The following is a 55,415-nucleotide window of genomic DNA, read 5'->3' on the forward strand; positions in this document are numbered from 1 at the left end:
GCGAGCTCGCCAACGGCACCTGGAAGCTGCGGATCTCCGACCTCTACCGCACCACCGACGCCGGCTACCTCGACGCCTGGCAGCTCACCTTCTGACACCACCGCACAGCCCAACCGCCCCGTCTGGCCACCGATCCGGTGGCCAGACGGGGCTTTCCGCAGCCCGGTACCCGTTCACCGGTTTCGAGTGGTGATCACTCGACGGTGGACCTACCTTTCAGCGGGGGAGCACCGAAACGACGTGGAACGACGAGGTGCACCATGGCGAAATTCCTGATTCACGGCAAGTACACGCAGGCCGGTTTCCAGGGCGTGGTCAAAGAGGGCTTCGGTGCGCGTGAGGCCTACATCCGCACCCTCATGGAAGCCGTCGGAGGGAAGGTCGAGGCGTTCTACTTCGCCTACGGCCAGGACGACGTGATCGTCCTCATCGACGCCGATGCCTCGGCCGCAGGCGCGATCTCGCTCGCGGTCAACCAGAGCGGCAGCGTCGAACTCAGCACGACCCCGCTGCTGACCGCCGCGGAGATGGACGAGGCGCGGGCCAAGATGCCGGACTACCGGGCACCCGGAGTTTGATGGCATGTCATACGGCTTGGCCGGACAAAGCCGTTGAGGGCGAAGTAGCGCAAGGCGGTGAACCTCTGCCGAGGGGCACCGCCAACCTCGCGGATCCGCGCCTGCGTCGAGGCAACGAGCTGTCGGTCAGAGGTGCCGAACTGTGCTGATCGAGTATCAGAACGACTTCACCAGCAGGTCGGCACTGGTCGGAAAGTGGCGATACAGAGTGGCGTTGCCGACGCCGGCACGTCGGGCGATCTCGTCGAGCGCAACCTCGTTGCCCGCCTCGGCCACCGGCTCACGGGTGGCGGCAAGCAGGAGTGCGGCGTGCGCGATGCGCCGGCCCTGGGGTGGCGGTTGCTGTCCGGGGACATCCCCGCCTGGGATACGGCACATGTTTCTGACGCGCTGACGGTCGCGGAACCGGAGCTGACCCGCCAGTACGCCGATCGAGCCAGCCGGTTTTAGGCCATTGGACCTGATCGGTTGCCCCTGAGAATTTGGCGCTGCACGTTCCATGATGGTTCTTTCTCCCCCCAGGAGGTGACCATGAGACCCCGAGTTCTCCTCGCGACCGGCGTGCTCGTCGCGGCTCTGGCGGCCCCAGCGACCGCCGCACCGGCGAGCGAGCTGATCGTGCTGCCCGGCGCGACGTCGGCCGAGGGTATCGCCGTCGGCCGTGGCGCCACCTTCTTCGCAGGTGACCTGTTCAAGGGCGATATCTACCGCGGCGACCTCCAGCGCGGCACCGCCGAGCTGTTCATCTCCGCACCTGCCGGCCGCATGGCGGCGGGCCTCAAGTTCGACGACGCCACGCAGCTGTTGTTCGTGGCGGGCGGCTTCACCGGTCAGGCCTACCTCTACGACGGCGTGACCGGGGCTGAGGTCGCCACCTACCAGTTCGGCGGGCTCATCAACGACGTGGTGGTCGCGCGGGGCGGCGCCTGGTTCACCGACTCCGTCCAGCCGAAGCTGTACTTCGTCCCGGTCAGCGAGACCGGCGTGCCGGGACCGGCGCGCGTGCTGAACCTGAGCGGCCCGGCGGCGGACATCACCGGCGACTTCAACCTCAACGGCATCGAGGTGACTCCGGACGGCAAGACGCTGCTGGTGGCCCACTCCGCGAACGCGGCGGTCTACACGGTCGATCCGGTGTCCGGCGCAAGCGCCGACGTCGGTATCGAGGTGCCGTTCGTGGACGGCATCGTGCTCGAGGGATCACACCTGTGGGTGGTGCAGAACTTCATCAACCAGGTCACCCGGTGGCAGCTCAGCCCCGATCTGACCGCGGGCTCGCTCGAGAAGACGATCACCAGTCCGCAATTCCACGTGCCGACCACGGCCGCGTTGCACGGCAACCAGCTCGCCGTGGTGAACGGGAAGTTCGACACCGGCTTCCCACCGACCGCCGACCAGTACGAGGTCGTCCTCGTGGGCAAGTGAGCCGTGCCGCGGATCAGGTGGTCCGGTGCATGAGGCGGTCTCGAGGAACTGGGGGAGCGATCCGGACGAGTGACCGGGTTTTCCTGCTCTGGCACGTACATCACGTTGCTGAGGAGTCGCGTCGCACGGTCGCGAAACCCCGGCCGCCGCGACGGCGGCCGGGGCTGGGTCAGCGGGCGACGGACGCCTCTTCCACCGGCAGCCCCGCCTCCGCCCAGGCGGCGAGACCGCCGTCCAGGACCGCGGCACCCGAGTACCCGAGCTGCCGCAGGGTCTGTGCGCCGAGCAAGGACCGCACGCCCGGCGCCTGACGGCAGTACACGAGGATCGTGCGGTCCCGGCAGGCGGTGAGGACCGGATCCGCCGCGGGCGACGCCGGGTCGGCACGGAGCTCCAGCCAGCCGCGTGGGATGGTGACAGCGCCGGGGATCCTGCCCCGCGCCGACTCCTCGGGCTCGCGCACGTCCAGCACGAGGGCGATCCGACCGGCGTCGATGTCCCGCTTCGCCGCCACCGGATCGAGTCCTGGCACGGTCGCGCGCGCGTCGGCGATCATGCTGTGCAAGGTGGCCATTTCCCGTTCACCCCATCTCGACCGGCACGCCCACGAGCGAGCCGTATTCGGTCCATGAACCGTCGTAGTTGCGCACGTTGCGGTAGCCGAGCAGTTCGGTCAGGGCGAACCAGGTGTGCGAAGAACGTTCGCCGATGCGGCAGTACGCGATGACGTCGCCGTCCGGGATGTCGCGGTACAGCGCCCGCAGTTCGTCCGCGGACCTGAAGGTGCCGTCCTCGTTCGCGGCACGCGCCCACGGGATGTTCACCGCGCCGGGGATGTGACCCGGCACCTGGGCCTGTTCGCGGGGCAGGTGGTCGGGCGCGAGCTTCTCACCCCGGTACTCCTCGGGCGAGCGCACGTCGATGAAACGGGCGCGTGAGGTGAGGACCTCGTCGCGCAGGACACGGATCTCGGGGTGCTCCTGGGCGGTCAGCGTGAAGGACGTCCGCGGGTGGGACGGCACCTGCTCGGTGAGTTCGCGGCCTTCCAGCTCCCACTTCTTGCGCCCGCCGTCGAGCAGGCGGACCCGCTCGAACCCGCGGAGTTTCATGATCCAGTACGCGTACGCTGCGAACCAGTTGTTGTTGCCGCCGTACAGCACGACCGTCGTCGCCTCGTCGACCCCGGCGGCGCGCAGGAGCTCGCTCAGCGCCTGCTGGCCGAGGTAGTCGCGGCCGATCTTCGTGTGCAGGTCGGTCGACCAGTTCCAGCCGACAGCGCCGCGGATGTGGTTCCTGTCGTACGCGGTGGTGTCCTCGTCCACCTCGATGATCCGCACCTGTGGGTCGTCGAGGTGGGCCTCCAGCCAGTTCGTGTCCACCAGCGCCTGCGGTGTGGCATATCCGTTCGTGACCATGACTTGGTTCTCCTTGATCCAGTCCGGAACACCGCCTCTGGTGACGGCGGTGACCGGGATGCCTGCCCGGTCGAGCAGACTGGCGGCCAGTGCGGCGCGGCGTCCGCTCGCACAGACCGTCCACGTCTCGCGGCTCGGCCGGGGAAGAGTCGCCGGCAGGTCGCCGACGAAGAGGTGGGTGCTGCCGGGGATGCGGCCGGCGGCGACCTCGGTGGGCTGACGCACGTCGAGCACGTCGACGTCGCGACCGTCGAGTTCCGTGATGGCGGCGGTCGGATAGCTGCGCACCGGCCGCCCTTCGGCCCGCCAGCGGTCGATCCCGCCGTCGAGGTATCCGGCGACGTGCTCGTAGCCGATCCTCAGCAGTTGGCGCACGGCTTCCGCCGCGTTCGCGCGCTCGGGTCCGGGCAGCACCAGCACCAGTGGCGCGTCGAACGGCACCACCCAGCCGACGTAACCCGCGAACGAGATGTCCAGCTCGTCGTTCACCGAGCCCGGGATGTGCGCTGTGGCAAAGGATTCGCGGTCCCGCGCGTCCACCACCCAGCCGTTGAGGGAGGCCACCTGGGCTGGTGTGAGCGGCCGCGGCACGGGTGGCCGGCGCAGCACGACCGCACCCGTACGGTTGATCGGCGCCATGTGCCGGTAGTAGGCAGGGTGGCGGGGCAAGCCGGCCAGGCGGTCGTGGACGAACGTCTCCTCGTCGCCGATCAGCAGCGCCGGGTTCGTGGTGCGCTCGTGGCCGATGGTGGACGTCGGCGGGCCGGGTGACGCCGAGGCGGCGCAGAAGCTGCCCGCTCCGTGTGTCGGCAGGACCCGCGTGCCGTCCGGCAGGCCGGCGAGCCGCCGCAGCGTTCGGTACTGCGCCCTCGTGAGCCCGTCGGTCTGGTCCTCTCCCAGCAGGTCGGTGCGGCCGGCGCTGCCCGCCATCAGGCTGCCGCCGGTGAACACCGCGAGCGGGCCCGCGCTGTCGCCGTAGACCACGTACGACACGTGCTCGGGGGTGTGGCCAGGGGTCTCGAGGACCCGGAGCCCGAGATCGCCGAGGACGATCTCGTCCCCTTCGGCCACGGGCAGGTGGTCGAACTCGTAGCGCCCGCGCGCCGACGCGACGACGCGGGCACCGGTGGCCGCCCTGACCTCCTGCGCACCGGAGACGTAGTCGTTGTGCACGTGGGTTTCCAGGACGTACCGGACGCCGATCCCACGTGCCCGGCACGTTCGCAGGGCGTCCCACACGTCGCGCTGGGGGTCGACCAGCGCGGCCTCGTTCCCGCTGACCAGCAGGTAGCTGTGGTCACCCAGCGAGGGCGTCGTGATGATCTCGATGTTCATCGCCTGGGCGTTCATCTGACTTCCACTTCGGTCGAGGCGACGACGTTGTTGCCGTAGCCCAGGGAGTTCCACGGCGCGCTCATCGGCTGGACCGCGCCGGTCGCGTCGTGCGCTCGTGCCAGCAACCGGTGCCGTCCGTGCCGACGTGGCGTCCAGTCGATCGACCAGTCGGTCCAGGCGTGGCCGGCGCCGTGGCGCAGAGTTGCCGCACGCCAGGTCCGGCCGCCGTCGGTGGACACCTCGACGAGCGTGATCCGCGCGTTCGACCAGGCGTGGCCGTGGATCTCGACGGGGTGCCCGGACAGCACCACGTCCGGCGCGGGATCGGTGATCATCGACTTGACCAGCGTGGTGGTGACCGGCCGGCCGTCGACCACGTACTGCTCGGTCTGGAACAGGCCGTGGAACGGCTCGGTGACCGCACGGATCTCGACCAGCCACTTGACGCTCGCCACCCCGTACCAGCCCGGCACCACCAGCCGCACCGGCGCGCCGTGCTCGGGTGTCAGCGGCAGGCCGTTCAGGTGCGTGGCCAGCAGGGTGTCCGGGTGCAGGGCCGTGCGGACCGGCAGGCTGCGTTCGAACCGCGCCCGCCTGCCGTGCGCGACGCCCGAGTCGGCGCCGCGGAACACCACCTCGCAGGTGTCCGCGGGGAGCCGTCCGAGCACCAGCCGCAGCGGCACGCCGTGGAACCGCACGCAGCTCACCGCTCGGTCGTCCCACGCCAGTCCGGGCGGGCGGGGCGCCATGCCGGACCGCCCGTTGCCCGCGCATTCCAGCACGACGTCGACGGCCGTCGACGGCCACGCGAGCAGCTCCGGGTAGGTAAGACCTGCCGCACCGGGCAGCCGCAGACACCACCGGTCGGTGTCGATGCGCGGCACGCCGAAGTGGCTGCGCACGAAGCACGCGGCCGCAGGGGTCCGGTCCTCGCGCAACGCCTCGCGGGACGCCTGCGCGTTGTAGGGCTCGGTGGTGAGCACGTCCAAGACTGCTGTCGTGGTCATGGCGTCAGCGTCCGCCGCGACCATTCCCCCGGCATTCCCCGGTGACAGGCCCCTGGTTACTTGCTCAGGGCAGCGGAGAGCGCTCGCACGGCGCCCAGCCGTTCGAACGTCACCGCGGCCTCCACGGCCGAATCCGGGTCACCACCGGCACGCGCGACTTGCAGCCGCGACCTCGCAGCCCAGTACGGCTGCCGCGCCGCGTCGTAAAGCCGGGCCGCCGCGAGGAAGCGGTCCCGTGCGGCGACCGGATCGTCCCGCGCCAGTGCCAGCGCCCCGTTGGCCGACTCGGCCATCCCGCGCCAGGCCGTGCTCTCGAACATGCTCGCGACCTGCCGCGCGGCCTCGGCGAACTCGGCGGCGGCCGCCTGTTCGCCCAATGTCGCGAACGCCTCCGCCGCCACCGGGTTGAGCAGCGCCCGGCAGCTCGGGCAGTCGCCGTACCGCTCCGCGGCCTCGGCTGCCGACCGGACGGCGCGGATCGCCTCCACGGGCTCGCCGCGCTCGACGGCGTCGAACGCGGCCGTCGCGTAGAGCCGACCCCACGCGTGCGGCGCCAACGGCGTGATGGTCGCGATCGCCATGCCATGTCGCAGGCACGACGCGGCGCGCTCGCTGTCGCCACGGCCCACCGCCAGCTCGGCGAGCCGTTGCCACGGCAGCACCCCGGTCCTGGCGCCGAGGTCCGCGTACACCTCGGTGCTGCGGACGAGGCAGCTCTCCGACTCGTCCCACCGGCCGCGCAGCAGCAACGCCTCGCCCAGCAGACACCACGCGAACGCCTCGGCGTGCCGGGCGTGTTTGTCGATCGCGAGCGCCAGGGTGGTCCTGGCGTAGTCCTCGACGCTGTCGCGCAGCCCGTCCCCGTACAGGTGGTACTGGCCGATGCAGCAGTGCATCTCGAAGATCCGCGCCAGGCGCGGCTCCACCTCCGCGCGCGTGCCGAGCCGTTCGATCTCGGCGTGCAGGCCCTCACGCCACGCCCCGCGGTAGTGGCAGGCGATGGCCAGCGCCTCATGCGCGGCAGCGATGTCATCGGGCGTGCCGGCCTGGTCGGCGAGTGCGAGTGCCTGCTCGGCGAGGTGCTGGGCCTGGTCGTACTCGCCGGTCTCCCACCGCAGGTTCGCCCGCACCGTGAGCAGGCGCGCCGACTCCGCCTCGTCCGCGTGCCGGGCGAGCAACGCCTCGGCCGCCAACACGTGGGCCTGTGCGGACTCGGTGTCGTGCTCGGCCAGGTACGCCTGCGCCGCCTTGCGGTGAACCACGACCTCGCGCAGCCCCTGCCCGCGCAACGCCCGCACCGCCGAGCGGAACGCGGTCGCGGCGCCCGCGCTGTCCCCCGACAACGCCCGCAGGTCGCCGATCTCGTCCCACAGGTCGCCCGCCACCTCGGCGTCCCCCAGCCGCCCGGCCTTGATCTGCTCGAACAGCCGCTGCGTGACGGCGCTCGGCTCGACCCCCAGCTCGTCGCGCAACGTCGCTCGCAGCCGTTCGTACTCGACCACCGCCTCGTGACCACGCCCCGCCAACGCGTAGACCCGCATCAACGCCGCACCTGCCTCCTCGTGCGCCGGGTCCAGCTCGACGACCCGCCGGAGCGCCGCGGCCGCCCCTGCGAAGTCGGCTCGCGCCTCCAGCATCCGCGCCAGTTCCACGGCGAGCGCGACGAACTCCGCCCTCAGCGGTCCCTCACGAGCGAGCACCCAGTCCTCGTACCGGTCCTCGGGCAGCAGGTCACCCCGGTAGAGCCCGATCGCCTCCCGGTAGGCGGCCGGAGTCCCGGAACCCCGCGCGACCAGCACGGCGGTCTCGAACGCCGCCACGTCGACCCACACCGCGTCACGCCGCAACCCGAGCTGTTCACCCGAAAGGAGAAAACCCTCCCGCCGGTCGGGATCCAGGACGTCACGCACCGCGTGCACGGTCTTGCGGAGCTGGTTCAGGCCGGCGTCCCACTCGAGATCCGGCCACAGGAACTCGATGACCCGGTCCCGGTGCAGCCGATGTCCTGGCGCGAGGGCGAGCAGCTTGACCAGCGCCTTGGCCTTGCGCAGCCGCCAGTGGCCGTCGGCGACCTCTCGGATCCCGACCCGCACGTGAAATCCGCCCAGCAGGTGAATCCGCAACCGGTCCATCGGACATCTCCACACGAGGTACCGGCAATGTACGTCCGCAGGGCCCGGTCAGGAAGTCGATCTTCGGCGATCGCCGCGGTGTTCGGTCTGTCCGGCTCCGGTTTCAGGCGTGGTACCGGGCGCGTGACGACAGGGTGGGTCCCGGTGGGCCTGACCTGGTCCCGAGGTCGAGCTGATTCAGTTGTCCGCGCCGGAGCCGAACCGCCGTTCGACCTCTCGGTGGCGATGTCATGGTCGAACCGCACGGTCTGCCCCGCGGTGCGCATGCTCGCGAGCCGATGGCCGGTGAACTCCGATTACGTGGTGCACGCCCGAATTCAGCGGTTCGTCTCGCGCCAGCGACCGCCGTGGCACGCGCCGGCTACCCGGCTCTGCGTGCCACGGCGGTCGTTCGGAGTCGTCAGGGATTGGTGACGAACTCGGTGGTGTAGGTCTTGCTCAGGTCGATCTGGTCCTTCTTCGGCTTCACCGCGGGGGAGAACTGGCTGAGCACCTCGAGCACGTTCTTGGCGCCGTCGGCCTTCATCTTGCCGTCGGAGTTGAACATGCCCTTCGAGTCGTTGATCGACTTGATGTAGAGGTCCTTGTTGCCGCCCGCGAAGTCGGCGGGCATCTTCTCGGCGATCTCCGCGGCGCTGTGCGAGTTGATGAACGCCAGGGTCTTCACGAACGCGCCGGCGAGCTTGCGGACGGCCTCCTTGTGCTGCTGCACGAAGTTGCAGTCCATGTACAGCGAGCTGGCCGGGTAGAGACCGCCGAGCGCGGCCTTCGTGCCCTCCACGGTCCGCATGTCCAGCAGCACCTTGGCCTTGCCCGTGCTGACGAGCGTGGCGATGGTCGGGTCGGTGGTCATGCCCGCGTCGATCGCGCCGTTGTCGACGGCGGCGACGAAGGTCTGACCGGATCCCGCCTTCACCCCGGTGTAGTCCGAAGTGGACACTCCGGCCTTGGTGGCCAGGTACTGGGTGAGGAAGTCGGTCGACGAGCCGGGGCTGGTGAAGCCCAGCTTCCTGCCCTTGAAGTCTGCGGGTCCCTTGACGGCGTCGGCCTTGGCGGTCGCGACGACCTCGGCCTCACCGGGCACGTCGGCGAACTGCACGACGCTGGTGATGCACTTGCCCTTGGCCTGCAGGTCGATCGTGTGGTCGTAGAAACCGACCACGCCGTGGACGTCGCCGGAGACGAGGGAGTTCTCGGCCGTGGCACCGGCGGGTTCGGTGAGCAGCTGGACCTTCACCCCGGCCTCGGTGAAGTAGCCGAGCTGCTCGGTCAGCTTCGCGGGCAGGTAGATGACCTTCTCGATGCCGCCGACCATGATCTTGAACTCTGGGTTGTCGGTGCTGACGCCGGACGAGGCCTGCGTGCGGCACGCGGTGAGGCTCAGCGCGCCGATGGCGAGCACGGCGAGGGTGGCGCGGATCTTCATGACGTTCACTCCGGGGGAGAAGGGGGTGGGAGGGTCAGAGCTGGACTTCCGCGCTGGCTGCCGGCGGGCGCCACTTGAGCAGCCGGTTCTCGGCGAGGGTCAGCAGCCACTCGGCGAGCAGGGCGATCACCGTGATCACGATCATGCCCGCGTAGATGCCTGCCGCGTCGAACGTGCCCTGGGCGTGGTTGATCAGCAGGCCGAGACCGCGGTCGGCGCCGGTGAACTCACCGACGACCGCGCCGATGAGGGCGAAGCCGAACGCCGAGTGCAGCGAGGCGAGGATCCACGACGTGGCGGACGGCACGACGATCGTGCCGAGCACCTGCACCCGGCTCGCCCCGAGGATGCGGGCGTTGTTGATGAGGTTGCGGTCGACCTCCCGCGCGCCCTGGAAGGCGTTGAAGAACACCGCGAAGAACACGAGCACGAACGCCGTGGCGATCTTCGACGACATGCCGAGCCCGAACCAGATCACGAACAGCGACGCGAGCACGATGCGCGGCACGGCGTTCGCCGCCTTGATGAACGGCGCGCAGATGTCGGCCAGCAGGCGACTGCGGCCGAGCAGGATGCCGAGCACGACACCGGCGAGCGCGCCGAGCACGAAGCCCGCGACCGCTTCCTGCAGCGTGACGACGATCTGCTCCCAGATGCTGCCCTGGCTGGTGCCGACGGTGAACCAGTCGGCCAGCTTCGCCGCGACCGCGGAGGGCTTGGAGTAGAAGAACGGGTCGATCAGGTAGGTCGCGGTGAGCTCCCAGCTGACCAGCCACGCCACGACGAGCAGGAGCCGGATCGACCAGACCTTGGTCTTGCGCCTGCGGTGCGCGGTGCGCGCGTCCACCGGGGACGCGATGTCCGGAGTGGACTTCGCCGCAGAGTTCACAGTGGACGTCACGGCCGGTTCCTCCAGTACCTGCGTGGTTTTCTGCGACGCGGTGTCATGCAACACGGGTGGCTCCCTGCTCGCGTGCCTTCTCGACCTCTTCGCGCAGCGAGTCCCAGATCTCCCGGTAGATCTCCAGGAACTGCGACGTCAGCCGGACCTCCTCGACCGTTCGCGGCCGGTCGAGTCCGACGGTGAAGGTCGCCTTGACCGTCGCCGGGCTGCTGGTCATCACGACGACCTTGTCGGCGAGCGCGATGGCCTCCTCCAGGTCGTGCGTCACGAACACGACGCCCGCGCCGGTGCCCGACCACAGCCGCAGCAGCTCGTCCTGCATCAACGCCCGCGTCTGCACGTCCAGGGCGCTGAACGGCTCGTCCATCAGCAGGATCGACGGCTCGTTGACGAGCGTCTGCGCCATCGCGACGCGCTTGCGCATGCCGCCGGAGAGCTGGTGCGGGTAGTAGTCCTCGAACCCGCCGAGGCCGACCCGCTGCACCCAGTCGCGCGCCTTCGAGCGGGCGGCCGCCTTCGACTCGCCGCGGTAGCGGGGCCCGGCCGCGACGTTGTCCAGCACCGACCGCCACGGCAGCACGGCGTCGTTCTGGAACATGTATCCGACACCCTCCGGGATGCCGGTGACGTGCTGCCCGCCTACCAGGACCTCGCCCTCCGACGGGGGTTCGAGTCCGGAGACGAGCGACAGGGTCGTGGACTTGCCGCACCCCGTGGGGCCGACGACGGCGACGAACTCGCCGCGGTCCACGGTCATCGTGAGGTCCCGAACCGCCGTGTGCACCCCACCCGATCCGGTGGGGAAGCGTTTCGTCGCCCCGCGCAGCTCGATCAGTTCCGCCATGCGTGCCAGCTCCCTGGGGTTTCGCCGGTGTTGCTTGGCGGTGAACGGTAGGTGTGCCCCGTCACTCCTCGATGCTTTGTCGCGCAGTACGCGCAACGAACGTAATTCGCGTTTTGCGCTTTTTGCTCTGGGGCCGCGCGGAGTTACCGTCTGGCGCATGACCAGGGCGAAGATGCCGCTCGTCCGCCGGCTGCTGATCCTGCAGATCGGCCTGCTGGCGCTGGTGCTCGTGGTGGGCGCCTTGCTCGGCGTGTGGACCGAGAGCCGCGAGCTGTCCCGTCAGTACCAGGACCGGGCGCTCGCCGTGGCCGAGGCGGTGGCGTCGGATCCCGGCCTGGGCGACGCCGTGGCGCAGGACCAGCAGCCCCTGGTGCAGGACCAGGCGGAGCGCGCCCGGATCGCGACCGACGCCCTGTTCGTGGTGGTGACCGACGAGCACGGCATCCGGATGGCCCACCCCAACCCCGGGATGATCGGCGAGCACGTGAGCACCGATCCCAGCGCGGCGCTCGCCGGGAACGAGGTCTCCAACATCGAACGCGGCACTCTCGGCCTCTCGGCACGCGGCAAGGTGCCGTTGCGCGACCACACCGGCACGATCGTCGGCGAGGTCAGCGTCGGCATCAACGCGTCCGAGATCGACAACGCGCGGTGGCGCCAGCTCGGCACCACGGCGTTGTTCGCAGGAGGCGCGCTCCTGCTCGGCGTGGCGGGTGCCGTCCTGCTCGCGCGCAGGCTGAAGCGCCAGACGCTTGGCGTCGAACCGCACGAGCTCGCCGAGCTGATGCAGGAGCACCAGGCGGTGCTGCACGGCATCGGCGAGGGCGTGCTCGCGGTGGACGCGAACGGGCGCGTGTCCGTGTGCAACACCGAGGCGGGACGACTGCTGCGGCTCACCGCCCCGGTCGGCACGCCCCTCGCCGAGCTGGACCTGCCGGCGCCGTTGCGGGAGGTGCTGGAGGCACGCGCGCGCGTCGACAACCTGATCACCATCGCCGGTGACCACGTCCTCGTGGCGAACTACCGCGAGGTGCGCAAGGACGGTTACGACCTGGGCGGTGTGCTGACGTTGCGCGACCGCACGGATCTGGAAGCACTGACCAGCGAGCTGGGCTCCACGCGCGGCCTGACCGACGCGCTGCGGGCGCAGCGCCACGAGTTCGCGAACCGCATGCACACGCTGTCCGGACTCCTGCAGACGCGGCACTACGACGAGGCGATCGAGTACGTGACGGCGATGTCGTCCGGGCCGATCACCATGCTCGGGTCCAGCGAGGAGATCAACGACCCGTACCTGCAGGCGTTCCTGTCCGCCAAGACGTCGGCGGCGGCCGAGCAGGGCGTGCGGCTGGTGCTGGGCCCGTCGAGCTGGGTTCCGTCCAAAGTGGTCGCACCGGTCGAGGTGACGACGGTGGTGGGCAACCTGGTCGACAACGCGCTGCACGCCGCGAGCCACGGCACTCGCCGCCCGGCGACGGTCGAGGTCGACCTGCTGGCCGAGGACACGACCCTGCACGTGGCGGTGACCGACTCCGGTGACGGAGTGCCGGAGCACCTGCGGGACAGCATCTTCACCGAAGGTGTGTCCACAAAGGAAGGTGAGGGACGCGGCCTCGGTCTCGCGCTCACCCGCCAGGCGGCCCGCAGTCTCGGCGGTGACGTCGAGCTGGCGGAGAGCAGCGGCGGGGGAGCGCTGTTCCTGGCTCACCTGCCGCAGGTGCTCGAACCCGCGGATCGCGCGGAGGTACTGGTCGAGGAGGAACTGACGTGACGATCCGCGTCCTCATCGTCGAGGACGACATCAGAGTGGCGAACCTGCACGCCGACTTCGTCCGGCGCGTCCCCGGCTACGCCGTGGCGGGCCTCGCGCACAACGCCGCCGATGCCCGTGCCCGGCTCGCCGACACGCCGGTGGACCTCGTGCTGCTGGACAACTACCTGCCCGGCGAGTCGGGTCTCCTGCTGCTGCGGGAGATCACCACAGACACGATCATGCTCACCGCCGTGTCCGACGCCGCCACCGTCCGCGCGGCGTTCGCCGCCGGAGCACTGAACTACCTGGTCAAACCGTTCGACGGGGACGACCTGGCCGACCGCCTCACGGCCTACGCGCGCTACCACGCGCAGCTCTCCCCAGCCGGCCGCACCGCGAGCCAGGCCGACATCGACCGCGCGGTGCGCCTGCTGCACGAACGCGACCGCCGCAACACCCCGAAGGGCATGTCCGCGGCCACGGCCCAGCTGGTCGCCGACGGGTTGCGCTCGTACGGCTCACCGGCGTCCGCGGCGGAGCTCGCCACCGAACTCGGCATCGCGCGGGCCACGGCGCAGCGGTACCTCACCTCGCTGGTGCGCGACGGCGGGGCGACGATGAGGTTGCGGTACGGCGCCACCGGACGGCCGGAGCACGAGTACAGCTGGGTCGGCGCCGGACGGTAGGTTCGGCGCCGCCGTTCCGCGATCGAGGAGCCCGATGAGCGTCCGAGTCCTGCCGCTGGCAGCACTGTTCCTGGTAGCCGCGTGCTCGGGAGGCGCGGACGACGAGCCCGCGCAGGCGTCGCAGACGGTGGAACGCGCCGCGGTGACATTGCCGCCCTCACCCGCGGTGCCGGACTACCAGCTCGGCACCGCCTACCCGCCTCCCGCCGGGGTCACCCTGGTCGCCCGCGACAGCACGGCCTCTCCCGCGCCCGGCGTCCACAACGTCTGCTACGTCAACGGTTTCCAGACCCAGCCGCAGGAACGCGAGCTGTGGCTGACGCAGCGCAGGCACCTGCTCCTCACCGACCCCGGCGGCGAGCCGGTGATCGACCCGGACTGGCCGGACGAGTTCCTGCTGGACACCTCGACACCGTCCAACCGGGACGAACTGGCCCGCATCACCGGCGAGTCGATCACCCGCTGCGCCGACCGCGGCTTCGGCTCCGTCGAGATCGACAACCTCGACTCCTACTCACGCTCCGGCGGCCGGCTGACCGTCGACCACAACATGGCCTACGCGGCGTTGCTCAGCGCACGGGCACACGACCGCGGCCTGCCGATCGGCCAGAAGAACTCGGCGGAGGTCAGCCGGCGCGCCCACGACGAGGTCGGCTTCGACTTCGCCGTCACGGAGGAGTGCCACGCCTTCTCCGAGTGCCCGACGTACACCGGCGTCTACGGCGTGCACGTGATCGACATCGAGTACACCGACAACCTGCGTGGCACGTTCGCTGACGTCTGCGCGGACCCGGCGACACCGAGGACGACGACGTTGCGCGACCGGAAACTGGTCGGGCCGGACAACTCGAGCTACGTCTTCCAGCACTGCTGACCGTCAGGTGACGTCTCGGCCCTGCGCGTGCCGAGAAGCACGTCCGTGCAGTTCAGCGGCATTGGCAGGCTGCCGATCAAAGGCCTCCTGACCGCCGGTGGCGGAGATCCTTCTCCGCACTACTGAAGATCGTCATCTTCGGCGTCGACGTTCAAGCGATGCAGAATGGATGGATGTCGTCGGTTCACGAGTCTTGGGATGACCTGCGGAGTCGTCTGCGGCTTGGTCAACGATTGACAGGAACGGTGGTGCGGGTCCCGAGGCCGGGTGCCATCGGGGTTTTCGTTGACCTTGGGCTTTCGGTCGGCGGCTTCGTCGACGTCCTGCTGTTGCCGTTCGACGCGGCCCGCTGGCCAGTCGACGGAACGGTGACCGAGTTTGAGATCTGGTGGATGGACGAGCGTCCTCAGATCAGGCTGAAGCCGGTCGATCCCGCGTATGTGCGGGAAGACTTCGACGGTTGGGTTGCCGAGGAGAACTCGACGGCTGCGGAACGATGGCGGCAGTCTGCGTAGTCACTGAGTCAGCAGCTAGAACTTGATCATCCAAAACCTGCCACGATCGCGCGTCATAGAGTTGCCGTTGCCGTACCTGTGTGGAAGGGATGCCGCATCTTGGTTCAACCTGCCTATCGAACGCAACGTCATGTGCTTCGGCCGGACTGCCATTGGCACCACGTTGAACGGTTCGCGGACTCCCTGGCATGGCCGCTGGTTCACAGCTCACAGCGCGATCAGGCGGCCGGGGTCGACGGGCAGATGGTCTGGCAGTCAGCAGACGGCGTCTCGATCCACTACGTCATCGACGCCACGGCTGGGATCGGTTACGTGACGCTCGCCGGTCCGGACGAGGTGACTGTGGGCCGGTTCGTCTCGGAGGCGGTGAACGCTCTGAGTCCCTGGACTCTGGAGCAGCTCTTCCGGGAATTCGACCGAAGCGAGGATGTCGTGGAGCGAGGCAGGCTGACTCTGCGGATCGGGCTGGCCGCGCCCGCAGCGTCCAACACCGGCTGTCTGCAGCGCATCCAGCAGTCGCTTACACATGTTGACCCGAGAATCCGGCTGGCCGCCGTCTGGGCTGCCTCGTACACCGGGTACAGCGAGTTCACTTCCCTTGTTCGAGATACCGCCGAGTCAGATCCTGAAGAATGGCTGCGAGTACGGGCGGCCAGCGTCGTGGACGCGTTCGAAGCAGCGAACCCGCACGGCCCTGATGCGTCCTGACCGCGGGGGCCTGTTTAGGGATCAGTGTTGGTGTGGCTTCTCGGCGCGTCTGATTGCGGCATGACGGGACGTCCTTGTGCGTGTTTCCTCGCGGGCTCGGGTAGCGCCTCAGGGTCCGATCGTTTGCGCGGACGCACGGCCCATCCACCACCACTTCGATGTTTGCAAGAAGTCGATGCTTCAACTGCCGTCGCCACGCTGAACGCCGTTGCCGCGAAGGTGATCAGCTACGAGCAACAGTTCGGCATGTGGCCGTCAGTGCTCGATGGGCAGCCCGTGCTGCCTGGTGATCTCGTGTTCTACGGCACCTCGCGCAGAATCCACCACTTCCGGCCTCTCCCTGGGGAGCGGCAAGATGATCAACGCGACCCGGCGCGGGACCCGTGTGGGCCAGGTGCGTCCGTTGTCCCGAGGTCAGATCGTGCACGACGAGTGGCTTTCCTGGGCTTGCGACCGCCACGAGTGTGCGGTCGGGACTGAAACGGCCTGTCGTCCCGCTGGCCCCGACGTCCGTAGTGCCGGTGCGGCGTAGTCGATCGACGACCCTTTTCACGTTGTCCTCCAAGGCCAGCGCCAGCACCGCGAGCCGAAGCCCGCGTTGAACCAGCCGGTGGCGACGGGGAAGGCGGCCATCGCCCGCGGCGACGATGGTCACGACAGTGTGGAACACGGTGACTCCCCTCAGATGTGTCACCTCATGGACGCCGACCGGGCGCAGATGGTGACTTCCGGCCGGAGCGCCTGCCGAAGGCAGGTCATTGGACCCTTCCGATTGATTGCCGGCGAGTTCACGGTGGGCAGTGCTGCGGCAAACCGAGGGGTGGTCTCAAGATCTGTCACTAGGAGGTTGCATCATGCAACGGACCGTCCTGGTTTTCCCCGTTTTGCAAGGAAAAACCGACGCCGAGGTTCGCTCCATCGCCGACCGGTTCCGAGCGCGACCGGACGAATACGCTGAGTCTCGCCACCGGCTCGGTGTGACGCTCGAACGCGCGTACCAACAGAAGACGCCCATGGGTGATTTCGTGGTCGCCTACGTCGAATCCGAGCTCGGTTTCGGCGAGTTCGTTGGAGCGGCCGTGTCCTCGGACCTCGCGATCGACCGGTTCTTCGTGAACTCGGTCCGTGAGATCCACGGCATCGATCTCACGCAGCCGCCCGCCGCTCCGTTGCCGGAGACCATCGGAGTCTGGACCGACCCCGAGGTCACCACGCGCCGCCGGGGCATGGCCTTCACTGCCCCGACGCTGCCAGGAGTCGCCGATGCCGGACGTGCGTTCGTCGCGGACGCGTTCAGCCGTGACGACATGACCAGGTCACGGCGCGCGTTGGGGCACAACGTGGAGGTCGTCACCATCACGGCCACTCCTGAAGGCGACATCGTCGGGGTCTACCTCGAAGGCGACGACCCGTGGGACGGTAACGCGAGACTGGCGGCCTCCGAGGATCCGTTCGACCTGTGGTTCAAGGGAGAGCTGGCGAAGCTGTTCCCGCCGTTCGTCGACTTCTCGCAACCGATCGCCGGCGTGACGGAGATCTTCGACTCGGTGGAGTTGCACGTACTGGCCTGACCACCCTACGAGACCAGCGCCGGCACGACCGCTGTGAGGTGTTCTTGCAGGTGTGCGTGCCGGAACTGGTAGGTCGGCCGTGGCACTCCGCGTTTGTGCATGTCGTCGAGGAGCATCAGCCGCCACGGCAGAACCCACGTGCCGATGAAGCCGACGCCTCCGATCGCGCCACCGTCGCCCGGTTTGTGCTCCCGCCCAGCAGCACCGCGAGTACCCCTGCGGCTTGGGGACGAGCACCACGCGATCTCGCGGCTCTGCGCCACGGTGATCAGCCATCTGGTCGCCTTGCTGACCGTGGACGACGGGGCGACCGGCAACGACGTTCGATCGTGGCTGGTCAAGCCGGAGAAGCCGATTACCTCGTTCGTGCGCAAGATCCACGGAATCAGCAACGAGGACGTGGCGAACTGCCCGCCGTGGACCTCGGTTGCGGCGGAGGTCGAGTCGCTGCTGTCCGGGCGGACGCTGATCGCCGCTGTGGCGGACTACCTGCTCGCGCGGCAGTTCATCTCCGCCCACACGACTTTGCTCGTCGTGGTCACGTTGAAGCCCCATCCGCGGGACAGCTGATCCACGAGAACCAAGCCACGACCACGTTCCCCGGCCACCCCCGAAACCCGCAATCGAGGGAGATGCGTCCGGTCGCCGTCTTCAACGTCGATGTGCAGCAACGAGTTCGGCAGATGGCACAACCGGAGGCTGATGGGCGGCTGGCCGTGGTCGTAGGCGTTGCTGACCAGTTCTGTGACAAGCAACTCGGCGTCCTCCACGCAGTCGGTGTCCAGATGGGACAGTGCCTGCCGCACAGATCGCCGAGTGGTGGTGTCGCATCGCTGCTCAGGTCCAAGTCCAGGACAAACCCGCGATGCCCGGTGGAAGAGGCTGTCACAAGTCCCTCCAGGTTTTCGGTGCATGCGCGGGCCTATATGCCGTGTACCCGACTGCGGCCGGTCAACACGCATCACGAGCTGTCGCCCGTGATGGCGCGCAGTACTGTCAGGTGATGACCGATGAACAGGGTGGCCCCGCTCTCCAACCGACGCTGTCCGAGTGGCTCAAAGCCCGCGAGGAGACAGCGCGCCATCTGGCCGCAGGTGCCACGCCACCCGTCGACGCGCGGTGGGTCCAGTTGCTCGCTGACCTGCTCGCCACCGAGCGTTCGTGGCAGGACCAGTACACCGAACTCATCGCACTCGGCAGCACGGATGGGCAGTTTCCCTCGTCCAACCGCTGAGGCTCGCCGACACCCACCATCGCGAAGAGGTGTAGTGTCGAGGATGGGGTCGATGCGTTTCGCATCCCCAGTCATCCACGCGCCGTGCAGTCACTCCGGTTACGCATCACTCGCGACGACCACGCACGAGACGCGAAGAAAGCTGCAACGATGAGAAATTCTTCTTTGCCCTGTCCCCGAACGGAAAGCACCCAGTGACCCTGCACCCTGCGTACCAGCTGTTCAGCCATCCCGAGACGCATGACCCAGTTGCGACATCCAGTTCGCCCGAGCCTGAACAGCCGTCCTGGACGAACCTGTTCCAGGAACCTGTGCCGACCCAGCGAGGTTCCTCAGAGCGCTGAGAGCACGTTCGCGATCTTTCACGTGAGCTCCCTGCGTTCTGCGCCCAGCGCGTCCACATCGATCCTTCCGGCGACAACCGCTTCGGCGACGGCGCTGAGGTGCTGGTGCCAGCTTCTCGAGCAGCGGCACCGAGCACCGCACCAAACAACACCGGCACCCCGGAGCTCAAAGCGTCCTCACCTGGACCTTCGCCCAGCACGAACCTCAGGTTCTCGAGGCACCGGCCTGTCGCGTTCGTGGCGTGTCGCGACTCGCCCCGCCCCGTGCCGTTCATGAGTGTCAGCTGAGCCCGCTCACTCCGCTGCTCGGACAGCGGTGCTCTTGAGCTTGCGGGCCAGGCGCTCCGGCCTCGGCCATCGCACGTCGGTGACCCAGCCGAGTCGTTCGAAGATCCGGATCAGGCGCGCGGAGACGTCGATCTGGCCCCGGCGAACCCCGTGGCGGGCGCAGGTGGGATCGGCGTGGTGGGAGTTGTGCCACGACTCGCCCATCGACAGGATCGCCAGGGGCCAGAAGTTCGCCGACTTGTCGCGTGCCTCGAACGGGCGATCGCCGATCATGTGGCAGATCGAGTTGACCGACCAGGTCACGTGGTGCAATGCCGCGACCCGGACGAGTCCGGCCCAGAAGAACGCCGTCAGCGCACCCCACCAGCTCCACGTGATCAGCCCGCCGAGCACCGCGGGAGCGATCAGCGTCACCGCGGTCAACGCCGGGAACCACCGGTTGACCCGCTGCATGTCCGGATCGGCGAGCAGGTCGGGGGCGAAGCGTGCGGCGTTGGTCAGTTCCCGCCGGAACATCCAGCCCATGTGGGCGTGCCAGAAACCCTTGGCCAGTGCGACGGCCGATGTGCCGTACAACCACGGCGAGTGCGGATCGCCCTCGCGGTCGGCGTAGGCGTGGTGCCGGCGGTGATCGGCGACCCAGCCGATGATCCGGCCCTGCATCGCCATGCTGCCGGTCATCGCGAGCGCGATCCGCAAGGCGCGGCTGGCTTTGAAAGCGCCGTGGGTGAAGTAGCGGTGGAAGCCGACCGTCACGCCAAGACACGTCAAGGTGTAGAAGAAGACGGCGATCCCGACGTCCGCCCAGCCGAGGCCCCAGCCCCACGCCAGCGGCACGGCGGCGACGAGGGCCACGGCCGGGATGACCGCGAAGAGCTTCACCAGGAACATCTCGAACGGGGTCTTCTCGCCCGAGAACATCGGTTGTGGTCCAACCTGAACTCGGGGAACTGATGTGCTCACGCCACGAACCTCCAGAACGGCAGCCGCATCTCCGCCGCCGGGGTCTGGGGCGATCGGGGTAGGTGACTCGGAAGTAATGGCTACCCCGGTCGTGGTGGTGACGAAACCCCACGTCACTTCATCCACAGTGGACGGTACCGGGCGCGGTCGGCGGCCGGTTGCGCGAGAACCGGCCGCCGGTTCGTCAGCCGGTCAGAGCACGCGCACAGAGACCGCTCGCGGTCCCTTGTCGCCCTCGCCGATCTCGAACTCCACTGGCTGGTTGTCCGGGATGCCCTGGAAGGCGTAGCCACTCACCTCGGAGTGGTGCAGGAACAGGTCCGGCCCACCGTTCTCGGGCGCGATGAAGCCGAAACCCTTGCTACCACTGAACCACTTGACGGTACCTCGGTTCATGCACGTGCTCCTTCCACAGGCCGGAACACGTCGAACGCCTCCGGGAAAGTCGGGGTGGTGTGCTGGTCGTGCCTCGGGACCGCGCCGCAGGAGCCCGGTGGCAGTGTTGCCAGGCCGAGCATGGACAGCAGTTCACGGCAGTCGCCCGCATCGCGAGCGTGTTCCGCCACTCGTCTGGCGGCCTGGCGTTGTTGGACGATTTCCGCTCGTTCCGCGGACAGTCTTGCTTCGGCGAAATCGACGGCTGCGCGGGATCTGGAAGGGGGAGGCTGGCTGTCCGGCAACAAGCCGGTGCTCCTGTCTCCGGCCGGAGGACCACCGGACCGGACGGGATCGGGGACCGCGTCGGCCGGATGCCGTCGGCTGGACCCCAACCCGTCCCACAGTAGCCGAATCTCTCATGCCGTGGGTCGGAGCCGGCTACAGGTTGCCACCAGGTCATCGAGCCCGTGTCGCCACACAGGTCGCACTGATGATCACGCTCCACGATGGTTGGCGTGACAGCCACGGTTCCGGCCCGAGAAACCCCGTCATCAGAACGGGTGAGGCACTGAACGGTTCGCCGCCGCTGTCCACCGGCGCTCAGGCCCTGGAAATCGTTCGCTCCCGTCTCCTCGGTTTGAATGCACGGTGTGGACGGGGTATCCCGGCGTCGCCGGGTCCGAGTTCTGCTGGACGCGGTCAGGTCCGCGCGAATGGTCTGGCAGGCTGAGCGTTGTCGTTGAGCAGCCAGCGGCCGCGTGGATCCGGTAGCGCGGTGCGGGTCCGTCCCCGGCGGCCCGCACCGCGCCCGCCACACCAGTTCAGCTCTTCCTGACCGAGGCGAGCATGCTCCGCACGATCTCGCGCAGCTTGATGTTCTGGGTCTGCGAGCGCTCGACCAGCATCGCGAATGCCTCGTCGGCGCTGCAGCCGTGCACGGCCATCAACATGCCCTTGGCCTGATCGATCTCGGCGCGGGAGTGCAACGCGGTTTCCAGCTGCGTCAACCGGTTGCGGGTGTTCTGCCACAACTGGGAACTGGTGATCGCGGTACACACAACGGTGGTGAACAACCGCATTAAGCTCTCGTCGAACGGGTCGAACGCGGTGTCGGTGACGCTGTACAGGTTCAACGACCCGACCAGCTTGTCACCATCAGCGCTGGTCACCAGCAGCGGCACGGACAGATAGGCGCAGATGTCGAGTCGGCGGGCCGTGGCCTCGAACTCAGGCCACGCGTCGAGGTGCTGGCCCACCACCGCGCGGACGGCCTTCCGCTCGGTCGCGGCCTGCAGGCAGGGACCGCGATCGGCGCCGTACTGCACCTGGTCGGCCTCGATGAGGCGGTCCTCGGTCGCCGCCGCGGTGTAGACACCGTCTTCGGTCACCACGGTTATGGTGACGCCATCGGCGTCGAGGATGGCCCGCATGGCGCTGTCGGCAAGCCGGTTGAGCACCTCGTCGAGTGGCTCGGTGAGAGTGAGGACCTCACGTAGGGCCTCGAGCGCGTCGGCGGCCTCGTCGAGCCGTTCGACCGGGTCCGGACGCCCGTCGTCGAGGGTGTCCTGCTCGTCGTCAGCACTCCGCGCCTCGGATCGCTCCATGCTCGCTGCCTTCTGTCGGCCTCAGTGGTGAGGCGGCGATGTGATGGGCAGATCGTAGAACTGCGGTGCGATGAACTGATCCACGAAACCGCACGGCATCAGGAGAATCCGGTGGCGCGGCCGGCGCGCCGGATGGACGCCAGAGCGGTCGGCAGCGCTCGAAGCGCTGCAACAGCTCTGGCCTTCATCCTCGTGGCAGCGTCGTGGCCGCGAGTCGTGGTGGCCCGGTCTGCCCGGTCACACACCCGCAGAGGCGGGTACGGCTCGTCAGGGTTGTGCGGGCGGCGTCTGGGAATTGAGGTTCCTGGCTTCGTCGAGCTGGTCTTCCAGGGTGACGATGCGGCAGGCGGCGTCCAGGCCGATGCCCTCGTCGACCAGTGCCCGGACTCGGGCGGCCAGCCGGAGCTGTGTGCGCGAGTACCGGCGATGCCCGCCGGCGGAGCGTTGCGGTTCGATGAGCTTCGCCTCGTCGAGGCTGCGCAGGAATGCCGCGGTGGTGCCGAGCATGTCCGCGGCGCGGCCCATGGTGTAGGCGGGGTAGTGGTCGTCGTCGAGGTTGTCGGCCGCGGTGTGCGGCTGGGTGGGTTCTGGCTGGGGTGTCTCTGGGGTCATCGCGCCTTCACATCACGAGGGGCCCCGATGCGTGATAGCACCGGGGCCCCAAGGGTTTGTGGGTTTCACTTCCATCAGCCGGCCGTGAGGCCGACTCCTTCTGTCCGCATCACCCGCGCCGAAGGCGCGTACTGCGGGGATCGTTGCTTGTGCTTAACCGAAGACCACCTGCCAATCTCGATGGAACTGCGGTACCCGCCCGGCGAAGTTCAGCCGGAGGCGGGCGATCCGATGGCGTGCAACCCTTCCCTTCTCCTCTGGTACCTGACTCTTCTGTTCTTGCGCGGCCGTCGGCGCCGGGCCTCGTGCACCCGCCGTTCATGCTCGCCGAATGGCCTCGGTGGCTCGCCGGAGCCCGTGCTGCAAATCGGCCCCGGCAAGCCACCGTCTGGCACTGCGGTACTGCGTCTTGCACTTGCGGCTGTCGGCTCCGGGGTCGTGCGTACTGCGGTCGTGCTTCCGGTATTGCCCTGCCGACTGCCCTTGGTCGCCCTGCCTGAACCTCTTACTGCTGGTCGGTTCCGGCTCGTTCGACCGTCCTGCTCTGACTCACGGGTAGTTCGTCATCTCCCGTGCCGATATGACGTTCTCTTTCTCGAGTCGTGAAGGACCCTACATGCCGGGGGAGGTGAATGTCTACCTCCGCGAGTACAGGTTTGCTCGACCAGGTGACATAGGCCTGCTGACTGTGGCCTGTACCGGTTGCCGATACGGCGTGCCGGGGGACACATCCAAGCTGCGCTCTAGCCCGCGGTCTGGCGGCCGCGAACGCCGAGCAGTACCTCGCCCAGCGGGTCCGCTGGGGAACCGGGGCGATGCAGGTGCTGCCGTGGTTGGCCCACGGCGCGGCGATCTGGGTCGCGGTCAATGCCGTCATCCTCACCGCCGCGGTGCACCGGATCCGCCGACAGCGCTTCGGCGCCGAACGCCGCGCCGCCGTGCGCTTCGAACGCACCGGAACCATCACCGTCGACGGCGCGCTCTGCCAGATCCGCGACGTGTCACTCACCGGGGCCTCCATCGCCGCCCCCGACCGGCTGCCGGCACCGGGACAGCAGGTGCACGTCCGACTCCGCCTCGGCAACACCACGATCAGCATGCCCGCCACCGTCCAATCCACCGTCGGTGACGACCGTCAGATCGCCGGCCTGAACTTCTCCACCATCAGCGCCACCCAGCAGGCCGAGCTCGCCCTCGCCCTGTTCGCCACGGGCAGCATCCCCACCCTCACACCAACCCGGCCCACGGCCGAACAGCACGCTGCGTAGCAGAGGCTCGTCCACCCGCCGGCGGACTCCCTCGCAAGGCCGATCCCCGCCCAGAGCCCACCCGTCCACGACCCGCGTGCCGAGGTCTTCCTCTGTCCATTGTGGAGATAGAGCTGTCGGCCTGATTTCCATCCGCCTGGCCGAGCGCAAATGTTGAACCGGTCTGCCCACCTTCGCGCAGTTGTGGACGGCGATCAGAAGGAATCCGCTCCCACTCCGTGCTGCCAAGGCTCATCGGCGCTGCCTCGCCTGAGGCCAGCGTGCATGCTCGGCGACATAGAGCGGATATAACGGAGTTGCAGTCGCGGCTGCGCACCGGGCTCCTGGCACCGCTCGACAACGGTGACGCTATGCCGTGTTCGTCTGCCCTATTGCTCGCCGCAGCGCGGTTTCCATCGCCACACGGCGCGGGTCGCGGAACGGGACGGGCCGTAGCACCGAGTCCAGCCGCTCGAACACCGGCCGCTTCCAGCTCCGGAAGTGCACGACCGCCTGGAAAATCGCTCCCATCTCCGTACTCGTGCTGAGCGACCTCCCCGTCTGGAGCCCGTCGAGGATGGTCGTCGTCCCGGCTTCTCCCCGTTTCCTGCGCAACGCCGCTCGGTACGTCAGAGACAGGTTGCCGACCTGCCTGTCCGAGTCCGTCAGGTACGGAGGCAATCTCCTGTTCTTCGGCAGTCTCTTGTGAGCCTCTTCACGGAACTTCTCGTAGTCCTCCTCGTCCATGGGCACGAGGAGGACCAACCTCTCCGGCGGCAATGTCGTCATCGCCTCTTTCAGTTCCCATAACGTCCCCTCGCCCATGCCGAGCGAGATGACCGCCAGCCGCGCCTTTGCCATGAGCGCCTGTACCGGCGCCTGCCACCCGTCGAACGGCAGATAGAACCGCTCTGCTCCCACCCTCGGCAACGCCTCCGTCGGATCACCCACCGCGATCACGCGCCCGTACTGCTTCAGCACCTCGACGAGCTGCTCTTCCTCGCTCGCGCCGGAGATCAGGAAGTGGGACAGAAACGGCGTCCCGGCGCGGGGATAAGCCCGGTCGAGGAACCCGTCCTCCATGAACCACCGCAGGTACAGCACGAAATCCTGCTCCAGCTGGTAGTTGGTGAGGATCTTCACGAAGTGTCGGCGCCCCCGGCGCACCAGATTCAGCCCGGCGACGTGGACTGGCCCGGACAGCACTACGGCCATTGGCGTGATCTCCGTGTACGGCAACGGCGCCGCGGTGAGCAAGTCGATCGTGAGGTACCCGCTCAACGCCACACACACCGCGCTGATGGCCGTTCCGGCCACGATCAAGGCCGCGCCTGCCGCTCGTGACTGCGCCTTGCGCGGATCGCGCTTCTTCGTGCGTTTGCCAAGCCCCTTGGCGGGCAGGTGCCGTTCGCGTGCGAGGCGGATCGAGACGTAGACCGCCGCCGCCGTGGCGCCGCTGACGAGTGTCCCCAGCACCTCGAGGTTCCGGCTTGACGACCTGCCCACGAACGACAGCGTGTGGCCCCACAGATGCCAGTCCTGTGAGGCCAGCCAAGCCATTCCGGCGAGCATCACGGCGCCGGTCGCCGCTTTCAATGTGCCGGACACGATGCCGGCCTTTCCGATCCCGATGTGTTCCTCTGCGGACCTTGGCGGGGACATGGAGAACGGAGCCGGCCCGCCCGCAACCATCCTGCGGCCGGCCTGGATCCGGAAGAGGCCGACGAACAGGGCGTCCGCTGCGAAGACGTTCCACACGCAGGCACCGATGGCGATCAGACCGAACCCGATGACGTCCACCTGGTCACCGTGACAGGCCGGTTCGCGAGAGAGAACGGAAACAAGGTGATGTCGCCTGTTCGGCGCACCCCGGCCTGGACCCGACCGGCAACCGCTCGAACTCACGCAAAATCCTCGTCGGCTGCAGGAGCTGACCAACCGGCTGCTGGAGGCCGCGCTCAAGGGCGAGATCACCGATCACCTCGGCTATGACAAGCACGAACCCAATCTCGACCGGGCCGACATCAGTCAGCACGGTCTTGGGCCGGACGCCGTCAGGCGAGTTCCCGGTCCCGCGGCCGACCATCTCCACGTCCACCGACAAGGTGATCGAGGGCATGGTCGAATGGCAGAACCGGCCGCTGGACGCGATCTATCCGGTGATCTTCAGCACCCTCACCTGCTCAACGCCTAGGGACGTCGGGGGCGACCGGCGGGAACGTGAGCGGCTTCGGCGAACTGCACCCGTTTGGACGACAACCGAGCATCGCCGCACATCAGACCCACTACGGTGAAGGCTTGTGGGGTCGATGGGCACACCTGACTGCCGGGCGGCCGCAGTCGTCGCGGCAGTGGGTAGGGCGAGCGTCCGGCACTGGTTCGTGGTGATCGGCGGGTGGGTGCTCCTGGTGCTGGCGCTGGTGATCGGAGCGGGGGTCATCGGCTCGCCGACGGACAACGACGTGAGCCTGCCGGGCACCGACGCGCAGTTCGTGCGGGACCTGGCCGCGTCCGGTGAGGCTTCGCTCAGCACTGGAACCGTCATCCTGGTGGCGAAAGGCGGACGGCTCGACGGCGGTGTGCTGGCGGCGACCGCGGCGCAATTGCGGCAGGCCGGGCACGTGACCAGCGTGAAGCCGCCCGCGGCGAAAGACGGGTCACTGTCCGCGGACGGTCGGACCGGCTGGTTCACCGTGGGCCTGGACGTCCGCCGGGCGGAGATGACGAAGGCAATGGCGCAGTCCGTCCTCGACGCCGCCGAGCCAGCCAGGGACGCGGGCGTCCGAGTGCTGCCCGGCGGTGGATTCGCTCAGGTGATGGATGGTTCCGGCAGTACAAGCAACGAGTACTTCGGTCTGCTCCTGGCCGCCGCCGTGCTGTTCCTCGCGCTCGGCGGCCTTCTCGGCGCGGTGCTGCCGTTGCTGTCCGCGGCGCTCTCGGTGGTCGCGACGCTGGAGATCGTGGGGCTGGCCGGAAATCTGACGCCGATGCCCGCCCAGGCGTCGACCCTGGCCCTGATGATCGGCCTCGGTGTCGGCATCGACTACTCGTTGGTCCTGCTCAACAGGTTCCGCACGCTGGCCCGCGAGGGCCTGTCGGTGCCGGATGCCATCGAAGGCGCGGCCGGCGACTCGGGCACGGCGGTGGTGATCGCGGGCGTGACGGTCGCGGTCGCGCTCGCGAGCCTGAGCCTGACCGCAGTGCCGCTGCTGCAGACGCTGGCCTGGACGTGCGGGATCGCGGTCTTCTTCGCCGTTCTCACCGCACTCACGCTGCTGCCCGCATTGACCTCGCTCGCCGGAGCCCGGCTGGCCCGCGGCGGCAGACTCCACAACCGGCTGGCGCGCGGCACCGGCTCCGGCGGGTTCTGGGCACGCCAGGCCGATCGAGCGACCAGGAGCCCGTGGCGCGCGGGCGGAGCCGCGGTCGTGCTGCTGGCCCTGCTCGCCGCACCCGCGCTGGACCTGCGGCTCGGCCAGCTCGACGCTGGGTCCTGGCCCGAGGCCACCGCCGTTCGTCAGGCCGACGACGCGATCTCGGCGGCATTCGGTCCCGGCGCGAGCACGCCGCTCATCGTTGTCGCCCAACTGGACACGCCGGTCAGCGGCGCCCACGACCCCCGCATGGCACCGCTCGAGGCGATGGTGCGAGCTCAGTCCGGGGTGGCGTCCGTCGGCCCGGCGACACCGTCCGCCGACGGGCGGATAGTCACGGTCCAGGTGATCGCCTCGACCTCTGGCGGCGATCCCGCGACGGCGGATCTCGTCCACCGCCTGCGAAGTCAGCCCGTGCCGGGCATGACCGTGCACGTCGGCGGCAACACCGCCGCCAGGGTCGATCTCGCCGACCTCGTCACCGACAAGCTGCCACTCGTCATCGGAGTCGTCCTGCTGCTATCGGTCGCGGTGCTGCTGTTTTCCTTCCGAGCGCCACTGATGGCGTTGAAGGCGGCGGTGATGGACCTGATCTCCATCGGCGCGGCCTACGGCGTCCTCGTCGTGGTGTTCACCTGGGGCTGGGGCGCGACGTGGATCGGCCTCTCCGGTCCGGTGCCGATCCCGAGCTACGTGCCCCTCATGCTCTTCGCCCTGCTGTTCGGCCTGTCGATGGACTACGAGGTGTTCCTGCTCCGCGACGTCCAACGCCGCTACCGCCTGACCCACGACAACCTGCGCTCAGTCCGCGAGGGCCTGCTCGGCACCGGCCGCGTGATCACCGCGGCGGCAGCCATCATGGTCGGCGTCTTCCTCGCGTTCGTGCCCAGCAACGACCCCGCGATCAAGATGTTCGGGGTCGGGCTGGCGGCAGCGATCGCCGTGGACGCGACCGTGGTCCGCTGTCTGCTCGTCCCGGCCACCATGGCGGCGCTCGGCGACCTCAACTGGTGGACCCCAGGCCGCAAGCAGGGCCGCGCCGCCGTGCCGACCACCGGATGAGGTGCGTTGTGGCGGTGAAGACGACACCGACGGTGGCCATGCTGCGATCCCGTCGACGATGTAGACCGCTCCTGTCGTGGGCAGAAGTTCCTACCGACACGCGCACCGCCCCCGAGCGGCGGAGGTGATACCCGCTCAATCCACGGCACAGCGGCGACGTGGTAGCACCTTGACGGCGGTGGGAGCAGGGCATGCTCGAGCACCGCGATCAGTGGTACGAGTGGGCTGCGAAATCAGCCGGGCGGGACGATCCCGCCCGGCTGGCTGAGGTCACGGCGTGGTCAGGGACGCACGCCGCCGTAGAAGGTCTTGGTGCTGAGCGCACGGGTGACCCGCTTGACCTTGTTCGACGCGTTGCCCTCGATCAACGTCACCTTGCCGGCCTTGACGTCGATCTTCTCGACGATGCCGATGTGCTTGCTGGTGCTCGGGCTCGACGGGCCGGTGCCGAGGAGCAGCACGTCACCCGGCTTGGCGTTCTTCAGGCGCTTCTTGCTGTAGGCCTTCTTGTGCTTCTGGCCCCACTTGTAGACGTCACCGGTGAACGCGTACTGCGGGATGCCCACGCCGGCCTTCCGCCAGACCCAGGTCGCGAAAAGGGCGCACCAGGAAACGCACTGCTTCGAGTACTTCTGGCAGTTGCTGCCCATCGGCTTCTCAGCGGTGCCGATCTCCTTCCGGGCGGCCTTCACGATCTTGTCCCGGGTGCTCGCCGGCGCGGCCGCGGCCGTCGCCTCGTCATCGAACGGGGTCGGGTCGAGCTCGGCCGTCGTCCGGGCCTTGTCCTCCTCGAGGAACTTGGCGAGCTCGGCGCCGGTGATCGGCTGACCGTCGACCTCCTCGACCTGGATCACGGCCGGCGTGACCTGGTCCGGGTCGGCCTCGGCGCCGGTGGCTGCCGCGGCGGGTGCGACCGCGCCGAGCACCAGGCCCGCGCCAACCCCCAGCAGCACCAGTCGGCGGCCCAGTCGGCTGACCCGGCTGGGCTGAATCTTCGTCTCCATCGACGTTTCCCCTCGTTGTCCTTCGGATCGGCATCGCCCCAGTCGGGGTGGGGTGGTGCCGGTCGCCGTGCGTACCGGCGACGCGAAGACAAGGTCGCCCAGGCTGCCTAACGTGCGCCAAAGGAACCGGAAAGGCTCTGATCCAGGGCGGTGACGAGGGAGCCGATCGAGCTGTCGGCGACGGGTGGCAGGCGGGATGAGCGCGCTCGAGCAAGGCGATCAGCGGCATGGTGCGGACTCGTGAGCTTTCGCCGCTGAGCAGTGCCTGATCCGTTGGCCGGATCGGACGGCGGGTTGAGCAGGCGAACGCCTCTGAGCGGAGACCACCGCCGGACGGCCTCATCCCCGCCGGTCGGGACGACCTGGGAGCACCGTCCCGCCCAGTTCGACATCGGGGATCGGGTAGCGCGCCTCCCGCGTCGTGTCCGCCAGGAGGCACGTCCGGCACACGGCCGGACGTGCCTCCCGTCAGCCTGCCGCTCGCGGCCGCTCAGCTCGGCGAGACGGTGAACAGCCGGCCGTAGGAGGTGATCTCCGAGGCCAGGTGTGCCGCGTCGGCGAGGTGCAGTGCGTGCCAGAGCAGTACCTGGTTGGCGGTCAGGACCGCGAAACCGCAGTCGCGCTCCAACTCGTCGATCACGCCCACCGCCCTGATGCCGTTGCCCGCCACGAGGACCGCGTCCGGCTCGGCCTCGGCCACCGTGGTGCGGATCCAGTCGGTCAGCGCCTCCGGTGTGATCAGCTTCTGGTTGCTCGGCAACCCGCACGGGCCGTGCTGGACGACCTCGAAACCGAACTCGGCGAAGTAGTCGGCTCCCAGGCCGGACAGCTCGTCGTCGAACCAGGGCGGGTTGACGATGGCGACGCGGCGGGCGCCGAGAGCGTCGAAGCCCGCCACCGCCGCCTTGGTGGTGCCCGTGATCGGCAACCCGCGGGTGTAGCCCCTCAACCGGTTGTACAGCTCCTTCTCACCGGCCGGGCCGAGCACGTACGCCGAGCTGGTGAAGCCGAGCGCGATCGCGTCGAGGGGCGCGGCCGCGAGCAGTTCGACGGCGGTGTCGACGTGCGGTGGCTCGACGAACGCCCGGACCGGCGCGTGCGGGATCTTCGGATCCATCTCGCCCCCGGCGCGCATCGCGCCGAAGTGGACGCGGGAGCCGTGCACGACGACGTCACGCGGTGCGAGGGCCTGCAGTTCCGATTCCGGCCCGACGTCGGCGTGGGGCACGACCACACCGATCCGGGCGCGGGCGCCCCAGCCGTCCGGGGCCGGAGTGGGTTCGGTCATGGCGATGTCCTCCTTCCGTGCGGTCACCTGGCGGCCTCGGCGGCAAGGGAACCACCGGACACGGTGCCAGTGCCGTCCGAATTCAGGAAGTCGGGGTGGTTGGTCCTCATCTGGTCCATCACGAACTCGTACGGCAGGTCGTCGAACCCGCCGTAGTCGACCAGGAACTCCATGTTCTTGCGCCCGTCGGCGTCGAACGGGTGGTACAGGCTGTCGCTGGTGCCGTCGAACTCCAACGGCGTGAGCCCGTACAGCTTGCACAGCAGGCCGTTGAACACCGGTGTCGCCTTGACCCACCGCCCGTCGAGGTGGACGGCGGTCAGCCCGTGGAAGAAGACGTCGCCACCGATGTGCTTGCGCAGCCGGTCGGACGCCAGGTGGTTGCGGACCTTCCCGTAGTGCAGCCGCGCGGGGATGCCCACCGCCCGGCAGCACGCCGCGTAGAGCACCGACTTGTGCAGACAGAAGCCCTGCTTGCGGGTCGCGACGTGGCTGGCCTTGAGCCCGTCACGGGACAGGTCCGCGTCGTAGACCTCGTAGAAGACGTCGTCGCGGACCGCGTAGTAAAGCGCGATCGCCAGTTGCCGCTTGTCGGCGCCGCGGTCGGGCACCACGCGGTCGATGAACTCCTGGACGGGCACGGACTCGTGGTCCAGGAACTCCGTGGGCTCGGTCAGCCGCGTGAGATCAGCCACGGCGCACCCCCTCGCCGGCCGGGGAACCGAGGCCGAGCAGCGACGCGATCCTGTTGCGCTGCACCTCGTTGGTCCCGGAGTAGATCGTGCCGCCGACCGCGTTGCGCACGTCCGCCTCCACGCCGGTCGCGCTGAGGAAGCCGGAGCCGCCGAAGATCTGGACCGCGTCCAGCGCGGTGCGCAGGTTGGCCTCGCTCACCACGGTCTTGGTGGCGGCCACGTCGATCGACGCGTCCTCGCCAGCCTCGACCTTGGCCCCGGTGTCGTACAGCCACTTGCGGGCCGTCTCCACCGCGATCTTCATGTCGGCGATCTTGTGGCTGACGGCCTGGTACGCGCCGATCGGCTGACCGAACTGCGTGCGTGTCCTGGCCTGTCGCACGCACCGCTCCAGCCGGTGCGTCATCTCGCCGAGGGTGATCGAGAACGACAGCAGGATCTCCCGCTTCATGATGTGGTCCAGGATGAGGAAGCCCGCGCCTTCCTGGCCGACTCGGCGGGATGCGGGCACCCGCACGCCGTCGAGGGTGACGGCGCCGAGAGGCGAGGTGCGCAGGCCCATCTTGTCCAGCGGTTCGCCGATGCGCAGGCCCGGCGTGTCGCGCTCGACCAGGAAGCAGCTCAGCCCGAACGGACCTGGGGGCCCGGTGCGGACGTAGAGCAGGAGCAGGTCCGCGATCGGCGCGTTGGTAATGAACATCTTCTCGCCGTCGAGGACGTAGTCGTCGCCGTCCCGACGGGCTGTCGTGGTGATACCGGTGGCGTCAGAGCCGTTCGTCGGCTCGGTGATCGCGTGCGCGGTGATCAGCTCACCGGAGATGATCTTCGGCAGGTAGGTCGTCGTCAGTTCCTCGTTGCCGAACGCCTGCAGGACCAGGCCGACGCTGACGATCTGCGTGGAGGTGGAGAAGTTGAGCCCCGCGTCCCGACTGGTGTAGCCGAGCCCTTCCAGCGCCCGCATGGTTTCGGTGAGCGATCGGCCCTCGCCGCCGTACCGCCGTTCGAACGGGACGGCCAGGATGCCGCTGCGCTGGATGGTTTTCCACTTCTCCCAAGGGAACTCGCCGCGGTCATCCAACGTCGCGTTGTCACGGTTGAGGTCCTCTGCCCAGGCGGCGACGGTGTCGAAGGTGTCGGTGGTGGTGTCGGTGGTCGCAGTCATGGTGTTCCAGTCCCTCGCTGGTGCCGTGGCTGGGGCCGCCCGACCGGCGCGCGGCCCCACCGTGAACGGATCAGTACTGGGAGAACCCGTCTTCGGACAGGTTGTGCTTCTCGTCGCCGCTCAGCGGCGGATTGAACACCGAGATGAGCCGGAGGTCCTCGTCGTCGGAGGCGACGAGGTAGTGCGCGTCGTGCTTGTCCAAGGCGTAGAGGGTGCCCTCCATGATCTTGTGATGTTCCCCGTCGGCGGTGACGACCTCACCGGAACCGCCGATGCAGTAGCACGCCTCCAGGTGACGGCGGTACTGCAGGGCGCTGGTGGTGCCTCGGCGCACCAGCGTCTCGCAGACGGTGAAGCCCATGCCGTCGGACTCGGTGAGCAGGCGGTGACTCGTGCCGTTGCCCCACTCGACAGGGGCGATCTCGTCGTAGCTGCGGACGATCACGTGTTTCTCCTGGGTGAATGGGTTTTCGGTAGTTGCGGGTTTCGCGGTCAGCCCGACGCGGCGACGGGCGACTGCCGGATGAAGGCGCAGATGTGCTCGATGTCGCGGAAGTTCGACGGTAAGAGCGGGATGTCGTCGACCGGGATGGCGTAGGTCTTGCTGAGGTGCGAGATCAGTCGGACGAGCCCGAGACTGTCGACGACGCCGTTCTCGATGAGGTCGAAGTCGTCGGTGAGGTCGGGAACGTCCTCGCCGGACAGGAACTCGGAGACGATGTAGTCGCGGATCTGGGTTTCCAGGTCCATCAGTCAGCCCTTCATGACGGTTTCTTTGATCAACTTGCGATCCGGTTTGCCGGTGGAGGTGCGGGGCAGGGGCGCGTCGCCGATCCGGATCGTGGACGGGATGGCGTGGCGGGGCAGGGTTTGCGCGCCGTGGCCGCGCAGTTTGAGCGAGGTCAGGCCCGATCCCGGCTTCCGCTCGACCTCCGCGTGCAGGCGGTGCCCCGCCGCGTCGTCGGGGACGGCGACGACCGCGGCCGCCTCGACCTCCGGGTGGGAGGCCAGCACGGCCTCGACCTCCAGCACGTTCGTGCGGATGCCGCGCACCTTTACCTGGAAGTCGCGGCGTCCTTCGAGGACGAACGTGCCGTCGGCGTTCCGGGTCGCCATGTCGCCGGTCCGGTAGAACGGTCCGCCGACGCCGTCCGGAGCCGGACGGAACACCTTGTCGTTGAGCGCGCTCTGCAGGTACCCGCTCGTTTGGAACGGTGTGCGGACCAGCAGTTCACCGGTTCCCGGCTCCTCGATGACGGCGCCGTCGTCGTCGAGGAGCACAGCCTCCACACCGTCGACCGGCCTGCCGATGGGAATGCGCGGTCCCGCCGTCGCCGGGTCGACCTCGTGGATGAAGCTGTCGTTGGTCTCGGTGCACCCGAAGACGTTGTACAGCCGGGCTTCCGGGAACGCGCGAACCAGGCGCGGCAGGAGCCGGTGGGGGAGCGCCTCGCCGGTGAAGACGACCGTCCTGGTGGGGAAGGTCGCGGTCTCGTCCTCGGTGAGCAGTTGGTAGAGCAGCGGTACACCTTGGACGAACGTGACGCCGTGGTCGGCGACCAGGCGACGAAGCCGGCCACCGTCCGCGCTCGCTGCCGGTTCCACCAGGACGACCCGGCCGCCCAGACGCAGGATGACCCACACGTCCAGCAGCGACAGGTCGAAGTTGAACGGCGCGTAGCTGAGCGAGACGTCGTCGGCGGTGAGGGCGAACTGCTTCGTCGCCCACTCCGCGAAGTTGTCGAACGCGGACTCCGGGACGGGGACGATCTTCGGTGTCCCGGTGGAGCCGGACGTGGTGAACAACACCTTGGTACGGCTCGGGTCGACGGGCTCGAAGCCCTCGGGCGCGGCGCCGTCGACGACCGTCCACTTCGGCCGTCCATCCGCGCCTGCGGTGAGGACGTGCGAGCACCTCGCCTGTTCGCAGATGGTGCGCAGCGCCGACGGGCCCAGTTCGGACGATGGCACGAGAGCGCTGGTGCCGACGGAGAAGCAGGCGATCAGCAGTGCGATGGTGTCGATCGACTTGTGCGCGGGAACGCACACCGGTCGGTCAGGGGTCACGCCGAGCGCGGTCAGTTCGGCCGCGTACCGCTCGGCGAGCCCGGACAACTCGCCGTAGGTCACTTCCCGGTCTCCGCAGACGAGGGCGACCGACCGGGAACGGTTCACCGCGTGTTCGGCGAGGTGACCGAGCAAACGCGACGAAGGCACGGTTCCTCCTCGGGAGCAAGCAGTGCTGCCAAAAGGTGGGGGGCTTCGCTGAGCGAGGGACCGGCGCCGCGTGGCGCCGAAAGGTCGGGATGCCCGCTGAAGCGGCAGGGTTCGCCCCGGCTGATCTCTCAGCGGTCCCGGCCGTCCTGTCGCTGCGCGGCAACAAAGTTAACCAAAGACACATGCACAGTCAAGCAAATAACTTCATGCCCGACGCGGATCACAGATCACCGCGCCCGATTGCGGCGAATGGCGGACCGCCTTCTTCCTGTGGTCTTCACCCGCACTGCTGCGCGAGGAGCACGTCGACGTCAGGTTGCGCTACGGATGGCCTGGACGAGGCGGGCCAGCCCCTGGTCGGCGCCCGCGGTGTTCAACGCTGAGCTGAGCGCCTCGGCGTAGGTGGCGCTGGCGGCGATGTGCAACTGCCTGCCCTCGTCGGTGATGACGGCGTAGACGCCCCGCTTGTCGTCGGGGCACAGGTCGCGGCGGGCGAGGCCGAGTGCGTCCAACCGCGCGACCAGGCGGGTCACCGAGCTCTGGCCCAGGCCGATCCGGTCGGCCAGTTCCTGCATCCGCCACTCGCCGGCTGCCGACTTCGACAGCTCGGCCAGTGCCCGGTACTCCGACAGCCCGACGCCGTGGCGCCGCTGCAGCACCTGGGCGAGCTGGCGTTCCACGAAGACGTGCAAGGTCAGCACCCGATTCCAGGCGGCCTGGTCGGAGGCGGCCAGGTTGGAGGCGGCGGCTTCGGTGGATCGACTGGGTGCTGCGCTCATCTCGTCACCTGCGGTTCTCTGATCGGCCAGTCAAGTACATGCTTGTGCAACATTCTAGACGCGTCGTCGAGTGGCCCAGGGCAATCCTGCGGGTACATGCACGCGATCGGGCGGCGCGGCGCCGGTCGAACCGGCTCGATGGCGCTGTTCCGGCCGGCATAAGCGCTGGAATCCTCGGAGATTGTCCATGTACGAGCATGGGTCTCGTCAGAGACCCTCTGGCCACCGTGTCGAGAGGGCTTGACAAGAGCTTGTACATGCATGCAAATAGTAGTGCAGCATCGCTCCTGAGGATCGGGAGAGGAGACATGAACCCACCCGAGGTCGTCGTCTACTTCGACTACGTGTGTCCCTACTGCCTGCTCGCTGAGGACATCATCGAGAAGGCAGCGGCCGAGGCGGGGGCCACGGTCACGTGGCGGCCCTACGAGCTGCGGCCCCACCCGAACCCCACCCTGCGCCCGGAGGACGAGTACCTGCCCCGGGTCTGGCGGAGCTCGGTCTACCCGATGGCCGAGCGGCTCGGGGTGCCGATCAAGTTGCCCACCGTGTCACCGCAGCCCTACACGCATCTGCCGTTCGAGGGTTCGTTGTTCGCCGAGGAGCACGGCCGGGCCAAGGAGTACCACGGCGCGGTGTTGCGGGCGTTCTTCCAGCAAGACCGCGACATCGGGCAGCCCGAGGTGCTGAAGGAGATCGCCGCCGAGGTGGGGCTTCCCGCGGAGGAGTTCGCTGCCGCGCTGGCCGAGCGCCGGTACGCCGAGCGGCACCAGGCCGGCTTGGCGCAGGCCAGGGCGGCGGGCGTGCGGGCCGTCCCGACCATCGACATCGGCTCGCACCGCTTCGAGGGCGTGCCGAATCCCGAGGATTTGCGCAAAGCGTTGAGCTAGCACGGAAAGGAATGCGAGATGCACTGGGTTTACCTGGCGATCGCCACCGTCTTCGAGATCGCCTTCGCGCTGTGCGCGAACGCCGCCAAGGGCTTCACCCGGCTGTGGCCGTCCATCCTCACGCTCGTCATCGGCGCGCTCGGCACGTTCTTCCTGAGCCTGGCGCTCATCACCCTGGACGTCGGCGTGGGCTACGCGATCTGGACCGGCCTGGGCTCGGTCGGCATCGTGCTGCTGGGTGTCCTGCTGTTCAAGGAGCGCCTGAACTGGCGCAAGGTCGTCGGCATCGCCGCCGTCATCGTCGGCGTGGTGGGCCTGGAACTGTCCGGCGCGGCCGTCTGACCCGACGCGCCACCGAAAGACCTGACACGGAGACCATCGCAAAGGAAGCACACGAGATGACCACCACGAACCAACCCGAAACGATTCGACACGAGGACACCACCGCCGCCGCTGGCGCGAGCCGCCGCGCCTGGATCATCCTGTTGATCGCGGGCCTGGTCGAGATCGGCTACGCGGTGAGCGTCGGCGGCAGCAAGGGGTTCACCGACCTGGGCTGGTCGATCTCCGCGGCGGTGTTCTTCTTCCTCACCGTTTTCACCCTCAGCCTGGCACTGAAGAACATCGACGTCGGCATCGGCTACGCGGTCTGGACCGGCATCGGCTCCTCCGGCGCGGCCGTGGTCAGCGCGTTCCTGCTGGACCAGGCCCTCACGCCGGCACGCGTCTTCTGGCTGGCGGTGATCATCGGCGGAGTGGTGTGGCTGAAGCTGGCCTCCAGCCCCAAGTACGCCTCGGGCCAAGCGTGATGACCGCGCTGCACACCGACCGGATCACCGGCCACATGCGGGAGGCCGTCGCGATCGCGCTGGCCGAGGTCGAGCGCGGCGGCATCCCGTTCGCGGGGGTGGTCCTGCACCCCACCGCAGGGGTCCTCGGCACCGGCGTCAACCGCGTGCTGGTCGAGCGCGATCCCACCGCGCACGCCGAGATCGTGGCGCTGCGTGCCGCCACGCGGAAGGCCGGACCGGCGCAGGTCGCCGAGTCCGTGCTGCTGGCCTCGGGCGAGCCCTGCGGCATGTGCTACCGGGCCGCGTTCGACCACGGCATCACGACCGTGTACTACGCCGTCAGCGCGGACGAGGCCGCGAGCTACGGCTTCGACTACCGCGCCTCCTACCGCGGCTTGGACCGCGGCGGCCGCACGATCGAGCCGTGCCGGGTCGAGGGAGCGCTGGACCCGTTCACGGCATGGGCGCGACGCGCAGGCTGACGATCACCACCAGGGGCACGGCCTTCGGGGGCCTTGCCCCTGGTCGTTTTCTTTTGAAGACCGCCGAGTGGGTTATGCCGATTTTGCGGCTGTTAGGTCTGGTAGGGAGCGCGGTCAATCGAGTGAGTCCGCATAATCCGCGTCATGTGCCGCTGGGTTCTCCGCCTGGGTCAGTACCAAATCCAGGCAGGAGGAAAGGATCATGGCGTGGTCTCGGGCGGCGGTTGGAGATCTCTGGGCCCGCTGACGGTGTATGCGGTGGGTTTCACCGAGTGATTGGGACGCAAGGGTTATGCGGAGACGACGGTTCGGGCACATCAAGGGCGCATGCGGTACCTGAGCCGGTGGATGAGGCTCATTCCGGCAGGTCCGCCCTGTCGTCCTCGACGAGGGTGAGGATCCGGGAGATCACGAGCTCCGGTTCCTCCAGGGGCAGCGCGTGGGTGGTCTTCGGCACGATCTCCGCGCGGAGGCGGGGATTGAGTGCCTCGACGCGGGCAGCGAGCTCGCGCGCGTCGAAGACGCCGTTGCGTTCGGCGAGCACGAAGTGGACGGGCACATCGATCGCGCGCAGTTCGTCGTCGGTGAACACGTACTGCGGCGGGAAGTGCGGTTTGTACTTGAGCCCGCGGATCACCAGCGGGGCCAGGGTGCGGCGCGCGTAGGGATCTCCGGAGAAGATCCGGCGCAGGATCGGCGCCGGTAGCAGCCAGCGGAACATCTGGCCGAAGCTCCAGAGGACGAACCGCAGCCCGATGGTCCCGAAGCCCCCGGGTTCGATGGCGATCACGCTCGAGATCCGGTCGCCGGAACGCGTGGCGAGGTCCAGCGCCAGCCAGGCGCCGCGGGAGATCCCGACCAGGTGGAACTTCTCGTGATTTAGGCCCGCGAGGACGTCGGCGAGCCAGTCCGCCTGGTCCTGGCCGCTCTGCACGGGACGCGTCTGGACCGAGCGACCCGGTTCGCCGATCGTGTCGACCGCGTACACCGTGTGCCGCTCGGTGAGTTCGGCGACGAAGGAATACCAGGACAACGACGTGCCCATGACACCGTGCAGCAGCACGATCGGCGTGCCCTGACCGGTTCCGCTACGGCGGACGTGGGTCGGCCCGAACCGCGTCTCGACGTCCAGCTCCTCGGACGGAACGGGCCATTTCCGCAAGATCGCGTCGTACGTGGCGAAGTAGTTCTCCTGGGCCTTCTGATCCTTGAACTTTCCGAGCATGTCGACCCCCAGACCGCCTTTCCAATGCAGATGCAATGTTATAGCAGGCGGGCTGTCCGGCCAAGAGCGGTTGGTGTGGCACAGTGATCACGTGCCGAAACGCGTTGACCACGACGAGCGAAGGCGTGAGATCGCGGAGGCGCTCTTCCGGATCGCGGCGACGCAGGGCCTGCAGGCGGTGACGCTGCGGGCGGTCGCCGCGGAGGCCGGCATCTCGATGTTCCAGGTGCAGTACTACTTCCCTGCCAAGGAGCAGATGCTGCGGTACGCCTGGCAACGCATCACCGAACTGGGCGCCGAGCGGGCAGGACGAGACATCGCCGAGGCGTTGCAGACAGGCGACGAACGCGCCGTCATCCGCGCCTGCCTGCTCGCCGTGCTGCCGACCGACGAACGCAGCCGCATGCTGTGCGCGGTGCAGATCGCCTACTTCGCCGTCGACGTCACCCGCGGCGGCCAGGCTCCCGACCAGCAGGCGATGATGCCCCACCTCGTCCGCCTCGTCGCCGACCAACTCGACCACGCCCAGCAGCGCGGCGGGGTTCCGGCGCACGTCGACACCCGGCTGGAGGCCGACGCGCTCGCGACCATGACCGCCGGCCTACTCAGCGCGATGCTGGTCGAGGCCTATGACACCGAGCAGGCGACGCGGATCATCGACTACCGGCTCGGGCGCCTGTTCGCTGGCTAGCGGTCACGCGACCCGTGGTGGAACCCGCGTTGACGGCCCACGTCGACCCGATCACGCTCGGCATCATCGACGACGACAGCAGCAGCAGCGCGCGGGCGATTTCGCCCACTCGATCATCCGGCCATGAACGTCGTCTTGTGCGCACTCCTTGGTTGCTCACAGGTTGTCGAGGAATGCCGTGATCTTGTCAGTGGGCTGGTAGCGGCCTGGGGCGGCGGCGATCGGGGCGGTGCGGGCCAGAGCGTGTTCTTTGAGCGCGAGGTCGGAAATGGCGACGTCGGATATTCGAAGTGTCGGAATGCCTGCCGTGGAGCTGTGCGACGGGACCCAGCGGTCGGCAGCCGCGTGGTCAGCTGTCAAAGGACGTGCGCGAGGAGCATGGTGGCCGGGCCGAAGCCGGCTCGCTGGTAGAAGGGCACTGAGCGTTCGCTCGGGGACAGGACGATGCGGGCGCAGTCGCGGGCGCGTGCGTGCGAGACGGCCGCGTTGAGCAGGGCGGTTCCGATGCCGCGGTTGCGGTGGGCCGCGAGCACGAACGCGTTGCCCAGGTAGGCCCATCGGCTGGCTGGCCGTCCTGGCCTGGGCATCCGTTCGAACAGGGCGAGGTTCACCATGCCGACGGCCTTGCCGTCGAGCTCGGCCACGAACGCCGCTCGGCGCGATGCCTCTGCGGTGTACCACTGGGCGAAGTCCTCCTCGAAGCGGTCGTCCTCGAGCAGATGCCCGGCCTGCTCCTCCGTCCATGCCCGCCGCAGCGCCGCCAGTGCCGTGGTGTCGTGCTCACCGGTCTGTCGTATCGACACGGAGTGCGAAGCGGTCATGGCGTGAACCTCCTGGGACGTTGCTCATTCGTCTGGGTGATGGTCATGGTTCCGGTGGCTGACTTCGGCGGCGTAGGCGGTCCAGTCGCCTGAGGAGACCTGTTGCCAGCGGACGGCGGAATTGACGCTGATGCCGAGCGTGCGGGCGAGGACCGCGGCGGGGATCTCGGTGGCGAGCTGGAGCAACGCGGTGCTGCGGGCTGGGCTGGGCGGATGCCCAGCCGGTTGAGTCGCTGTGTGAGCTGTTGTGTGCCGATCGGTCGGCCGGGCTGCCCGTCGGTGGAGAAGGAACGTGCTGGCGACGACCTCGCTGCCACCTGACGGGATCTGCGCGCAGAGGTAGTGCCGCGCCAAGCCGCTCGATCAGGACATTCGCAGGATGTCGAGCGCGAGGAGGGAGACGTGCAGCTCGGTGCGTTGCTCGCCCACTTCGAGGTCGCGGTCGAGCAGTCGTTCGAGCAAGCGCAGGCGTTCGTAGAGGGTCTGCCGGGAGAGGCCGCTGCGGCGGGCCGCGATGGTCTTGTTGCCCGCTGCGTCGAGGTAGTGGCGCAACGTGGGCAGGAGTTCGGTGCCGTGCCGGGCGTCGTGCTCGATCAGCCGGCCGACCTGCCGTTCGACGTAGTCCTGGACGCGCACGTCGTTGCGCAGGGTGTGGAGCAGGTGCCGCAGGCCGATGTCGGACAGCTGGTGGTAGAGCTGGCCGGTGGATCCGGGCAGCACGGCTTCGGCGACTCGTCCGGCCTCGCGGAAGGAACGCGCGACGTGCGAGAGATCGGTGACCTCGCATCCGACGCTCACCACCGCGTCGGGGTCCGCCTCACGCGCGGTGCGGCTCAGCTGCTCCACAGTGGACTGCCACGGCTGACCGCCGCGCAGGGAGAGCAGCACTCCTACGCGTCGGTCTTCGAACGCGCCCACCAGGCCTGTCCGTTCGAGGGCGGGTGCGATCAGGGTTTCGACCTCGGTCGCGTTGTGCCGGGTGTCGATGAGCACGGCGAGGAAGGTGGCGTCGGTGGTCGGCAGGCCGAGCGCGGCGGCGCGGGCTCGGGCTTCGGCGGGGGAGCGGTGGCGTTGTTCGGCGATGTCACGCAGAACGTGGCGGTGGGCGCGGCGCTCCCAGGACGTGGAGTGGATGAGCCGGGCGATGGTCAACGTCATCGCCGCTCGTTCGAGCACGGTGACGTCCTCGGTGCCGAAGGCGGCGCCCGGCGTGGGCAGCATGACGACCCGGCCCCAGCGTTCGCCCTGGAACTCCACTGGTGTGGTCAGCCAGTTGTCCGGTTCGTGCAGCGTGGTGCGGCCCTCGACGGGGACGGCTCTCGACCGGCGTTCCCAGTGTGAGAGCGCCTCTTCCGCGCTTGTCCCAACGGGTTCGCAGATCACCGCCTGATGGGCCAGGTTCTCCAGCACGACGGTGTGGTGGCTCATCTCGGCCGCGGTCCTCACCACGTCCTCCGGTCCGGCGCCGCGCAACGTCAGTGCGGTGAAGGTGTCGTGGATCTGCTGGGTGCGGCGCAGGACCTCGGTCTGGTTGCCCAGGATCAGCGCGTGGACCACCTGCGTGACCTCGAGGAAGTTGACGTCCCGCGACAGCGTGATCAACGGGAGGCCGCGGGCACGACAGGCGCGGATCAGCGAGTCCGGCGCCCGGTGGAACCGGCGGACGAGTTCGAGGACCAGTGCCGCGGCGCCGACGTCGGCGAGCTCGTCGACGTAGCGGCGCACCTGCGAGCTGTCGCCCGGCAGCGGCACGCCGGTGGTGAGGACCAGCTCGCCGCCCTTGAGGAACGACGCGGGGTCGGTCAGCTCGGTGATGTGCACCCAGCGGACCGGCCGGTCCAGGCCCGGAACGCCTGCGACGACCTCCGGCAGACCCGCGGCCAGCACGGGTAGCGCCAGCACGTCCGCGACGGTCGGGGGGCCTGGGTTCTCGGGCACGCCGTCACTTTGACAAGCGCCTCTCACCTGCGCAAGCGCGGAGTTCGGCGACCGGGGGACGGTACCGGTGCCCAGGCCTGCCGCACTGGGCTGACAAAGCGTCCAAACAACGCCCCGCGGCCGGACAGAACGCGCGTTGTGGGAGGTCGTCGCTCCGGCAACGCTCAGGTGACCGCACCACGAACACGATCACTCGGCCGGGAGATGACCATGACCGCACTGTCGCCGCACCTGCGCCAAGCCACCCCCGTCGTCGCGGTCCGCGGCGAGGGCGTGCACCTGTACGGAGAGGACGGCCGGCGTTACCTGGACTTCACCGCGGGCATCGGCGTCACCAGCACCGGCCACTGCCACCCCAAGGTGGTGGCCGCGGCCCAGGAGCAGGTCGCGACGCTGATCCACGGCCAGTACACGACGGTCATGCACCAGCCCCTGCGCCGACTGGTCGACAAGCTGGGCGAGGTGCTGCCGCAGGGCCTCGACAGCCTGTTCTTCGTCAACTCCGGCAGCGAGGCCGTGGAGGCGGCGATGCGCCTCGCGCGACAGGCCACCGGCAGGCCCAACATCCTGGTCTGCCACGGCGGCTTCCACGGCCGTACGGTCGCCGCCGCCTCCATGACGACCTCCGGCACCCGGTTCCGGTCCGGCTTCTCCCCGTTGATGAGCGGGGTCGTGGTGACGCCGTTCCCGACGGCCTACCGCTACGGCTGGGACGAGGAGACTGCGACGCGGTTCGCCTTGCAGGAGCTGGACTACGTGCTCCAGACGATCTCCTCGCCCGCCGACACCGCGGCGCTCATCGTTGAGCCTGTGCTGGGTGAGGGCGGTTACGTCCCGGCGCCCCGCGCGTTCCTGGAGGGGCTGCGGGAGCGCGCCGACCGGCACGGCTTCCTGCTGATCCTCGACGAGGTGCAGACCGGCGTCGGGCGCACCGGCCGGTTCTGGGGCCACGAGCACTCCGGCGTCACCCCCGACATCCTCGTCACCGCGAAGGGCCTGGCCAGCGGCTTCACCCTGTCCGGCATCGCGGCGAGCGAGGAGCTGATGAGCAAGGCCTGGCCGGGCTCCCAGGGTGGCACCTACGGCGCGAACGCCGTCGCGTGCGCGGCCGCCGTCGCCACGCTGGAGGTCGTCGAGGAGGAAAAGCTCGTGCAGAACGCCGAGCTGATGGGCGCACGGCTGCGAGCAGGCCTGGAGGCGGTCGCCGCCAGGACACCCTCCATCGGCGACGTGCGGGGAGCCGGGCTGATGCTCGCGACCGAGTTCGTCACCGAGGACGGCCGCCCCGACCCGGAGACCGCGGGCAGGGTCCAGCGCGCCGCCGTGGACGAGGGCCTGCTCCTGCTGCTCTGCGGCGCGTGGAACCAGGTCGTGCGGATGATCCCCGCGCTCGTGATCGACGAGAACGCCGTCGACGAAGGGCTGCGGGCCTGGTCCGCCGCTGTGGAAGCAGGAGTGTCGGGTCGATGAGCACCGACCCGCTGGTGCGACTGCTCGCCGAGACCGCTCCCGGACTGCGGGTGGAGTCGGAGGCCGGAGGAACTGCGCCCTTCGCCTACGACGCCTCCAACTACCGGGTGGCGCCTCGCGCCGTGGCCTTCCCCCGTTCACCCGAGGAGGTGTCCGCGGCGCTGCGGGCCTGCCGGGAGCTCGGTGTGGCGGTCACGGCGCGGGGAGGCGGCACGAGCATGGCGGGCAATGCCGTCGGGCCGGGCCTCGTGCTCGACTTCTCCCGCGGCATGAACCGGATCCTCGGCGTCGACGCGGAGAACCGCACCGCCCGAGTGGAGCCCGGTGTCGTGCTGGACGACCTGCGTGACGCGGTCGCGCCACACGGCCTCACCTTCGGCCCCGACCCGTCCTCGCACAGCCGCTGCACGATCGGCGGCATGATCGGCAACGACGCGTGCGGCAACCGGTCCGTGCGGCACGGGCGCACCAGCGGCCACGTCGAGTCGCTGGAGATCGTCACCATCGACGGTCTGCACGCGATCGCCGACCACACGGGTCTGCACCCGGCCGACCCCGCCGACTACGGCGCGGCCGCCGAGCTGGAGGCGGCCCTGCGTCGGCTGATCGGTGCGAACCTCGCCCCGATCCGCACCGAACTCGGCCGCATCCCGCGCCAGGTCTCCGGCTACCAGCTGCACCACCTCCTGCCGGAGAACGGCTTCGACCTCGCCCGCGCCCTGGTCGGCACCGAGGGCACGTGCGCGGTGGTCGTGGCCGCGACCGTCCGGCTCGTGACAACTGCTTCGGCGGCGACGTTGCTGGCCCTGGGCTACGACGACGTCGTGGACGCCGCCGAGGACGTGCCGGAGATTCTGCGGTGGTCACCGACAGCCGTGGAGGGCATGGACGAGGCGATCGTCGCCACCATGCGCGCCCGGCGCGGCTCCGGTTCCGTCACCGGCCTGCCGGACGGACGCGCCTGGCTGTACGTCGAGCTGGACGGCGACGACGAGACCGACGTCGCCGTCCGCGCAGGCCAGCTGCTCGACACGTTGAAAGCCCGCGGCCGCATGCTCGACGGCCGGGTCGTCGACAGCGAGGCCCAGCGGCGTTCCCTGTGGCGGGTGCGCGAGGACGGGGCTGGCCTGGCCGCCCGGCTGGTCGACGGCGGCGAGTCGTGGCCGGGCTGGGAGGACGCGGCGGTGGCGCCCGAGAACCTCGCGGGCTACCTGCGCGACTTCCGCGCGCTGCTGGCCGCGCACCGGCTCACCGGAGTCCTCTATGGACACTTCGGTGCCGGGTGCGTGCACGTGCGCATCGACTTCGACCTCGGCAGCGAGGAGGGCAGGGACGCCACCCGCCGGTTCCTGCACGAGGCGGCCGAGGTCGTCGTGCGGCACGGCGGCACGCTGTCCGGCGAGCACGGCGACGGGCGGGCGCGCAGCGAGCTGCTGGAGGTCATGTACAGCCCGGCGGTCATCGGCGCGTTCGAGGCGTTCAAGCGGACCTTCGACCCGGACGGGCTGCTGAACCCCGGCGTGATCGTGGCACCGGCCGCGGTCGACACGGATCTCGCGCTGGACATCCCACGGCCACAGGGACGCACGACACTCTTCACGTTCCCGCATGACCAGGACGGCTTCGCGGGCGCGGTCCGGCGCTGTGTCGGCGTCGGCCGCTGTCGCAGCAACTCCGGCGGCGTGATGTGCCCCAGCTACCGCGCGACGGGGGAGGAGAACCACTCCACTCGCGGGCGTGCCCGGATGCTGCAGGAGATGCTGCGCGGCGACGTCGTGCGGGACGGCTGGCGCTCCACCGAGGTGAAGGACGCGCTGGACCTCTGCCTGTCGTGCAAGGCGTGTTCCACCGACTGCCCGACCGGCGTGGACATGGCCACCTACAAGGCCGAGTTCCTGCACCAGCACTACCGCGGCCGGATTCGCCCCCGGTCGCACTACTCGCTGGGATGGCTGCCCGCGACCTCGAAGCTCGCCGGTTACGTCGCACGGCCGCTCAACGCGGTCCTGCGCGGCCCGCTGGGCAAGGTCGCCGCGTGGCTGGGCGGTGTCACCCGGCACCGCGCCATCCCTGCCTTCGCGTCCCGCCGTGCGCTGAAATCGGTTCTGCGCACGGCGGTCGACAGGCCGGCCGCGTTGCTGTTCGTGGACAGCTTCACGCGCGCCTTTCGTCCGCAGGTCGCCGCTGCCGCGGCGCGTGTGCTCGGCGCCGCAGGTGTGCCCTGCACACCGAGCAGCGGACTGTGCTGCGGCCTCACGTGGGTCAGCACCGGTCAGCTGTCGGTGGCGCGCCGCGTGATGGCCCGCACCGTCGCCAAGCTCGACCGCGACCGGCAGCTGCCGATCGTCGTGGCGGAGCCGAGCTGCGCGGCCGCGTTGAAGCGGGACGTGCCCGAACTGCTGGGCACGGACGCCGCACGTCGGGTCGCGGCCAGGGTGCACACGCTCACGGCCGCGCTGACCGATCTGTCCACTTCGGACTGGAAACCGACTGTGCCGGACTCGGTGGTGCTGCAGACGCATTGCCACGAGTACGCCACGTTCGGCGGGCCGCGTGACCTGTTGCGCAAGCTCGGCGTGCGCAAAGTGACCGAGGCCGAAGGCTGCTGCGGACTCGCGGGCAACTTCGGTTTCGAGGAACAGCACTACGACACGTCGATGGCCGTCGCGGACCTGTCCCTGCGGCCACGACTGGAAGAGAACCCCGATGCCGTCGTCGTGGCGGACGGCTTCAGCTGCGCCACCCAGGCAGACCATCTCGGCGTCCGCGCCGTGCACCTGGCTGAGCTGCTCGACCCAGGAGGTAACCCGTGATCGACGTTCCGAAGCAGTTGTTCATCGGCGGCACGTGGGTGGACGCCGCGGACGGCGCCACGATGCCCGTCGACAACCCGGCGACCGGCGAGATCGTCTGCCACGTCGCCGACGCGGGCGCCAAGGACGCGCAGCTCGCCGTGGACGCGGCGGTGCGGGTCCAGGAGGAATGGGCCGCCACCGCGCCGCGGGCGCGCAGCGAGATCCTGCGCCGTGCCTACGACATCATCGTCTCGCGCACCGACGAGCTCGCGTTGCTGATGACCACGGAGATGGGCAAGCCGCTGGCCGAGGCCAGGGGTGAGGTCGCCTACGCGGCCGAGTTCTTCCGGTGGTTCTCCGAGGAGGCCGTGCGGATCGAGGGCGGTTTCGGCACGCTGCCCGACGGCCGCAACCGGATGCTGCTGATGCGCCGCCCGGTCGGGCCGTGCCTGCTGATCACGCCGTGGAACTTCCCGCTGGCCATGGGCACCCGCAAGATCGGCCCGGCGATCGCGGCCGGCTGCACGATGGTGCTCAAGCCCGCGCCGCAGACCCCGTTGTCGAGCCTCGTGCTCGCGGAGATCCTGCGCGAGGCCGGACTACCGGACGGCGTGCTGAACGTCGTCACGACGTCCAAGCCGGGCGAGGTCGTCGAGCCGCTGCTGCGCGGCGGGCGCATCCGCAAGCTGTCGTTCACCGGGTCCACGGGCGTCGGCAAGCTGCTCCTCGAGCAGTCCGCGGAGCAGGTCGTGCGCACGTCGATGGAGCTGGGCGGCAACGCGCCGTTCATCGTGTTCGACGACGCCGACCTGGACAAGGCCGTCGACGGCGCGATGGTCGCCAAGATGCGCAACATGGGCGAGGCCTGCACCGCGGCCAACCGGTTCTTCGTCCACCGCGACGTGGCGGAGGAGTTCGGTGTGCGGCTCTCCACGCGCATGAGCGCGCTCAACGTCGGTCCGGGCACCGAACCAGGCGTCGACGTCGGGCCGTTGATCGACCGGAACGGCCGCCGCAAGGTCGAGCGCCTGGTCGAGGACGCGGTTCAGCGCGGCGCGCGCGTGCTCGCCGGCGGTCGGACACCGGACGGTCCCGGCAGCTTCTACCCACCGACCGTGCTGAGCCGGGTGTCGCCGGACAGCGACCTGATGGGCACCGAGATCTTCGGCCCGGTCGCTGCGATCCTGACGTTCGACGACGAGGACGAGGTCGTGCGCCAGGCCAATGACACCGAGTGGGGACTCGTGGGCTACGTCTTCACCGAGTCGCTGGACCGCGCGCTACGCGTCAGTGAACGGCTGGAGGCGGGCATGGTCGGCCTGAACACCGGCCTGGTGTCCAATCCGGCCGCGCCGTTCGGCGGTGTGAAGCAGTCCGGCCTCGGGCGTGAGGGCGGCCGCGTCGGCATCGACGAGTTCCTCGACTACAAGTACGTCGCCGTGCCGGTTTCCTGACCGAGATCGACGGGGAGCCTTCCAGGCCGGCAATGCTCCCCGTCGACGTCAGGAACCCAGTCTGCGGGCGGAGATCTCCTTGGCGGTTTCCGCGACCAGGCGCCCCAGTTCCGGGAGCCGGGACTCCTCGAAGCGCGAGTCCGGCATGGAGATCACCACCGCGGCCAGCGGTGAGCCGTCGGAATCCAGGATCGCCGAGGCGATCGCGCACACACCGGGCCGGAACTGGTTGCGGTTGATGGCGTAGCCGTTCGCCGACACCTGCTCCAGCTCCGCCCTGAGCTGCTGCGGATCGGTGAGGGTGACCTCGCTGTAGCTCTCCAGCGGCCTGGCGAGAACTTCGTCCAGATCGGACTTGCCCGTGCTGGCCAGTATCGCCCGCCCACCCGCCGTGGCGTGCAACGGTGAGATGTCGCCGATCTCGTGGAACGTGCGCACCGCGTGCGACGAGTCGATGCGGTCGACCACCACCATGCAGTCCAACGCATCGGGCACGGACAGGTGGATCGTCTCGTTCACCTTGTCCCGCAACCGGATCATTGGGTCACGAGCCGCCGCGAGCAGGCTGGAGCCCTGTAGTGCCGCCGGGCGCACGGCGAGCACACGCGCGCCGATCTCCCAACGCGTCGTGTCCTTCCGGTTGGCGCGCAGCCATCCCGCCTCGTGCAGCGTGACGAGCGTGCGTTGCACAGTCGACTTGGGCAGCCCGAAGAGCTTGGTCAGCTCTCCCACCGTGACCGGCTGGTGCTGCGCAACCGCCTCCAGGATGCGCAGCGACCTGGTCACGCTCTTCATCTCCACGCGTTACCCCCTGTTGGTCTGCTGCATTCTCTTCTCACATCACTTGACCGCCCCTTCCGGGGTGCGGATTGTTGTGCCACAAATTAGCACCGTGTGCCACATAGTGGGATACCTGCTTGGGGGGGAACGAGCATGAGACTGCAGCACGTCAATCACCGGTCGGCGCCCTGGGGCTGACCGAGAGCCGTCCGGACGGCGACGCGGGGGACGTGCTCCACGGCGGCTGCCAAGGGTGGTCTTGTCGCGCTTGCGCGTGGTGCCGCCATCGACTGGGCGTCCCGCAACATCCGCGTCAACGTGGTGGCTCCTGGCCTCATCGCCGACGCGGTGCTCGTCCTCGCCTGCTCGGAGTCGTCCTACGTCACCGGTGCCCTCCTCCCCGTGGACGGGGGTTACACGGCTTTCTGACTGCACTGTGCTGCGCGAATTGTCATCAGTACGGCGCACATCGGCATGCTCAGTGAGCGTTCTGGCATGGAGCAGGTGACAGGTCTGGCGGCGAGGCTTTGAGCATCCGCACCGCAGTGGCATGCGGTGGATCGCGAAGGAGCCTTTCACATGAGCCGATACGACCTCGCCCTCATCGGCTTCGGCGGCGTCAACCGCGCGCTCGCCGAGCTGGTGTCCCAGCGCGGGAACCGCCTTGCCGAGGACTTGGGCTTCGCCCTGCGCGTGGTGGCGATCACCGATCTGCGGGCCGGTTCCCTGGTGGACCCCGACGGCATCGATCTGGCGCCGCTGCTGGCCGCCGAGCCAGGGGAGCTGGACTTCGCGGGCCTGCCGGGTGGAAGCACCGATCCACGCAACGAGTGGGTGATCCGCCACGTGCCGTCCGACGTCGTCGTGGAGGCGACGTTCACCAACCCGGCCGACGGTGAGCCCGCCCTCTCCCACGTGCGCTGGGCCCTCGAATCCGGCAAGCACGTGTGCACCACGAACAAGGGGCCGGTCGCCCTCGCCGGCCAGGCGCTCAAGGCGCTCGCCGCCGAGCACGGTGTCAGCTTCGAGTTCGAGGGCTCGGTGCTCAGCGGCACCCCCGTCCTGCGCACCGCCCAGAGCCTGTTCGGCGGACTGGAGATCACCGGTGTTCAAGGCATCATGAACGGCACGTCGAACTACGTTCTCGGCAGGATCGAGGAAGGCGTCGACCTGCCGGCGGCCATCGCGGAGGCGCAGGAACTGGGATACGCCGAAGCCGACCCCACCGCCGACATCGAGGGTCACGACGTCCAGCTCAAGGTCATGATCCTGGCGAACGAGGTCCTCGGCGCCGACCTGCGCCGCGAGGACGTCTTCTGTGAGGGCATCTCCGCGATCACACCGGACGAGGTGCGGGACGCCGCCTCGAAGGGGTTGCGCTGGAAGCTCGTCGGTTCCGCCACCCGCAACGAGGACGGGAGTGTCGACGCCCGCGTCGCCCCGCTCGCTCTGCCCGCCCACCACCCGCTTGCGGGCATCTCAGGCCCGGTCAACGCGGTTTCGTTCCACACCGACCTCCTCGGCACGGTCACGGTGTCCGGCCCTGGCGCCGGCCGCATCGAGACCGCCTACGCCCTGCTCTCCGACATCATCGCCATCCACCAGCGTCACGCCACCGCCACGCCCGGCGTTCTCCAGGAGACCCACCTTGTCTGACACCATCACGCACACCGGCGCCGAGGTCGGGGCCGAGATGGCGCCCGTGCGCAACCCCTACACCGGCGAGATCATCGCCTCGGTTCCCACCGTCGGGGCCACCGCCATCGGCAGCGTCCTGCAGCAGGCCGGGCGCGGGCGCCGCACGGCGGCCGCGTTGTCCCGCGCATCCAGGGCCTCCGTCCTGGAACGCACCTCCCGTCTGGTCGAGCAGCGCGCGGAGTCCTTCGCGCGGCTGATCGTGAGCGAGGCCGGCAAGACCATCACCCAGGCCCGCAAGGAGGTCGCCCGCGCTGTCAACACTCTCTCGTTGTCCGCGGCCGAGGCCCGGCGCAACGCCGGCGAGGTCGTCCCGTTCGACTCGTACGAGGGCTCCGAGAACCGGCAGGGCTGGTTCACCCGCGAACCGCTGGGCATCATCGCCGCGATCACCCCGTTCAACGACCCGCTCAACCTGGTCGCTCACAAGCTGGGGCCGGCCATCGCGGGAGGCAACGCGGTCATCCTCAAACCGTCCGCCCTGACGCCGCTGTCGGCACTCCGGCTGGTGGACACGCTCGTCGAGGCCGGCCTGCCCGAGGAGGTCGTCACCGTCGTCAACGGCGACGCCGACATCGCCGCCGCGATCGTCGCCGCCCCCGACGTGCGCATGGTGTCGTTCACCGGGGGATTCGCCACCGGTGAGGCCATCTCCCGCACGGCAGGCCTGAAAAAGCTCGCCATGGACCTCGGCGGCAACGCCCCGGTCATCGTGATGGACGACGCCGACCTCGACGAGGCAGTGCGGTCCTGCGTCTCCGGCGCGTTCTGGGCCGCGGGCCAGAACTGCATCGGCACCCAGCGAATCCTGATCGCCCACCAGGTCTACGAGCGCTTCCGCGACGCCTTCGTTCGTCGTACGACACTGCTGCGCGTCGGGGACCCGCTCGACGAGAACACCGACGTCGGCCCGATGATCACCAGGCAGGCCGCGCTCGCCGTCCGGGCGAAGGTCGATGCGGCCGTGCAGGAGGGTGCGATCCTGTTGTGCGGCAACGAGGTCAGCGGCTCGCTGTACACGCCGACCGTCCTGGAAGGCGTTCCGGCCACCAGTTCGATCTGGCAGGAGGAGGCATTCGCGCCGGTCGTCGTGCTGCAACCGGTCGAGTCCTTCGAGCACGCCATCGAGCAGGCCAACGCCATCGACTACAGCCTCCACGCGGGCATCTTCACCGCGCGCCTGGACCGCGCGCTGACCGCGGCAAGGCTGCTGGAAGCCGGGGGAGTGATGATCAACGACTCGTCCGACTACCGGTTCGACGCCATGCCGTTCGGCGGGTTCAAGTACGGCAGCATGGGCCGTGAGGGCGTGCGTTTCGCCTTCGAGGAGATGACCCAGCCCAAGGTCGTGTGCGTCAACCACCTCCTGGGGGACTCCGGGTTGTAACCGGCGCCTTCCGGAACCGCGAACGATGGCAGGGCCGTGTCCTCGACCGAGGACACGGCCTGCTCACCCCGGTTCCGCTGAACCCCTCCCGCCTCGCGTGCGGTTGACCACCGCGGACAGGGTGAGCGCGGTGACGGTGTCACGGACGCCGGACATGTGGGCGATGTCCTCCCAGATGTCCCGCAGCCGCTGCAGCGTCGCCGCCTCCAGGCGCACCATGATGTCGAAGTCGCCGCTGAGGACCTCGCAGATCACGACCTCAGGGATGCGTTTGAGCGCGGCCAGGACGTCGCCGCCGCGCATGCGGTCCTGCCGGTAGACGAGTACGAGCGCCGAAACGACATCACCGGAGTGGTCGCCGGCGCGGACGATGGTGTAGCCGGCGATGTGCCCTTGGCGTTCCAGACGTTCGATGCGTTGGCGCACCGCGTTGCGGGACAACAGCACCCGGCCGGCCAGTTCGGCGTGCGAGATGCGGGCGTTGCGGGTCAGCTCAGCGATGATCTTCTCATCGACATCGTCCATGGTGGCCGGAATCCTCCGCGATGATGGCCAGAGCAGGTCTGGAAAGGGCGCGCGACAGGAGGTCCTCCTCAGGCCGCTCGGACGGTATCAGCAGCCAGGCCAACGCCTGTGACGAGTCGGCGGCTGCGGCGACGTGCACAAGGGACGGCCCTTCTCGCTCGTGCGCGAGGGGCCGACCTTGTCGTGCGGCCACAGGCGCCGCGGCGATCAGGCGCTCCGGCGTGCGGTGGCCTCCTTGGCCGCGTCGGCGACCAGGCGGCCCCACTCGGGCAGCCGGTTCGGGTCGAAGCGGGAGTCGGGCATGGAGACCGCGACGGCGGCGAGTGGCGTGCCGTCCTCGTCCAGGACGGGCGCGGCGACGGCGCAGATGCCGGGCCGGTACTGGTTGTGGTTGACCGCGTAGCCGTCGGTGCGGATCCGGTCGAGCTCTGCGCACAGCTCGTCGGGGTCGGTCGGGGTCGTGTCGGTGAAGCGCTCCAGCCCGTGCGCGATGAACTCGTCCACTTCGGACGCCGGCAGGTGGGCGAGGACGGCGCGTCCTGCCGCGGTGGCGTGCAGTGGCGAGGTGTCGCCGATGGTGTGGAACGTTCGCACGGGGTGGTCGCAGTCGACGCGGTCCACCACGACCATGCTCTGCAGGACGTCCGGCACCGACAGGTGGATCGTCTCGTTCAGGGCGTCGCGCAGGCGGACCATCGGCTCGTGTGCGACCGCCAGCAGGCTGGAGCCCTGCAGAGCGGCCGGTCGCACAGCCAGGACGCGGGCGCCGATCTCCCAGCGGGTGGTGTCCTTGCGGCTGGCTCGCAGCCAGCCGGCTTCCGCCAGGGTGACCAGGGTGCGCTGCACGGTCGACTTGGGCAGGCCGAAGAGCTTCGTCAGCTCCCCGACGGTGACCGGCTGATGCTGGGCGACCGCCTCCAGGATGCGCAGCGACCTGGTGACGCTCTTCATCTCCATGCGGTGACCCCCATTAACTCTCTGAATTTCCTGTGAACACCCTCTTGACTCCCCTCGGTGCCACTGTCATCGTTCTGTGCCAGATCCTAGCACGCCGTTCTACATTGTGGCACGGCCCTCCTCCTTCCGGGCCACCGTGGGTCGAAGAGCTTCTCGTTCGGGCCGGCTGCGGCCCGGCGACACGAAAGGAAGTCCTGTGTCAGCTGCCAGGAAACGCGTCGCCGTCGTCGGCGTGGGAACGATGGGCAGTCAGGCCGCCTGGCGGCTGGCAGCCCGGGGTGCCGAGGTCGTCGGCTACGACCGGTTCGCTCCCGGCCACGACCGCAGTGCCGCCGGTGGCGAGACCCGCATCTTCCGCAGCGCGCACTTCGAGGACACCCGGTACGTACCGCTGCTCCAGCACGCCGACACCCTCTGGGAGCAACTGCAGCAGGAGACCGGCCGTGAGCTGCGCCGGCTGACCGGATGCCTGCTCATGGGGTCCCCAGAGGGACAGCAGATGGCCACGGTCCTCGACTCCATCGCCGAGCACGGCCTCGACCACGACGTCCTGGACGCCGAGTCCCTGGTCAAGCGCTTCCCGCAGCACCGGCTCGACGACGGTGACGCCGTCGTGCTCGACCGGCGCGCCGGCTTCATCCGCCCCGAACTGACCATCCAGACCGCTGCCCGCCGGGCAGAACAGCTGGGGGCGGTGATCCACCGCTACACCGCGGTCCGCGAGATCGTCCCCGTCGCGAACGGCGTGGAGATCCGCACCGACGCCGGCAGCGAGCACTTCGACGCGGCCGTCGTCACCCCCGGTCCCTGGGTCAACGACCTCCTGCCCGACCTGCCGTGGCAGGTGGACGTCCGTCGGGTGATCAGCGCCTGGTTCATGTCGACGACGCCCGACGCCTGGTTCGGCGAGGAGCGCCCCGCCTTCATCCGCACGTCACCCACCCACTGCTACGGCCTGCCCTCCCCGGACGGTGTGTCGGTCAAGCTCGGCCTCTCCCAGGCCCTGCACCGCCTCGCGGACGACCCGAACCAGCTGGACCGGACGGTGCAGCCGGAGGAGCTCGAGATCTATCGCGACCTGATCGGCCGCTACCTGCCCGACCTGTGCCCCGACCCGACCCGCCTGGCCGTCTACATGGAGGGCTACACCGAGAGCAGCCGCCCGCTGGTCGGTCCGCTGCCGGGCGCCGAGAACGTGATCCTGCTCGCCGGTTTCTCCGGCCACGGCTTCAAGCTCTCCCCGGCCTTCGGAGACATCGCCGCGGATCTGGCACTGAACGGCTCCTCGGCTCAGCCCATCGACTTCATCTCGACCGCCGACCGCGTCGCGGCCTGAGTTGTCCCGCACCCACCATCCGAGGAAGGAGGCGACATGGCCAGCAGGAAACGAGTCGCCGTCGTCGGTACGGGCACGGTGGGCAGCCAAGCCGCCTGGCGGCTGGCGGCACGCGGCGCCGAGGTCGTCGGCTACGACCGGTTCGCTCCCGGTCACGACCGCAGCGCCGCAGGTGGTGAGACCAGGGTCTTCCGCAGCTTGCAGACGCACGACAGCCGCTACGTGCCGCTCGTTCGGCACGCCGACGGCCTCTGGGAGCAGCTGCAGGCGGAGACCGGGCGGGAACTGCGCCGCCTGACGGGAGCCCTGGTCATGGGGCCGGCCGACGACTCCCAGATGCGCACCGTCGTGGACGGCATCGCCGAGCACGGCCTGGACCACGAGGTGATCGACGCGGAGGCGATGGCCAAGCGGTTCCCGCAGTTCCGCGTCGACGACGGCGATCTGGTGATCCTCGATCGCCGCGCGGGCTTCATCCGACCGGAGCTGACGGTCCAGACCGCGGCCCGGCGTGCCGAGGAGCTGGGGGCCCGGATCCGCCGTTACACCCCGGTGCGGGAGGTCCTGCCCGTCGCCGGGGGAGGTGTGGAGATCCGCACCGACACCGGGGCCGAGCGCTTCGACGCCGCGGTCGTCACCCCCGGCCCCTGGGTGGGCGACCTGTTGCCCGGCCTGCCCTGGGAAGTGAGCGTCTACCGCGCGATCAGCGCCTGGTTCCTGCCCCACGAGGATCCTCCGCCAGACGCCGAGCGTC

The 55,415-nt window shown here is 69.1% G+C and carries 56 protein-coding genes and 3 pseudogenes (1 of these 59 running past the window's edge); 27 read left to right on the forward strand and 32 right to left on the reverse strand.

Translation table 11 applies throughout. The features are described from left to right. Together JOD27_RS43575 and JOD27_RS43580 are read left to right on the forward strand one after the other, a co-directional pair. Positions 1-95, forward strand: a 95-nt coding sequence (locus tag JOD27_RS43575; RefSeq protein WP_204768324.1) for a proprotein convertase P-domain-containing protein, incomplete at its 5' end; no start/stop codon positions are given. Positions 96-260: 165 nt separating this feature from the next. Beyond that, a complete protein-coding gene (locus JOD27_RS43580) occupies positions 261-578 on the forward strand; it encodes a GYD domain-containing protein (protein WP_204768273.1) in 318 nt (105 codons plus the stop codon). 156 nt (positions 579-734) lie between these two features. On the opposite strand, the gene JOD27_RS47075 is transcribed toward JOD27_RS43580, so the two are convergent. Further along, positions 735-818, reverse strand: a complete 84-nt coding sequence (locus JOD27_RS47075; RefSeq protein ID WP_307830668.1) for a TetR family transcriptional regulator — start codon at positions 816-818, stop codon at positions 735-737. Positions 819-1,109: 291 nt separating this feature from the next. On the opposite strand from JOD27_RS47075, the gene JOD27_RS43590 reads away from it, so the two are divergent. Then, positions 1,110-2,003: an SMP-30/gluconolactonase/LRE family protein gene (locus tag JOD27_RS43590; RefSeq protein ID WP_239571682.1), complete on the forward strand. Its 894-nt coding sequence runs from the start codon at positions 1,110-1,112 to the stop codon at positions 2,001-2,003. Between the two features lie 169 nt (positions 2,004-2,172). Here JOD27_RS43590 and JOD27_RS43595 read toward each other — a convergent pair whose 3' ends face one another. From JOD27_RS43595 to JOD27_RS43625, 8 genes and pseudogenes are all read right to left on the reverse strand, one after another. After that, complete coding sequence (locus JOD27_RS43595) at positions 2,173-2,577, reverse strand: rhodanese-like domain-containing protein (protein WP_204768274.1); 405 nt, start codon at positions 2,575-2,577, stop codon at positions 2,173-2,175. A 7-nt stretch (positions 2,578-2,584) separates the two neighbouring features. Then, a complete protein-coding gene (locus JOD27_RS45705) occupies positions 2,585-3,418 on the reverse strand; it encodes a sulfurtransferase (protein ID WP_239571693.1) in 834 nt (277 codons plus the stop codon). Positions 3,419-3,442: 24 nt separating this feature from the next. Next, a pseudogene (locus tag JOD27_RS45710) lies at positions 3,443-4,768 on the reverse strand (MBL fold metallo-hydrolase); the annotation flags it as partial. After that, complete coding sequence (locus JOD27_RS43605) at positions 4,765-5,760, reverse strand: molybdopterin-dependent oxidoreductase (protein WP_204768276.1); 996 nt, start codon at positions 5,758-5,760, stop codon at positions 4,765-4,767. The pseudogene JOD27_RS45710 and the gene JOD27_RS43605, both read right to left, overlap by 4 nt. A gap of 56 nt (positions 5,761-5,816) precedes the next feature. Continuing rightward, a complete protein-coding gene (locus JOD27_RS43610; RefSeq protein WP_204768277.1) occupies positions 5,817-7,892 on the reverse strand; it encodes an ATP-binding protein in 2,076 nt (691 codons plus the stop codon). A gap of 400 nt (positions 7,893-8,292) precedes the next feature. Further along, positions 8,293-9,318, reverse strand: a complete 1,026-nt coding sequence (locus tag JOD27_RS43615) for an ABC transporter substrate-binding protein (protein WP_204768278.1) — start codon at positions 9,316-9,318, stop codon at positions 8,293-8,295. Positions 9,319-9,352: 34 nt separating this feature from the next. After that, complete coding sequence (locus JOD27_RS43620) at positions 9,353-10,177, reverse strand: ABC transporter permease (RefSeq protein ID WP_307830669.1); 825 nt, start codon at positions 10,175-10,177, stop codon at positions 9,353-9,355. An 85-nt stretch (positions 10,178-10,262) separates the two neighbouring features. After that, positions 10,263-11,066, reverse strand: coding sequence for an ABC transporter ATP-binding protein (locus JOD27_RS43625; protein ID WP_204768279.1), 804 nt, complete (start codon positions 11,064-11,066; stop codon positions 10,263-10,265). Between the two features lie 157 nt (positions 11,067-11,223). Between JOD27_RS43625 and JOD27_RS43630 the strand changes: the two genes are divergently transcribed. The 6 genes from JOD27_RS43630 to JOD27_RS43655 all read left to right on the forward strand — a co-directional run bounded on the left by JOD27_RS43630 (position 11,224) and on the right by JOD27_RS43655 (position 17,173). After that, on the forward strand, positions 11,224-12,837 hold the full coding sequence (locus JOD27_RS43630; protein WP_239571686.1) for an ATP-binding protein: 1,614 nt from the start codon (positions 11,224-11,226) through the stop codon (positions 12,835-12,837). Continuing rightward, positions 12,834-13,505: a response regulator gene (locus tag JOD27_RS43635; RefSeq protein ID WP_307830667.1), complete on the forward strand. Its 672-nt coding sequence runs from the start codon at positions 12,834-12,836 to the stop codon at positions 13,503-13,505. Before JOD27_RS43630 ends, JOD27_RS43635 begins: the two co-directional genes overlap by 4 nt. Positions 13,506-13,539: 34 nt before the next feature. Then, on the forward strand, positions 13,540-14,379 hold the full coding sequence (locus JOD27_RS43640; RefSeq protein ID WP_204768280.1) for an endo alpha-1,4 polygalactosaminidase: 840 nt from the start codon (positions 13,540-13,542) through the stop codon (positions 14,377-14,379). A gap of 173 nt (positions 14,380-14,552) precedes the next feature. After that, positions 14,553-14,894, forward strand: a complete 342-nt coding sequence (locus JOD27_RS43645) for a hypothetical protein (protein WP_204768281.1) — start codon at positions 14,553-14,555, stop codon at positions 14,892-14,894. Between the two features lie 243 nt (positions 14,895-15,137). Continuing rightward, the gene (locus tag JOD27_RS43650; protein ID WP_204768282.1) at positions 15,138-15,602 is read left to right on the forward strand and encodes a hypothetical protein; all 465 of its coding nucleotides are present in this window, start codon (positions 15,138-15,140) and stop codon (positions 15,600-15,602) included. A gap of 1,013 nt (positions 15,603-16,615) precedes the next feature. Continuing rightward, positions 16,616-17,173 (forward strand): hypothetical protein, encoded by a 558-nt coding sequence (locus JOD27_RS43655; RefSeq protein WP_204768283.1) that lies wholly within the window; start codon positions 16,616-16,618, stop codon positions 17,171-17,173. 5 nt (positions 17,174-17,178) lie between these two features. Here the strand turns inward: JOD27_RS43655 and JOD27_RS43660 are convergent, their stop codons facing one another. Further along, positions 17,179-17,436, reverse strand: coding sequence for a hypothetical protein (locus tag JOD27_RS43660; RefSeq protein ID WP_204768284.1), 258 nt, complete (start codon positions 17,434-17,436; stop codon positions 17,179-17,181). 1 nt (position 17,437) lies between these two features. On the opposite strand from JOD27_RS43660, the gene JOD27_RS43665 reads away from it, so the two are divergent. Continuing rightward, entirely contained in the window at positions 17,438-17,743 is a 306-nt protein-coding gene (locus JOD27_RS43665; RefSeq protein ID WP_204768285.1) for a 3'-5' exonuclease, read from the forward strand. Here the strand turns inward: JOD27_RS43665 and JOD27_RS47355 are convergent. Further along, the gene (locus JOD27_RS47355; RefSeq protein ID WP_372441816.1) at positions 17,659-18,135 is read right to left on the reverse strand and encodes an ATP-binding protein; all 477 of its coding nucleotides are present in this window, start codon (positions 18,133-18,135) and stop codon (positions 17,659-17,661) included. The genes JOD27_RS43665 and JOD27_RS47355 overlap by 85 nt on opposite strands. Before the next feature lie 41 nt (positions 18,136-18,176). Between JOD27_RS47355 and JOD27_RS43675 the strand changes: the two genes are divergently transcribed. Next, entirely contained in the window at positions 18,177-18,407 is a 231-nt protein-coding gene (locus JOD27_RS43675; RefSeq protein WP_204768287.1) for a hypothetical protein, read from the forward strand. A 638-nt stretch (positions 18,408-19,045) separates the two neighbouring features. Here JOD27_RS43675 and JOD27_RS43680 read toward each other — a convergent pair. The 4 genes from JOD27_RS43680 to JOD27_RS43695 all read right to left on the reverse strand — a co-directional run bounded on the left by JOD27_RS43680 (position 19,046) and on the right by JOD27_RS43695 (position 22,596). Continuing rightward, a complete protein-coding gene (locus JOD27_RS43680) occupies positions 19,046-19,960 on the reverse strand; it encodes an acyl-CoA desaturase (RefSeq protein ID WP_204768288.1) in 915 nt (304 codons plus the stop codon). A 234-nt stretch (positions 19,961-20,194) separates the two neighbouring features. After that, the gene (locus JOD27_RS43685) at positions 20,195-20,398 is read right to left on the reverse strand and encodes a cold-shock protein (protein ID WP_204768289.1); all 204 of its coding nucleotides are present in this window, start codon (positions 20,396-20,398) and stop codon (positions 20,195-20,197) included. A gap of 803 nt (positions 20,399-21,201) precedes the next feature. Continuing rightward, on the reverse strand, positions 21,202-21,984 hold the full coding sequence (locus tag JOD27_RS43690) for a GAF and ANTAR domain-containing protein (RefSeq protein WP_204768290.1): 783 nt from the start codon (positions 21,982-21,984) through the stop codon (positions 21,202-21,204). Positions 21,985-22,251: 267 nt separating this feature from the next. After that, positions 22,252-22,596: a MerR family transcriptional regulator gene (locus JOD27_RS43695; protein WP_204768291.1), complete on the reverse strand. Its 345-nt coding sequence runs from the start codon at positions 22,594-22,596 to the stop codon at positions 22,252-22,254. Between the two features lie 815 nt (positions 22,597-23,411). On the opposite strand from JOD27_RS43695, the gene JOD27_RS43700 reads away from it, so the two are divergent. Continuing rightward, positions 23,412-23,864, forward strand: coding sequence for a PilZ domain-containing protein (locus JOD27_RS43700; RefSeq protein ID WP_204768292.1), 453 nt, complete (start codon positions 23,412-23,414; stop codon positions 23,862-23,864). Positions 23,865-24,212: 348 nt separating this feature from the next. Here JOD27_RS43700 and JOD27_RS43705 read toward each other — a convergent pair whose 3' ends face one another. Then, positions 24,213-25,643 carry a hypothetical protein gene (locus tag JOD27_RS43705; protein WP_204768293.1) on the reverse strand — a complete coding sequence of 477 codons (1,431 nt, stop codon included), beginning with the start codon at positions 25,641-25,643 and terminating at the stop codon, positions 24,213-24,215. Positions 25,644-25,924: 281 nt separating this feature from the next. On the opposite strand from JOD27_RS43705, the pseudogene JOD27_RS47405 reads away from it, so the two are divergent. Beyond that, positions 25,925-26,011 (forward strand): annotated as a pseudogene (locus tag JOD27_RS47405) (transposase); the annotation flags it as partial. 141 nt (positions 26,012-26,152) lie between these two features. Continuing rightward, on the forward strand, positions 26,153-28,279 hold the full coding sequence (locus JOD27_RS43710; protein WP_204768294.1) for an MMPL family transporter: 2,127 nt from the start codon (positions 26,153-26,155) through the stop codon (positions 28,277-28,279). Positions 28,280-28,560: 281 nt separating this feature from the next. On the opposite strand, the gene JOD27_RS43715 is transcribed toward JOD27_RS43710, so the two are convergent. From JOD27_RS43715 to JOD27_RS43750, 8 genes are all read right to left on the reverse strand, one after another. Next, positions 28,561-29,283 carry a CHAP domain-containing protein gene (locus JOD27_RS43715; protein WP_204768295.1) on the reverse strand — a complete coding sequence of 241 codons (723 nt, stop codon included), beginning with the start codon at positions 29,281-29,283 and terminating at the stop codon, positions 28,561-28,563. 490 nt (positions 29,284-29,773) lie between these two features. Further along, the gene (locus JOD27_RS43720) at positions 29,774-30,571 is read right to left on the reverse strand and encodes a maleate cis-trans isomerase family protein (protein ID WP_204768296.1); all 798 of its coding nucleotides are present in this window, start codon (positions 30,569-30,571) and stop codon (positions 29,774-29,776) included. 23 nt (positions 30,572-30,594) lie between these two features. Continuing rightward, complete coding sequence (locus JOD27_RS43725) at positions 30,595-31,266, reverse strand: transglutaminase-like domain-containing protein (protein WP_204768297.1); 672 nt, start codon at positions 31,264-31,266, stop codon at positions 30,595-30,597. After that, the gene (locus JOD27_RS43730; RefSeq protein ID WP_204768298.1) at positions 31,259-32,428 is read right to left on the reverse strand and encodes an acyl-CoA dehydrogenase family protein; all 1,170 of its coding nucleotides are present in this window, start codon (positions 32,426-32,428) and stop codon (positions 31,259-31,261) included. The genes JOD27_RS43725 and JOD27_RS43730 overlap by 8 nt, the downstream gene beginning before the upstream one ends. Positions 32,429-32,498: 70 nt before the next feature. Further along, on the reverse strand, positions 32,499-32,873 hold the full coding sequence (locus JOD27_RS43735) for an ectoine synthase (RefSeq protein ID WP_204768299.1): 375 nt from the start codon (positions 32,871-32,873) through the stop codon (positions 32,499-32,501). 47 nt (positions 32,874-32,920) lie between these two features. Beyond that, positions 32,921-33,178, reverse strand: coding sequence for an acyl carrier protein (locus tag JOD27_RS43740; RefSeq protein WP_204768300.1), 258 nt, complete (start codon positions 33,176-33,178; stop codon positions 32,921-32,923). A gap of 3 nt (positions 33,179-33,181) precedes the next feature. Next, positions 33,182-34,645 carry an AMP-binding protein gene (locus JOD27_RS43745; RefSeq protein ID WP_204768301.1) on the reverse strand — a complete coding sequence of 488 codons (1,464 nt, stop codon included), beginning with the start codon at positions 34,643-34,645 and terminating at the stop codon, positions 33,182-33,184. 311 nt (positions 34,646-34,956) lie between these two features. Beyond that, a complete protein-coding gene (locus tag JOD27_RS43750) occupies positions 34,957-35,424 on the reverse strand; it encodes a MarR family winged helix-turn-helix transcriptional regulator (protein ID WP_204768302.1) in 468 nt (155 codons plus the stop codon). A 308-nt stretch (positions 35,425-35,732) separates the two neighbouring features. On the opposite strand from JOD27_RS43750, the gene JOD27_RS43755 reads away from it, so the two are divergent. The 4 genes from JOD27_RS43755 to JOD27_RS43770 are packed head-to-tail and all read left to right on the forward strand — an operon-like array spanning position 35,733 to position 37,587. After that, on the forward strand, positions 35,733-36,314 hold the full coding sequence (locus JOD27_RS43755) for a DsbA family oxidoreductase (RefSeq protein ID WP_204768303.1): 582 nt from the start codon (positions 35,733-35,735) through the stop codon (positions 36,312-36,314). Between the two features lie 18 nt (positions 36,315-36,332). Beyond that, the gene (locus JOD27_RS43760) at positions 36,333-36,656 is read left to right on the forward strand and encodes a DMT family transporter (protein WP_204768304.1); all 324 of its coding nucleotides are present in this window, start codon (positions 36,333-36,335) and stop codon (positions 36,654-36,656) included. A 56-nt stretch (positions 36,657-36,712) separates the two neighbouring features. Then, positions 36,713-37,123 carry a DMT family transporter gene (locus tag JOD27_RS43765; protein WP_204768305.1) on the forward strand — a complete coding sequence of 137 codons (411 nt, stop codon included), beginning with the start codon at positions 36,713-36,715 and terminating at the stop codon, positions 37,121-37,123. Continuing rightward, on the forward strand, positions 37,123-37,587 hold the full coding sequence (locus JOD27_RS43770; protein WP_204768306.1) for a nucleoside deaminase: 465 nt from the start codon (positions 37,123-37,125) through the stop codon (positions 37,585-37,587). Before JOD27_RS43765 ends, JOD27_RS43770 begins: the two co-directional genes overlap by 1 nt. 355 nt (positions 37,588-37,942) lie before the next feature. On the opposite strand, the gene JOD27_RS43775 is transcribed toward JOD27_RS43770, so the two are convergent. Continuing rightward, a complete protein-coding gene (locus JOD27_RS43775; RefSeq protein WP_204768307.1) occupies positions 37,943-38,812 on the reverse strand; it encodes an alpha/beta fold hydrolase in 870 nt (289 codons plus the stop codon). Between the two features lie 91 nt (positions 38,813-38,903). Between JOD27_RS43775 and JOD27_RS43780 the strand changes: the two genes are divergently transcribed. Continuing rightward, on the forward strand, positions 38,904-39,503 hold the full coding sequence (locus JOD27_RS43780) for a TetR/AcrR family transcriptional regulator (RefSeq protein WP_204768308.1): 600 nt from the start codon (positions 38,904-38,906) through the stop codon (positions 39,501-39,503). A 156-nt stretch (positions 39,504-39,659) separates the two neighbouring features. On the opposite strand, the gene JOD27_RS43785 is transcribed toward JOD27_RS43780, so the two are convergent. From JOD27_RS43785 to JOD27_RS43800, 4 genes are all read right to left on the reverse strand, one after another. Further along, positions 39,660-39,863: a hypothetical protein gene (locus tag JOD27_RS43785; RefSeq protein WP_204768309.1), complete on the reverse strand. Its 204-nt coding sequence runs from the start codon at positions 39,861-39,863 to the stop codon at positions 39,660-39,662. Then, positions 39,860-40,324 carry a GNAT family N-acetyltransferase gene (locus tag JOD27_RS43790; protein WP_204768310.1) on the reverse strand — a complete coding sequence of 155 codons (465 nt, stop codon included), beginning with the start codon at positions 40,322-40,324 and terminating at the stop codon, positions 39,860-39,862. The genes JOD27_RS43785 and JOD27_RS43790 overlap by 4 nt, the downstream gene beginning before the upstream one ends. A gap of 24 nt (positions 40,325-40,348) precedes the next feature. Then, complete coding sequence (locus JOD27_RS43795) at positions 40,349-40,510, reverse strand: hypothetical protein (RefSeq protein WP_204768311.1); 162 nt, start codon at positions 40,508-40,510, stop codon at positions 40,349-40,351. 177 nt (positions 40,511-40,687) lie between these two features. After that, positions 40,688-42,262, reverse strand: a complete 1,575-nt coding sequence (locus JOD27_RS43800) for a PucR family transcriptional regulator (protein WP_204768312.1) — start codon at positions 42,260-42,262, stop codon at positions 40,688-40,690. A 210-nt stretch (positions 42,263-42,472) separates the two neighbouring features. Here JOD27_RS43800 and JOD27_RS43805 point away from each other — a divergent pair, with 210 nt between their 5' ends. From JOD27_RS43805 to JOD27_RS43815, 3 genes are read left to right on the forward strand one after another with little or no spacing between them, the layout of a single operon-like run. Beyond that, positions 42,473-43,732: an aspartate aminotransferase family protein gene (locus tag JOD27_RS43805; protein ID WP_204768313.1), complete on the forward strand. Its 1,260-nt coding sequence runs from the start codon at positions 42,473-42,475 to the stop codon at positions 43,730-43,732. Continuing rightward, positions 43,729-46,545, forward strand: coding sequence for an FAD-binding and (Fe-S)-binding domain-containing protein (locus JOD27_RS43810; protein WP_204768314.1), 2,817 nt, complete (start codon positions 43,729-43,731; stop codon positions 46,543-46,545). The genes JOD27_RS43805 and JOD27_RS43810 overlap by 4 nt, the downstream gene beginning before the upstream one ends. Further along, positions 46,542-47,981: an NAD-dependent succinate-semialdehyde dehydrogenase gene (locus JOD27_RS43815; RefSeq protein WP_204768315.1), complete on the forward strand. Its 1,440-nt coding sequence runs from the start codon at positions 46,542-46,544 to the stop codon at positions 47,979-47,981. Before JOD27_RS43810 ends, JOD27_RS43815 begins: the two co-directional genes overlap by 4 nt. 48 nt (positions 47,982-48,029) lie before the next feature. Here JOD27_RS43815 and JOD27_RS43820 read toward each other — a convergent pair whose 3' ends face one another. Continuing rightward, positions 48,030-48,776, reverse strand: a complete 747-nt coding sequence (locus JOD27_RS43820; protein WP_239571714.1) for an IclR family transcriptional regulator — start codon at positions 48,774-48,776, stop codon at positions 48,030-48,032. A gap of 231 nt (positions 48,777-49,007) precedes the next feature. Between JOD27_RS43820 and JOD27_RS43825 the strand changes: the two are divergent. The 3 genes and pseudogenes from JOD27_RS43825 to JOD27_RS43835 all read left to right on the forward strand — a co-directional run. After that, positions 49,008-49,190: pseudogene (locus JOD27_RS43825) on the forward strand (SDR family oxidoreductase); the annotation flags it as partial. Positions 49,191-49,340: 150 nt separating this feature from the next. Then, on the forward strand, positions 49,341-50,417 hold the full coding sequence (locus JOD27_RS43830; RefSeq protein WP_204768317.1) for a homoserine dehydrogenase: 1,077 nt from the start codon (positions 49,341-49,343) through the stop codon (positions 50,415-50,417). Then, a complete protein-coding gene (locus JOD27_RS43835; RefSeq protein ID WP_204768318.1) occupies positions 50,410-51,843 on the forward strand; it encodes an aldehyde dehydrogenase family protein in 1,434 nt (477 codons plus the stop codon). The genes JOD27_RS43830 and JOD27_RS43835 overlap by 8 nt, the downstream gene beginning before the upstream one ends. Positions 51,844-51,906: 63 nt before the next feature. On the opposite strand, the gene JOD27_RS43840 is transcribed toward JOD27_RS43835, so the two are convergent. Together JOD27_RS43840 and JOD27_RS43845 are read right to left on the reverse strand one after the other, a co-directional pair. Continuing rightward, positions 51,907-52,368, reverse strand: coding sequence for an Lrp/AsnC family transcriptional regulator (locus JOD27_RS43840; protein WP_204768319.1), 462 nt, complete (start codon positions 52,366-52,368; stop codon positions 51,907-51,909). Between the two features lie 207 nt (positions 52,369-52,575). Continuing rightward, positions 52,576-53,325, reverse strand: coding sequence for an IclR family transcriptional regulator (locus JOD27_RS43845; RefSeq protein WP_204768320.1), 750 nt, complete (start codon positions 53,323-53,325; stop codon positions 52,576-52,578). Positions 53,326-53,521: 196 nt separating this feature from the next. Here JOD27_RS43845 and solA (JOD27_RS43850) point away from each other — a divergent pair, with 196 nt between their 5' ends. Together solA (JOD27_RS43850) and solA (JOD27_RS43855) are read left to right on the forward strand one after the other, a co-directional pair. Beyond that, positions 53,522-54,661, forward strand: coding sequence for an N-methyl-L-tryptophan oxidase (solA, locus tag JOD27_RS43850; RefSeq protein ID WP_204768321.1), 1,140 nt, complete (start codon positions 53,522-53,524; stop codon positions 54,659-54,661). A 36-nt stretch (positions 54,662-54,697) separates the two neighbouring features. Next, positions 54,698-55,415, forward strand: the 5' portion of a protein-coding gene (gene solA / locus JOD27_RS43855; RefSeq protein WP_204768322.1) for an N-methyl-L-tryptophan oxidase. The gene runs 419 nt beyond the window's last position; 718 of the gene's 1,137 nt are visible here — the first part of the coding sequence; it begins with the start codon at positions 54,698-54,700; the stop codon falls past the right edge of the window.

Source organism: Lentzea nigeriaca, assembly GCF_016907955.1.
Lineage (GTDB): Bacteria > Actinomycetota > Actinomycetes > Mycobacteriales > Pseudonocardiaceae > Lentzea > Lentzea nigeriaca.

Excerpts from the sequence above, each read along its gene's own strand:
- JOD27_RS43685 (WP_204768289.1), bottom strand. The coding sequence starts at position 20,398 with ATGAACCGAGGTACCGTCAAGTGGTTCAGTGGTAGCAAGGGTTTCGGC.
- JOD27_RS43805 (WP_204768313.1), top strand. The coding sequence starts at position 42,473 with ATGACCGCACTGTCGCCGCACCTGCGCCAAGCCACCCCCGTCGTCGCG.
- JOD27_RS43710 (WP_204768294.1), top strand. The coding sequence starts at position 26,153 with ATGGGCACACCTGACTGCCGGGCGGCCGCAGTCGTCGCGGCAGTGGGT.
- JOD27_RS43740 (WP_204768300.1), bottom strand. The coding sequence starts at position 33,178 with ATGGACCTGGAAACCCAGATCCGCGACTACATCGTCTCCGAGTTCCTG.
- JOD27_RS43655 (WP_204768283.1), top strand. The coding sequence starts at position 16,616 with ATGGGTGATTTCGTGGTCGCCTACGTCGAATCCGAGCTCGGTTTCGGC.
- JOD27_RS43820 (WP_239571714.1), bottom strand. The coding sequence starts at position 48,776 with ATGAAGAGCGTGACCAGGTCGCTGCGCATCCTGGAGGCGGTTGCGCAG.
- JOD27_RS43730 (WP_204768298.1), bottom strand. The coding sequence starts at position 32,428 with ATGACTGCGACCACCGACACCACCACCGACACCTTCGACACCGTCGCC.
- JOD27_RS43640 (WP_204768280.1), top strand. The coding sequence starts at position 13,540 with ATGAGCGTCCGAGTCCTGCCGCTGGCAGCACTGTTCCTGGTAGCCGCG.
- JOD27_RS43625 (WP_204768279.1), bottom strand. The coding sequence starts at position 11,066 with ATGGCGGAACTGATCGAGCTGCGCGGGGCGACGAAACGCTTCCCCACC.
- JOD27_RS43840 (WP_204768319.1), bottom strand. The coding sequence starts at position 52,368 with ATGGACGATGTCGATGAGAAGATCATCGCTGAGCTGACCCGCAACGCC.
- JOD27_RS43610 (WP_204768277.1), bottom strand. The coding sequence starts at position 7,892 with ATGGACCGGTTGCGGATTCACCTGCTGGGCGGATTTCACGTGCGGGTC.
- JOD27_RS43680 (WP_204768288.1), bottom strand. The coding sequence starts at position 19,960 with ATGTTCTCGGGCGAGAAGACCCCGTTCGAGATGTTCCTGGTGAAGCTC.
- JOD27_RS43750 (WP_204768302.1), bottom strand. The coding sequence starts at position 35,424 with ATGAGCGCAGCACCCAGTCGATCCACCGAAGCCGCCGCCTCCAACCTG.
- JOD27_RS43695 (WP_204768291.1), bottom strand. The coding sequence starts at position 22,596 with ATGACCCCAGAGACACCCCAGCCAGAACCCACCCAGCCGCACACCGCG.
- JOD27_RS47355 (WP_372441816.1), bottom strand. The coding sequence starts at position 18,135 with ATGCGTGTTGACCGGCCGCAGTCGGGTACACGGCATATAGGCCCGCGC.
- JOD27_RS43595 (WP_204768274.1), bottom strand. The coding sequence starts at position 2,577 with ATGGCCACCTTGCACAGCATGATCGCCGACGCGCGCGCGACCGTGCCA.
- JOD27_RS43775 (WP_204768307.1), bottom strand. The coding sequence starts at position 38,812 with ATGCTCGGAAAGTTCAAGGATCAGAAGGCCCAGGAGAACTACTTCGCC.
- JOD27_RS43650 (WP_204768282.1), top strand. The coding sequence starts at position 15,138 with ATGGTCTGGCAGTCAGCAGACGGCGTCTCGATCCACTACGTCATCGAC.
- JOD27_RS43790 (WP_204768310.1), bottom strand. The coding sequence starts at position 40,324 with ATGACCGCTTCGCACTCCGTGTCGATACGACAGACCGGTGAGCACGAC.
- JOD27_RS43590 (WP_239571682.1), top strand. The coding sequence starts at position 1,110 with ATGAGACCCCGAGTTCTCCTCGCGACCGGCGTGCTCGTCGCGGCTCTG.
- JOD27_RS43615 (WP_204768278.1), bottom strand. The coding sequence starts at position 9,318 with ATGAAGATCCGCGCCACCCTCGCCGTGCTCGCCATCGGCGCGCTGAGC.
- JOD27_RS43810 (WP_204768314.1), top strand. The coding sequence starts at position 43,729 with ATGAGCACCGACCCGCTGGTGCGACTGCTCGCCGAGACCGCTCCCGGA.
- JOD27_RS43630 (WP_239571686.1), top strand. The coding sequence starts at position 11,224 with ATGACCAGGGCGAAGATGCCGCTCGTCCGCCGGCTGCTGATCCTGCAG.
- JOD27_RS43770 (WP_204768306.1), top strand. The coding sequence starts at position 37,123 with ATGACCGCGCTGCACACCGACCGGATCACCGGCCACATGCGGGAGGCC.
- JOD27_RS43580 (WP_204768273.1), top strand. The coding sequence starts at position 261 with ATGGCGAAATTCCTGATTCACGGCAAGTACACGCAGGCCGGTTTCCAG.
- JOD27_RS45705 (WP_239571693.1), bottom strand. The coding sequence starts at position 3,418 with ATGGTCACGAACGGATATGCCACACCGCAGGCGCTGGTGGACACGAAC.
- JOD27_RS43765 (WP_204768305.1), top strand. The coding sequence starts at position 36,713 with ATGACCACCACGAACCAACCCGAAACGATTCGACACGAGGACACCACC.
- JOD27_RS43645 (WP_204768281.1), top strand. The coding sequence starts at position 14,553 with ATGTCGTCGGTTCACGAGTCTTGGGATGACCTGCGGAGTCGTCTGCGG.
- JOD27_RS43760 (WP_204768304.1), top strand. The coding sequence starts at position 36,333 with ATGCACTGGGTTTACCTGGCGATCGCCACCGTCTTCGAGATCGCCTTC.
- JOD27_RS43700 (WP_204768292.1), top strand. The coding sequence starts at position 23,412 with ATGCAGGTGCTGCCGTGGTTGGCCCACGGCGCGGCGATCTGGGTCGCG.
- JOD27_RS43675 (WP_204768287.1), top strand. The coding sequence starts at position 18,177 with ATGACCGATGAACAGGGTGGCCCCGCTCTCCAACCGACGCTGTCCGAG.
- JOD27_RS43715 (WP_204768295.1), bottom strand. The coding sequence starts at position 29,283 with ATGGAGACGAAGATTCAGCCCAGCCGGGTCAGCCGACTGGGCCGCCGA.
- JOD27_RS43845 (WP_204768320.1), bottom strand. The coding sequence starts at position 53,325 with ATGGAGATGAAGAGCGTCACCAGGTCGCTGCGCATCCTGGAGGCGGTC.
- JOD27_RS43755 (WP_204768303.1), top strand. The coding sequence starts at position 35,733 with ATGAACCCACCCGAGGTCGTCGTCTACTTCGACTACGTGTGTCCCTAC.
- JOD27_RS43830 (WP_204768317.1), top strand. The coding sequence starts at position 49,341 with ATGAGCCGATACGACCTCGCCCTCATCGGCTTCGGCGGCGTCAACCGC.
- JOD27_RS43720 (WP_204768296.1), bottom strand. The coding sequence starts at position 30,571 with ATGACCGAACCCACTCCGGCCCCGGACGGCTGGGGCGCCCGCGCCCGG.
- JOD27_RS43690 (WP_204768290.1), bottom strand. The coding sequence starts at position 21,984 with ATGGAGCGATCCGAGGCGCGGAGTGCTGACGACGAGCAGGACACCCTC.
- JOD27_RS43605 (WP_204768276.1), bottom strand. The coding sequence starts at position 5,760 with ATGACCACGACAGCAGTCTTGGACGTGCTCACCACCGAGCCCTACAAC.